A 56,692-nucleotide genomic window follows, 5' to 3' on the forward strand; every position below is an offset into this window, starting at 1 on the left:
TGCGCGCCAACGTCCCGTTGACGAAGCGCACCAGATCCTCGTTGTTCTTGTTGATCCCCACCCCGTACGGCTCCGGGCTCAGGCTGTCACCGACGATCTCGAGGTAGGGATCCTGAGCGGCGAGACCGGCGAGGATCGCGTCGTCGGTGCTGATGGCGTCGACCTGCCGTTGCTGCAGCACCACAAGGCAATCCGACCACATCGGCACCGTCACCACCGTCGCGGCGGGTTGGACGCGTTGAACGCGTCGCAGCGAGGTGGTGCCCTCCACTGCGCACACTCTCTTGCCTGCCAGATCCTCGACACCGCGGATGCCCGATCCCTGTACCACCAGAACACGGTGCTGCGCTTGGAAGTACACGGTGGAGAACTGGACATCCTTGCGGCGAGCACACGTGATGGTCATGGTCTTGACCACCATGTCCACCGAAGAATCCTGCAGAGCTTCGAGCCGCTGCGCAGAGGTGAGGATGCGAAAGTCCAATCGATTCGGATCGCCGAACAGATCTCGTGAGACTTCCCGCGCGATGTCGACATCGAACCCGACCAGCTGGCCGGTCATCGGATCACGGAAGCTGAAAAGATTGCTGCCCGTGTCCAACCCGACGACCAACCGGCCCTTGGCGCGCAATGCGTCGACGGTCGGTTGTGGTGGCGGCGGAGCATCGGTGCCTGTCTGCAGCGGGCGCAGGCTGGCAGTGGGGCGCGCGCACTCGTCGTCGGCGGGACTCTCGGTGGGGCGGGCGGCGACGGACGCGCCGTCCGGTAGCGGCGGTTCGGTGAACGTCGTCTCCGCTTGCGGCGGAGCGTTTTCCGGCGTGGCGCAGCCGACCACCAGGGAGGTGACCAGAATGCCAACGGCAAGTAGACGTTTCACAGGTACTCACGCAGCCTCGGGAAAAGGCCGATACCGAAGGCGACCGACGCGAAGACGGTGAGCACGTAGGCACCGTTCGACAGTCCGGACAGCACCCACACCGATCGGTCGATGTTAGACCGCAGTTCGCTTCGCGCGTTCTCGATTCCGTCGACCAGAACACTGTCGAGCGCGGTGAACGCGGCCGCCGAATCGGACTCGCCCGAGCCGGTGGCAATGGAGACCGCGCCGTTGAAATCGCCGACCTCGAGGGCGGAGTCGATCCTCGAGTGCGAGACCGACCACGTGTTCAGTGCATCGATCACCGTGGTGTCGCCCTGGAACATCTCGGTGAGCCGAGAGACGTTGGCGTCGAACGATTCTCCGTAATCCTGGCCGCCGCCACGACGAGCGAGGTCGAGTGTCTCGTCCGCTCTGGCCTGTTGCGCCAGAATGAAACCCGTCGTGTAGGACTTCAACGGGGACACTCCACGGTCGATCGCACGATCGGTGGCGATCGAGGAAATCAGTCCCACCACCAGCATCCAGCCGAGCAGTCCGGCGACAGCAACTGTGGCAGTGAGGAATCCGGCGTTCAACGTTCGGCGGGTGGTCCGCGACAGATACCACTGAGCCAGGCCGGTCATCAGCAACAGGAACACCAGCGAGCCGATCGCGAACAGTGGAGGACTGGTGAATCGTTCCTGATCGGCCGAGACTCGCGACGCCTGTTCGGTGTACAACTTCTCGGCCAGCGGGAGCAAACTCGACTGCATCATGGTCGACGCCTCGCCGAGATACGCCGCGCCCACCGGATTTCCGCTGCGGTTGTTGGCTCGCGCAGTCTCGACCAGACCGCTGTACACCGGCAACCCGGCGGCGATCTGGGTGAGCACCGCGCTGGTGGCCGCGTCGTTCTCGGTCACCCCGGCCGAGGCCGCGATCAGCTCGGACGACGCCTCGCCGAGCGCCTGCGAGTAGCGCTCGCGTACCTCGGGCGGTTCGAGACCACCGGCGATGAACGCGGTGGCCGCGGCCGCGTCGGCCACCGACAGAGCCCCGTACAGATTCTGCGCCGAGTTCGCGAAGGGCTCGGTGCGCACCAACAGGGTGCCGAGGGTGTCGACCCGATCGGTCACGGCCGTGGACGCAAGATTTCCGACCGTCAACGCGAGCACCACCAGCGCGATTCCCATCGCGACCAACCGCGCGGGCGTCGAGCGCATCGTGTAGCGAACCGGTGGCTTGCCTGCAGCGACACCGACGTGTGTGGCCGTTGTCGGGGGGACGGCAGCGGAGGGGGTAATACCGGCCGCGATCACGCACCCGAGCATATAAGTAGGCGGACGGTACTGCAGCCACTACAGGCAGGTGATTCACCTAGGGTGGTGAGCATGCGTGGTGACGGCGACGGCTGGGTGATCGGCGAGAACGGCACTCGGCACTGGGGAAGGCACGGTGCCGCCGGCCTGTTGCTGCGCGCACCGTCCGACGCAGGCGAGCCGATGGTGTTGCTGCAGCACCGTGCCCTGTGGAGTCACCAGGGCGGAACGTGGGCACTGCCCGGCGGAGCCCGCGATTCCCACGAGAGCACGGCGCACGCGGCGGTGCGCGAGGCCCACGAAGAAGCCGGCATCACGGCCGAACAGGTCAGTGTTCGCAGCGAGCGCGTCACCGCGAGTGTCGACAGCGGCTGGTCGTACACCACCGTCGTCGCCGACACCGATCATCCGTTGACCACCGTGCCCAACGGGGAGAGCACCGAGCTGCGCTGGGTGCCGGAGTCGGTCGTCGACGAACTCCCCTTGCACCCGGGCTTCGCGTCGAGCTGGCCGTCGCTGCGTACCGTGCCGCTGCGGGTGCTGCTCGACACCGCCAACGTGCTGGGGTCCCGGCCGAACGGATGGTGGAAGGACCGCACCGGGTCGACGAGCGCACTGCTGACCTCGCTCGCCGAGACGCTGCCTCGCACCGTCGAACTGCCCAGCGGTCAGTACGGCTGGCTCACCCGCATCGACGCCGTGCTCGAAGGCCGGGCCAGGGACGCCGTGGTGGACGACCCCCGCACCCGCACGATTCTCGCCGACGGCAGTGGCGACGACACCTTGGCCGAGCAGGCCCACATCGACGGAGACCTGACCGCGCTCGTCACCGCCGACCGCGGACTACGCGACCGGCTGCCGGAATCGGTGCAGGTCCTGACGCCGTCCGCAGTACTGGGTTGGCTCTAGGCCTGCAGTGCTCGGACCAAGTCCCGGGCTGCGGCCTGTGGATCCCGCGCCTCGGTGATCGCGCGGACCACGACGATGCGATCGGCACCGGCGGCCCGAACCTGATCGACATTGGTCGCGTCGACGCCGCCGATGGCGAACCACGGCCGTTCCGGCAGCGCGTCCGCCGTCGCCCGCAGAGTCTCGAGCCCCGCGGCCTTGCGGTTGGGCTTGGTGGGCGTCGGCCACACCGGCCCGACGGCGAAGTAGTCGACGCCGTCCTCGATCGCGGCGAGCGAGGACTGGGCCCGGTTCTGCGTCGAGCGGCCGATCACCACATCCGGCCCCAGGATCTGCCGCGCGTAGTGCACCGGCAGATCACCCTGACCGAGGTGCAGCACATCCGCGCCCGAGGCCAACGCCAGATCCGCACGGTCGTTGACCGCCAGCAGCGCACCGTGCCGCTTGGTCGCAGCGAGCAGAATCGCCAGCGCCGCGAGCTCGTCCTTGGCCTCGAGGGGCCCGAACTCGCGCTCGCCTGCGGAATTCTTGTCACGCAGCTGGATGATGTCGACGCCACCGGACAACGCGGCCTCGGCGAACTGCGCGAGGTCGCCCTTGTCGCGCCTGGCATCGGTACACAGGTACAGGCGAGCGGACGCAAGACGCTCACGGGGAGTCTGGTTGCGGGCGGTCTGAGATGGATGCACAAAGCGAACTGTATTCTCATGGAGGCCGCCACCGACGACGGAGTGGCCGAGAAATCGCGGGAGTCCCGAGGATCGTGGGGCTGAGAGTGGGTTCGCCGCCCTTACCGTCAATACCTGAACCCGATCATGCGGGCGCAGGGAGTGAGGACGTGAATCGCGTGCACATCGTCGTTATCGGCGGAGGCGTCATCGGGTTGTCGACGGCACTGCGCCTGAGCCAGGACGGTCACCGAGTGGTGGTGCACGATCCCGCGCTCGGCAAGGGCGCATCCTGGGTCGCAGGCGGCATGCTGGCACCGCTGTCCGAGGGCTGGCCCGGCGAACACGAACTGCTGCACCTGGGCGCTGCGTCGCTGGCGAGGTGGCCGGACTTCGCCCGACGCCTCCCCGGACCCTCGGTGTTCTCCGCAACCGGATCGGTGACGGTTGCCCTCGACTCGGCCGATGCCGCCGACCTACGAACCATCGCCGAATGGGTGGGCGAACAGGGACACGAACTCGAGATTCTCGGCCGCGCACAGCTGCGTGAGCTCGAACCTGCACTGGCGCAGAACATCCGACTGGGCCTGCTGGCTCCGACCGAGTTGTCGGTGGACAATCGGGCGCTGATCGCCGCGCTCGAGCAGGGGTGCCGGGACGCGGGAGTCGAGTTGGTGACCACCCCGGTGGAGACCGTGCCCGACGCCGATCAGGTGGTCCTGGCCGCCGGGGCACAGTCGGCCGCATTGTGGCCCACGCTGCCCGTCCGGCCGGTCAAAGGCGAGATCCTGCGACTGCGACGACGGCCGAGCGCCGCACCGCCGCCATCGCGCACCGTCCGTGGAACCGTGCACGGCCGCGCGATCTACCTGGTACCGCGCGGCGACGGATTGGTCGTCGGCGCAACCCAATACGAATCCGGTCAGGACACCCAGGTCACCGTCGCCGGGGTGCGAGACCTCATCGCCGACGCCGAACGACTCATGCCGAGCATCGGCGAGTACGAACTGTACGAAACCGCTGCGGGCCTGCGGCCGATGAGCCCGGACGGGTTACCGCTGATCGGCAGGCTGTCTCCCCGGTTGATCGCCGCGACCGGACACGGACGCAACGGCATCCTGCTCGCCCCCATCACCGCCGACGCCGTCGCCGCACTGGTGTCCGGCGAGACGCTACCCGAGGCGAAAGCAGCCGACCCCCAGAGATTTCCGCAGATCGAGAGGACACCATGACACAGGTCGCGATCGGTATCACCGTCAACGGTGAAGACCACCTGCTCACCGAGGACATGACCATGCGTCGGCTGCTCGAATTCCTGGGCATGCCCGAGAAGGGCATCGCCGTCGCCGTCGACGGTGCCGTGCTGCCCAAGAGCCGCTGGGACAGCACCAGCGTCGAAAAGGGTTGGACCATCGACATTCTCACGGCGGTACAGGGTGGATAGCGCACTCACCATCGCCGATCGCACTTTCGCCTCCCGGCTCATCACCGGCACCGGAGGAGCAGCGAATCTCGCGGTACTCGAGGACGCCCTCGTCGCGTCGGGAACCGAACTGACCACCGTTGCGATGCGCCGCGTCGACGCCGCCGGTGGGACGGGAGTGCTGGATCTGCTGCGCCGGTTGAACATCGCCCCGCTGCCCAACACCGCAGGCTGCCGCGGCGCGGCCGAAGCAGTGCTCACCGCGCAACTGGGCCGTGAGGCGCTCGAGACCGACTGGGTGAAACTCGAAGTGATCGCCGACGAGCGAACCCTGCTGCCCGACGCCATCGAATTGGTCACGGCCGCAGAACAACTCGTGGACGACGGCTTCCAGGTTCTCCCGTACACCACCGACGACCCGGTGCTGGCCAAGCGGCTCGAGGACATCGGCTGCGTGGCCGTCATGCCGCTCGGCTCACCCATCGGCACCGGCCTCGGCATCGCAAACCCCCACAACATCGAGATGATCGTCGACGCCGCATCGGTTCCGGTGATCCTCGACGCGGGCATCGGCACCGCCAGCGACGCCACCCTCGCGATGGAACTCGGCTGCGACGCGGTGCTGCTCGCGACCGCAGTGACCCGGGCGAAGGACCCGGCGCTGATGGCGTGGGCGATGCGGAACGCGGTGGCGGCGGGATACCAGGCCCGACATGCCGGCCGCATTCCGAAACGATTCTGGGCGCAGGCCAGCTCGCCCATGTGACCGCTGTGTCATCGGCGTAGCTCTTGTTTGTGGTCCTGCTTTTCCGGCAAACGCGCGCGCGTTTGCGGAAGGCGCGCGGAATAGTGGCGGTTAGGTGGGCGATTGCGCGCGCACGTGACGAATGCGCGCGCGTTTGCCGGCGGCGGGTGTGTGGGTCGGGCTCGCCCATGTGACCGCTGTGTCGTCGACGTAGCTCTTGTTCGTGGTGCTGCTTTTCCGGCAAACGCGCGCGCTTTTGCGGAAGGCGCGCGGAATAGTGGCGGATAGGTGGGCGATTGCGCGAGCGCCTGACGAATGCGCGCGCGTTTGCGGCTGTGGGTGTGTGGCTCGGGCTCGCCCAAGCGGCTGCTGGGTCGTCGGCGTAGCTCTTGTTTGTGGTTCTGCTTTTCCGCAAACGCGCGCGCTTTTGCGGAACGCGCGCGGAATAGTGGCGGATAGGTGGGCGATTGCGCGCGCGGCTGACGAATGCGCGCGCGTTTGCGGCTGTGGGTGTGTGACCCCCGTGACTCCGCGGCCCCTGTGACTCCGCGCCCGTGTGACCGACTGTCTCAGGGTGTGTGTCATCCGAAAGGATGATGCAATCGGCGACTGTGGGTCGATGTGCGGACGCTGTCGATGGGGGACAGTTGTACCCATGATCGAAGTGACAGGACTGACCAAGCAATACGGCGCGGTGACGGCGGTCGACAACCTCACCTTCACCATCAGACCCGGCATCGTGACCGGCTTCCTGGGCCCCAACGGCGCAGGCAAGTCGACGACCATGCGGATGATCCTCGGCCTCGACCGCCCCACCAAGGGAACGGCGACCATCGAGGGCAAGAACTACAGCCAGCTCAAGCAGCCACTGCGTACCGTCGGCGCTCTGCTCGACGCCAAGTGGGTGCACCCGAACCGTTCGGCGCGTGCACATCTCGAGTGGATGGCGGCCTCCAACGGCATCCCCAAGTCGCGTGTCGACGAGGTGCTGCGTCTGGTGGGACTGTCGGAGGTCGCGAAGAAGAATGCGGGCGGGTTCTCGCTCGGCATGTCGCAGCGGCTCGGACTCGCGGGCGCGTTGCTCGGTGACCCCAAGGTGTTGCTGTTCGACGAGCCGGTCAACGGACTCGATCCCGAGGGCATCGTCTGGATCCGAAAGTTCATGCAGCGCTTGGCAGCCGAGGGCCGCACGGTCCTGGTCTCGAGCCACCTGCTCTCGGAGATGGCGCAGACGGCCGAACATCTCATCGTCATCGGACGTGGCAAGCTGATCTCCGATTCGTCGGTGCAGGAATTCATCGACCACGCCTCCGAGGCGTCGGTGCGCGTCCGCAGCCCGCAGCTCGACGGTCTGCGCCAGGCGTTGACCACGGCCGGTCTGACCGTGCGCGAGCCGGACAGGACCGACGAACTTCAGCCCTCGCTCGTGGTGCTGAACTCGACCACCGACGCGATCGGCGACATTGCCGGCCGAGCCGGAATCACATTGCACGAGTTGGCCTCCCAGCGAGGCTCGCTCGAGGAAGCATTCATGAAACTCACCGGAGACACAGTGCAGTATCACGGCGCGGGAGCCGACACTCCCAACACTCAGCAAGCGATGGGCGGTGCACTCTGATGGGCGTCTTGGCAGCAGAGAGAATCAAGTTCACCTCGACCAAGTCGCCGTGGTGGTGCAGCGCGATCATCGTGGTGCTCGGTCTCGGGTTCGCGGCCATTCTGGGTTGGGCTGCGAAGTCGGCCCTGAGCCTCGACGCGCCCGAGGGTATTCCGCCCACGACCGCCGCCGATGTCGTCGGAGTCGGAGTCGGCACGTTCGGTGCCATGGTGCTGATGATCCTGGCCGCGTTGACCGTGACCAGCGAATACCGGTTCGGGATCATCCGCACCACGTTCCAGGCGGTGACCAACAGGGGATCGGTTCTGGGCGCGAAGGCGCTGTTGGTGGGCGTATACGGCGCTGTCCTGTCGTTCGCTCTTGCGGTGCTCGGGCTCGTCATCGCCAAGGCTCTGGCCGGTGAACAGGCGGGCGTATTGCTCGGATTCGACGTGGACGGTACGTGGCGCGTTCTGTACGGCACCGCCATTCTGGCGTTCCTGCAGGTCGTTCTCGCGATCGGCGTCGGCGCTCTCGTCCGACAGTCGGCCGGTGCGATCGCGATCCTGCTGCTGTGGCCGCTGCTGATCGAGAATCTCGTCGGCCTCATTCCGAACGTCGGGGCGAAGATCCAGCCGTTCCTACCGTTCCTCAATGCCAATCACTTCCTCGGCTCCGACGGCGGAATCGACTTCCACTGGGGCCCGATCGGCGGACTGATCTACTTCGTCGCGTTCACCGCGGTGATCTTCGGGGCAGCGGTGTTCGTCGTCAATCGTCGGGACGCCTGACGCCACTCGCCGGTAGGGTGTCCGCTATGCGGATTTCCCTACTTGCAGGTAGCGCTGTCACTGTCTTGATTCTGGCCGGTTGCTCGTCCACCTCGGACGAGGAACCGGCCAGAGTTTTCGCGACACCCGACGGGCCCGGCCTGTCTGCCGCGGTCACCGAGGAGGCCTTGGTGGGGCACCTCGAACAGTTGGAATCAATCGCCGCCGACCACGACGGAAACCGCGCCGCAGGCACCGCCGGCTACGACGCCAGTGTCGATTATGTTGTCTCGCAACTCGAATCGGCCGGGTTCGAGGTCACCACCCCGGAATTCGAGTTCGAGACCTTCGAGGCGCAGACCCAAACCCTGTCGCTCGCGGGCACCGAGATTCCGGTGTTCGCACTCAGTTACTCGCCGACCACCACCGCCGAGGGGATCACCGCGCGCGTTGTCGGCGCTCCCGCCGGTGCGGACGGCTGCGAGGCAGCCGATTACACCGGCCTCGACCTGGCCGGAGCCGTCGCGGTGGTGCCGCGCGGAGTGTGCCCGTTCGGCGTGAAGCAAACCGTCGCAGCAGAACTGGGAGCGGCCGCCGCGATCATCGTCAACAACGAACCGGGACCGCTCGATTCGGGCACGCTCGGCGACGCCGACACCGCCCGGATCCCGACCGGCGGTGTCAGCCAGGAGGACGGCGCGGCCGTTCTCGCCGCACCCGAGGTGACGCTGACGCTCGTCACCGAAACCGAAACGACCACCAGTCGCAACATCATTGCGCAGACCACCACCGGTTCGACCGAGAACGTCGTGGTCACCGGTGCCCATCTCGACAGCGTCCCTGAGGGCCCCGGCATCAACGACAACGGAACCGGAACGGCGGCAGTCCTCGAGACCGCACTGCAGATGGGCAGCGCCCCCGAGATCACCAACGCGGTGCGTTTCGCGTTCTGGGGTGCCGAGGAGAACGGACTCGTCGGTTCCACCAAGTACGTCGAGGGCCTGTCCGACGAGGACAAGCGAAACATCGCGCTGTACTTGAACTTCGACATGATCGGCTCGCACAACGCCGGATACCTCGCCTACGACGGAGACGACTCCGACCAGGTGGGTGAGCCCGCCGGACCGGCCGGATCCGACGCCATCGAGCGCACTTTCGTCGAGCGACTGGCCGAGGAGGGCGTAGCCGTCGACGGGACCGATTTCGACGGTCGCTCGGACTACGGCCCGTTCATCGAGGTCGGCATCCCCGCCGGCGGCGTGTTCAGCGGAGCGGACGAGAACAAGACCGCAGCGCAGGCCGAGAAGTGGGGCGGCACCGCGGATCAGACGTTCGACGAGAACTATCACACCGACCAGGACACCCTGGCGAACGTCGACCGCGCCGCACTGGCGAAGAACGGTGCGGCCGTGGCCTACGGCATCGGCGTCTACGCGCAGTCGGTGGAGGGCCCCAACGGGGTTCCGGTGGGTGCCGAGCGCGAGGCCGCGCGCGCCGAAGGGTGAGGGAAAGTATGTGTAACTGTGGGTTACGCTCGATGCTGTGAACGCAGTCGTCTCCTCGGTCGTGGAGTGGGTCCGCACCACCAACCGAGCGCCCGCGGTGGTCGGGGCGGTTCGGCGCGTGCGCCGCGCACTACCGGGTGACCCCACGTTCGGCGATCCCCTGTCGATCGACGGTCCGGGCCGAGCCCTGGCCGTCGCCCGCGTCGCCGACAGGTTCCTGGCTGCGAACGGACTCGACGACGAACCCGGCGCGTCCCGCGAAGTGGGTCTCGGGGCGCTGCAGCTGTGGCAGGCGATCCTCGAACGCGCAGGCCGAGGCCGCGGTGAGCACGATGTCACCATCGTCTTCACCGACCTCGTCGGGTTCTCGTCCTGGTCGCTCCGGGCCGGCGACACCGCGACCCTGACGTTGCTGCGCAAGGTCTCCAAGGCCGTCGAACCCGAGGTCGCATTCCGCGGCGGCCACGTCGTCAAGAGGCTGGGCGACGGCATCATGGCGGTGTTCGCCGACGCGGGCAAAGCAGTCGACGCGGTCTTCGCGGCCCGAGAGGCACTGAAGGGCGTCGACGTCGACGGCTACACCCCGACGATGCGCGTCGGCATCCACACCGGTAGCCCGCGTCAGGTGGGATCGGACTGGCTGGGCGTCGACGTCACCGTCGCCGCCCGGGTGATGCAGACCGGCGGCAACGGCAACGTGATGATCTCCGCGACTGCCCTCGAGGCGGTCCCGCCGGAGGTGCTCGACGCCTTGCATGTGGTCTCCAAGCCCTATCGCCGCAGCTTCTTCGCTCCGAAGATCAAGGGCGCACCCGACGACCTACGCATCCTCCGACTCGTGCAGTCGCCACAGCGGTGACACAGGTCCGTGGCCCGCGCCAAGATCGTAGGACGCGGCCAGGCAGCGGGTGACCCACTCCTTGCCGAACGCGACCGCGTCGGGCATGGAATAGCCGTGTGCCAGCGCCGACGCGATCGATGCGGCGAGGGTATCGCCGCCGCCGTGATCGTTGCCGGTGTCGATGCGCTCGCTGGTGAACTCGAGGAAGGTGTCGCCGTCGAACAGCAGGTCGGTGCTGTGCGTAGACGTCCGCAGGTGACCGCCCTTGACCAGGGCCCACTGCGCGCCCAACCCGTGCAGGGCCTCCGCGGCGCGGTGCGCGCTCGAGTCGTCGACCACGTCGATGCCGGTGATGAGCCGAACCTCGTCGAGGTTGGGGGTGACCAGCGAGGCGATGGGAAAGAGGGTGTGGCGGATGGCGTCGAGGGCTTCGGCGTGCAGCAGTGGGTCACCGTGCATCGACGCGCACACCGGATCGACGACCAGGGGAACCGGCTGATCTCGGCCGATACCCACCTCGGTGCACACGGCCGTGACAGCTTCGATGATCGCGGTGGAGGCCAGCATTCCGGTCTTCGCTGCGCCGACCCCGATGTCGGAGACGACGGAGCGAACCTGCGCAGCGACGACGTCCGGCGGAATCTCGTGGAAGCCCGTCACGCCAACGGTGTTCTGGACCGTGACCGCAGCGACGGCGACGCAGGCGTGGACACCCAGCAAGGCCATCGTTCGACTGTCCGCCTGAATTCCGGCTCCGCCGCCGGAGTCGGTTCCGGCGATGGTCAGCGCGCGGACGGGAGTCTCGCCGTTGGGCGTGAGCGGTAGGAACTTCACGAGAGAAGACAGTACCGGCGGGCGGAGAGACGGGGGGTCGCTGCCGTCGACACGGATTGCCGAGCAGATGGCGAAAATATGGGCTGGCCTTGAATGTTGTTGTATCACAACGTCGAACAGGGTCACTTATGATCCGTACCAGCATTGTTGTCGTGTTCGGCGGACGAACCTACGCATCCGAAGGTTTGTTGGTAGAAAAGGTGACAGACCCACCGTGCGCATGTTTAATAGTGGTACACGTCACATCGGTTTCACTCGTTCATCACTCCACACACAGCGAAGGAGGCGTCCCATGCTGGCAAGTTCTCCTAGCGCTGATGTCTCGATCAACAAAGACCAGAACCGGTTCGAGCTTCGACTCAACGGCGATCTCGTCGGGATCGTCGGCTTCTACGAGGTCGAGGGAAACGGCTCGCGCGCGACGCGTACTCATGTCGTGTCGTTCATGCACACGGTCGTCACCGAGGACTTCGGTCATCAAGGACTGGCCGGCATTCTGGTGCGTCGCGCGCTCGACAGTGCTCGGTCCTACGGCTGGAAGGTCAAGCCAGTCTGCACGTACGTGCAGCGCTTCGCCGCGGCCAACCCGGAGTACAACGACATGCTCGTCGCGCTCTGACGTTTCTTTCCCGAGTTGTCGACCGGTCACATTCAGGGCACGACTCGGCGACGATCGAGGCACTCGGCTCGCGCCACATGGACAACACTGGTCTCATAAGTGACATGAGTCACATACTTCCTCGACGAGTCGACGCGGTTGCCTCGGTCGATCGACCCGTCGTTCGCATCGAGGACGACGTCGATCACAACAGGTTCGATCTTTTCGTCGACGACGAACTCGTCGGCATTCTCGGATATCGCTTCGGTGAGGGCGACGACGGCGGCGTCGGCCCGGTCGTCGCACTCATGCACACCGTCGTCAAAGAGGAATACGGCGACCGCGGGTGGGCGGGAGTGCTGGTGCGAGCCTCGCTCAACACCGCTCGCGATCGACAGTGGCGCATCGTCCCGATCTGCACCTACGTCCGGCGCTATCTGGCGCAGCACGAGGAATTCCTGGATCTGATCGCCGAATAGAGAGCAGTGCTCTTGTTTTGTTGACGCATCGAGTGAATACTGCTTCCTGTGGAGAGCGCCGCTCTCGAAAGGTTGGCTTTACCGATGCGTGTAGCTCTGTATCTGTTCGTCGGAGTCATGTTCGCCGCATATCCCGCACTTCGCCCCTACTCGGACGAGGAAGGCACCGCGGGAGCCGACGCGTTCGCATCCTCGAATTGGGTGCTCGCCCACACCTTCGCCATGCTCGGCTTCGTCGCGCTCGCTCTGACCGTGCTCTACGCCGGTCGACGGTCCGATCTTGCGGTCGTGACCACCTGGATCGGCGTCGGGTTGGTGCTGCCATACTACGGCGCAGAAACCTTTGCCCTGCATGCGCTGGGTGTCGATGCCGTACAGAACGCGAACCCGGGCCTGATCGATCTCGCCGACCCGATTCGGTACTCGCTCGTGCAGTCCGTCATGTTCGGGCTCGGACTGGTGCTGATCGGCGTCGGGCTGGTGGCATTCGCTCTACGCAACCGCTATGCCGCGATGCTCGCTGCAGGTTTCGTGCTGTTTCTCCCGCAGTTCTACACCCCGCCGGCCGTGCGGATCGCGCACGGAGTGCTGATCGCCGTCGGGGCGATTGTTGCCGCCAGGGCCGTGGCGAACAGGTCGGCAGACGCTGCTCAGCCGATCTCCACGATCACCGGAGCGTGATCGCTGGCTCCCTTGCCCTTGCGCTCCTCGCGGTCGATCGACGCACCGGTCACCCGAACCGCCAGAGCCGGGGAGGTCAACGCCATATCAATGCGCAGACCCTGCTTCTTGGGGAACCGCAACTGCGTGTAGTCCCAGTACGTGTACGTCCTGGGCTCGGGGGTGAACTGCCGCGTCACCTCGGTGAAGCCGGCGTCACCGAACGCGGTGAAGGCGTCGCGCTCGGCCTGCGAGGTGTGGGTCTTGCCCTCGAACAGAGCCGGATCCCAGACGTCGTCGTCGGTGGGCGCGATGTTCCAGTCGCCCACGAGTGCGATCTGCGCCTGCGGATCCGCTGCCACCCATGCCTGCGCGTCGGCCTTCAGCGCGGCGAGCCACTCGAGCTTGTAGGTGTAGTGCGGATCGGCGAGCTCGCGGCCGTTCGGCACGTACAGGCTCCACACGCGCACCCCGTCGCACGTGGCCCCGATGGCGCGCGCCTCCTGGGCGGGGTCGATCTCGGGATCCTTGCTGAACCCGGGCTGATCCTCGAAGCCGACCTGGACATCGTCCAGGCCGACGCGGGATGCGATCGCGACGCCGTTCCACTGACTCAACCCGACGTGGGCCACCTCGTACCCGATATCGGTGAACCGCTCGTAGGGAAACTGTGCGTCCTTGCACTTGGTTTCCTGCATCGCCAGGACATCGACATCGGATCGCTGCAGCCAATCGACGATTCGATCCTGACGAGAGCGGACGGAGTTCACATTCCAAGTAGCCAAGCGCACGGAGAGGAACCCTATCGAACGGCCCCGACAGGGTTCGGACCCATCGCGCTCTCGGGCCGGGCATAGCGATAGCGATGATGGTCGGCGAAGCCGAGGTCTCGGTACAGGGCAACGGCTCGGGTGTTCTCGACCGCCACCTGCAGGTACGAGTGCGTCGCGCCGTGCTCGCGTCCCCAGCGCACCAGTTCTCCGCACATCAGGGTGCCGAGCCCGTTGCGCCGATGCTCGGGGGAGACCCAGAGCGAGGTCAGTCCCACCCAGCAGCGACCGTCCGGGGCGGTGGTCACCGCGGCACGACCGACCGCGGCTACCGACGACGAGCGCGCGCCGATCATCCCGAAACCGAGGGTTCCGCCCCGAACCGCCGAGACCACCTCCGCTGCGCCCGCGGGAGCCGCGTGGCCCTGGTAGTACAGGCGATCCAACCACTGTCGTGACGGTTCCGAGGTGACGGTGATCGCCGAGTCACCCTCGCGTAGAACGAGATCGGAGATGTCTGCCGCCATGACGGCACTTTCGTTGTACGTCGACCAACCCGCCGGAGGAGTGCCGAGGCGATCGGGAAGGGCGAGCGTCGGCGGTAATCCGCGAGCGGCGTATCGGGCTGTGATGCGCGCCAGCGTCTCTGGTGCCGTCGACGCTCCGGGCTCGAGCGGCACGGCCGAATTGGCGCGGCCGGTGAACCCGTGACCGAAACGCAGTTGCCAGCCGTCGATCCATTCCCGCTCGACGCCAGGCCAGCCGTCGGCAGCGGCGGCTTCGAGCGAGCGGATCTCCGAGGTTCGAATCGGCCTGGGCCCCAGGGGTTTCAACGCCACGACTCGGTCGGCGGCAACCTGAACCAGTGTGCCGTCCCGGCCGCGCACCGAGACCGCGCCGGCGTCACTGGACACCAGTTCACCGATCACGTCCGTCATCGGGTGGGTCTGGCCGGGTGGCAACCGATAGCGAAGCATCACCCGCGTACCCACCGGGACGGTCAGTCGTCGTCCTCGTCGTCGTGGCCGAACGGGTCGTCCACCGTGCCGGGTGTCCAGCTCAGTCCGGGCACGCCCCACCCGGCGCGCTTGATGGCCTTCTTGGCCGCCCGCGCATGCCGTCCGATGAGCACGTCGGTGTAGAGGAAACCGTCGAGATGACCCACCTCGTGCTGGAGCATCCGAGCGAAGAAGCCGCGGCCCTCGATGTCGACGGGATCACCCTTGGCGTCCGTACCGGTCACCCGAGCCCACTCGGCGCGCCCGGTGGGGTGCTGCTCGCCGGGAACGGACAGGCAGCCCTCGTCGTCGTCATCGGGATCGGGCATCGTCTCCGGAATTTCCGACGTCTCGAGCACCGGGTTGACGACCTCGCCGCGGCGGCGGAAGATCTTGCCGTCCTCGCCTTGATCGGGGCAGTCGTAGATGAACAGACGCTTGCCGACGCCCACCTGATTCGCGGCGAGACCGACGCCGTTCGCGGCGGCCAACGTCTCGTACATGTCGGCGATCAGCTCGGCCAGCTCGGCGGGTGACTCGGTGACGGGTGCGGTTGCGGTGTGCAGCACCGGATCGCCGACGATCCGGATGGGAAGAATTGCCATGGTCGACAAGGATAGTAGGTGGCGCATGTGGTCGGGTTCGCTGCCGGTGTTCGCCGAACACGCCACGCGCCGGTACCTCGCGGGAGCCGTGCTCGAGCCGTCGAACGTGGTTGAATGATCCCCGAAGTACAACCGTGTAATTCGGTCGGTGCTCCTTTGGGTGCCGGCAGTGCTGGGGGAAGCAGATTTCTCCGGGTGGGTGATCCTGCAGACCCGAGGAAGTCGAGAAGTCGAGGAGTGGGATGGACGGCGCAGCAGCGCGTGACTCGAACCAGTCTCAGCAACCGGGAAGTTCGGACGGCTCACAGGATCCGAACGAGGTCGGTGCGGACGGACTGAGTCGACGAGAGCACGACATCCTGTCCTTCGAGCGGCAGTGGTGGAAGTACGCCGGGGCGAAGGAAGAGGCCATCAAGGAACTCTTCTCCATGTCGGCAACCCGCTACTACCAGATCCTGAACGCGTTGGTCGATCGTCCCGAGGCACTTGCCGCTGATCCGATGCTGGTCAAGCGCCTGCGCCGGTTGCGTGCGAGTCGGCAGAAGGCTCGTGCGGCACGTCGACTCGGGTTCGACGTCTGAGCAGGTCCTCGAGTTCCGTGTGCTGGGTCGCCGTCGACGGTCGGCTAGGGTCGACTACGTGAGCAGCCCGAACCCGGAACAGACCGGGCCACCACTCCGTGCCCTGGCCATGGTGTTGATCTCGCTCGCGATCCTGTTCGCGGCGATCGGCGCGTTGTCGCTGACGGGTTCCGATTCCGACAACTCGGCCGCCGAGCCCGCCGCCGAGACGATGAGTGCACCGGCTGCGGTAGCACCCACCGCACAGGCTCCGGCCGCTCAGGTGCCGGCAGGTGACGCGACCACCAGCAGCGCGCCGACCACCACCACCTCGGGCACCCCCGCCGACGTCGAAGTGCGGGTTCTGAACAACTCCAACATCTCCGGTCTCGCGGCAGGCACCGCAAGTACGTTGACCGCCGAGGGATGGACCGTCGCCGAGACCGGCAACTTCAGCGAAGCCCAGTTCGCTCAGACCGCGGTGTACTACGGCACCGCGGCAGGCGAGGAACAGGCCGCGCAGACGATCGCCACGCAGCTCGGAGTCCCGGCCGAACCCAAGCCGACCTCACTCGAATCCACGGCAGGCGTCGTCGTCATCGTGACTCAGTAGTCCTGCAGCGGCCAGTTGCACAGCATCGACTTCCGTGCCCGATTCGGCTGAATCGGTCGGCACGTTATCATTTTCGAGCCCGGCGAAACTGCCTGAAAGAGGAGCGATTTCCGATGGACATGTTCAAGCGACGCACTGCTGCGACCCGATCGTTGCGTTACGTGGCCCCGGTCCTCGCGATCGCGGCGCTCGGGCTCTCCGCCTGCAGCAACGGCGAGGTTCCGTCCGATGTCCCCGGAACCGTCCCTCCGGTCTGGACCGGCGAGGCCGATCCGTCGGCAGAAGCCGTGGCGGGTGACGGCCCGGCCGAGTCGGGCTCCGGCGACACCATCGAGGGCACACTGCGCGACGCCGGCGGTGCCGAGGTGGGCACGGTCTCGTTCGCGGCCGAGGGCGACAAGCTCACCGTCACCGCCGAGGTCGAGGGCATGACCCCCGGCTTCCACGGCTTCCACGTCCATGCCGTCGCCGCCTGCGAGCCGAACTCCGTGGCACCGACCGGCGGAGATCCGGGCGCGTTCCTGTCCGCGGGTGGTCACCTGCAGGTCGACGGCCGCACGGAGCACCCGGCCAGCGGTGATCTGACGTCCATCCAGGTCGGCGAGGACGGCACCGGAATGCTCGTCACCACCACGGACGCGATCACACTCGACGATCTGCGTGCGGACGGTGCCGGAACCTCGGTGATCGTGCACGAGGGTGCCGACAACTTCGCCAACATCCCGCCGCGATACACCCTGCCCGACGGTGCCGCTGTGCCGGACATGACGACTCTGATGACCGGCGACGCCGGCTCGCGGGCGGCATGCGCGGTACTGCAGTAGTTTGAACGCTCCCCGGATCGACTTCGCGAGTTCACCGCGCCCGACGCTCGGCGTCGAGTGGGAGATCGCGCTGGTCGACAAGAACACGCGGGACCTGGTCAACTCCGCCGAGGCGGTCATGGACGGTGTCCGCGATCTCGCCGGGGACACCCCGCGGGTGACCAAGGAACTGCTGCGCAACACCGTCGAACTCGTCACCGGAGTGTGCGAGAACGTCGGGGAGGCCATGGAGGACCTCGGCGGCTCCCTGGAGTTGGTGCGGCGCGCCGCGGACCCATTGGGCATCGATCTGTTCTCGGCGGGCACTCATCCGTTCGCCGAGTGGTCCACCCAGCAGCTCACCAGTTCTCCGAGCTACGACGAGCTGATCGCTCGTACCCAGTGGTGGGGTCGGCAGATGCTGATCTGGGGTGTGCACGTGCACGTGGGTGTGTCGTCTCCCGACAAGGTCTTTCCCATTCTCAACTCGCTGCTGCTGCAGTACCCGCACCTGCTGGCGCTGTCGGCGTCCTCACCGATCTGGGCGGGCAACGACACCGGCTACGCCAGCAACAGGGCACTGATGTTCCAGCAGCTGCCGACCGCCGGTCTGCCGTTCCAGTTCGAGGACTGGTCGCAGTTCGAGGGCTTCGTCCGTGATCAGCTCAAGACCGGCGTCATCGAGCAGCTCGGCGGTATGCACTGGGACATCCGTCCTGCTCCCAAGTGGGGCACGATCGAGGTTCGGGTGTGCGACGGGGCGTCGACCAAGCGGGAGCTCGCGGCTCTCGTCGCGTTGACACACTGCCTCATCGTCCATCTCGACGAACGTCTCGAAGCGGGTGAGACCCTGCCGTCGATACCGCCGTGGCACGTCCAGGAGAACAAGTGGCGGGCCGCCCGATACGGCCTCGATGCCGAGATCATCCTCGACTCCGACAGCAACGAACGGCTGGTCACCGACGATCTGCACGATCTGCTCGAGAAGCTGACGCCGACGGCCGTCCGACTGAACTGCGTCGACGAACTGGCAGCAGTGGCCGACATTCCCCGGCGGGGGGCGTCGTACCAACGTCAGCGGGCGGTGGCCGCGCAATCGGGCGGCGACCTGCGAGCCGTCGTCGAATCGTTGGTCACCGACCTCCGATCCTGATCCGCTCGCCTACTGGTCCGATTCGTTCGGTTCCATCTCGTTGACGATCAGCAGTCCGTCGCGGCCGCGCTGTTCGCGGTAGGCGACGCGGCCGACCGTGTGTGCGATGACCGGAGCGGTGACCAGGGTGAAGATGCCCACCAGCACCAGCATCCAGATGTCGACGTTGCCGCGCAGGCTGATGATGGCCCCGATCAGAACCATGATCAGCCCGACCACCTGTGGCTTGGTGGCCGCGTGCATCCGCGAGAGGGTGTCGGGAAAGCGCACGATGCCCACCGCCGCGGTGAAGGCGAGCAGGGCTCCGAACAGGATGAAGACGGAAGAAATGACCTGGGCTACGGTGCTCATTCGTCCCTCACTGTGTTGTTCATTCGTCCCTCACCCTGAATCGTGCGATGCTGACCGACCCGACGAAGCTGACCAGTGACAGCGCGACGATGGCCGGTACGAGGGTGGTGTCGCGGCTGTATACGGCCCACACGCCGAGACCGCACATCGAGACGGCGAGGATCGTGTCCATCGCGACGAGACGGTCGAGCGTGCTCGGTCCGTCGAGCAATCGGTACGCGGTGAGAATCGCGGCACCGATCAGGAGGGCTCCGGCAATCGCCAGTACGACGGTCACGACCAGTCCCCCTTCCTCTTGTCGTCGGTCTTCTTGTCGTCCCGAGGCGCGTCCGAATCGACCGGGATCGGATCGTCGCCGAGCACTCCGTGGTACTGCTCGTACTCCTGGAAGTGCAACGGGCTCGGCTTCCAGTCGGAGTCTCGCTCGAACGCGGCGATGAAGAGCTTCTCCATGTTTCGTACGTAGGCGTAGAAACCGTCGACGGCCTTCTGGGTGCCCATGTCCAACACGTGCACGTACAGCAGGCGTCTGGTCCGGTCTATTTCGAGCACCATGGTGCCGGGCACGAGATTCATCGCGTCGACGAACAGGGTGAGCACCAGATCGGACTTGATCGCGATACGGCAGCGCAGCACCCCGGTGACCGGTGGAGCCTTGGGCCGGATGGCCAACCAGGCCACGCTGAAGCTCGATTCCATTGCGTAGTAGAGAAATACGACGGCCAGCTTGACGAGTGAGAACACGTGGATGCGGCCCTCGACGGGAACGCGAGGCAACGGCAGCAGCACCATGATGAGCAGTCCCACCGCGATGCCGCCGAGGATGTTCGCGGCAGAGACGTTGCCCCACAACAGAACCCAGATGGCGGTCAACCACGCGAGAGTCCACACGCGTAGCAGAAGGGAGCGGTTCATCTTCATCGAGTGCCTTCCTCGTCTCCGCGAGCCTGCTCGGCGGCCTGATCTCCGACGAATTCCGCTCCGCGCACCGCATCGATGTACACCGATCGATCACGAAGGTCGGCCGCGGCGCGATCACTGATGTCGATGATGGGTCCCGCGAACACCGTCATGGCCAAGCCGACGGCAACGAGCCCGATCGTCGGGATCAGCATGAAGGCCGGCATCCGGCCCACGTCCTCGCGATCGCCGAACGCGATATCGGAGGAGTCGTCGAGCAGCGCGGACGGGCTGTTGTCCGCCAGGTCGCCCTCGGGGGCGTCGGCGCGAGCACGCCAGAACGCTTTGGTCCACACACGGGCGACGACGTACAGCGTCAGCAAGCTGGTGACCGTTCCGCCCGCGACGAGCAACCAGGCCAACACGCTGCCCTGCTCGCTACCGGCCTGCAGCAGTGCGACCTTGCCGATAAAGCCCGAGAACGGCGGAATGCCACCGAGATTGAGGGCCGGCACCAGGAACACGATCGCCAGCACCGGGCTGGCCGCAGCCAGACCACCGAGGCGTCGAAGAGACGACGAGCCGGCCTGACGCTCGATGAGACCGACGACGAGGAACAGTGTCGTCTGCACCAGAATGTGGTGGGCGACGTAGTAGATCGAGCCGGACAGTCCCGATTGCGTCGACAGCGCGACGCCGAAGATCATGTAGCCGATATGACTGACGAGGGTGAACGAGAGCAGTCGTTTGATGTCGCTCTGTGCGATGGAACCGAGGATGCCGACGAGCATCGTCAGCAGGCCACAGACCATCAGTACGTTGTCGAGCGAGCCGTCGGGGAACAGCAGGGTGTGGGCGCGAATGATCGCGTACACACCGACTTTCGTCAGCAGGCCGGCGAACACGGCGGTGACCGGTGCCGGGGCGGTGGGGTAGGAGTCGGGCAGCGACGTCGAGAGTGGGAACACCGCGGCCTTGATGCCGAACGCGACCAGCAGGACTGCGAAGATCGCGGTCCTCGTTCCTGGGTTGATGTCGTCCATCCGTACCGCGATGTGGGCCAGGTTCAGCGTTCCGGTTGCGCCGTACACCAGCGCGATGCCGATCAGGAAGATCAGCGAGGACACCATCGACACCATCACGTACGACACGCCCGCGCGTACCCGGTCCGCACTCGCGCCGAGGGTCAGCAGCACGAACGACGCCGCGAGCAACACCTCGAAGCCGACGAACAGATTGAAGAGGTCCCCTGCGAGGAACGCGTTGCAGACACCTGCGGTCAACGCGAGGTAGGTCGGCAGGAAGATCGAGACGGGCTGGTTCTCGCTGCCGTCACGGATGCCCTGACCGATCGAGTAGACCATGACGGCCAGCAGGACTATCGACGAGACGACGAGCATCATCGCCGACAGGCGGTCCACCACGAGGGAGATGCCGAGCGGGGAGTCCCAGCCGCCGACCTGCAGTGCGCTGGTGCCGTCGCGATCGGCGAGGTAGAGCATCACCGACGAGATGGCGACCACAGCGGTCAGCGCGACGAGGGTGATGAAACGCTGAGCGCGGGGACGTCGACCCAGCACCAGAGTCAGCGCCGCCGCCAACATCGGAATCAGTACCGGCAGCGGAGTCAGAACGTCGATCACTCCTGGGGAGATCGTCACTGGTCGTCTCCCTTCTTCTGTGGCCTGCTGTCGTCCTTCTCGGCTGTGTCGATTCCGTCGAGCCCGCGCACCTGCGGATCGTCGTCGTCGTTGTCGAAATCACCGTCGTGCAGGTCCTCGTAGCATTCGAGGTCCTCGCGATTGACGAGTTGTTCGATCGGAATCGGGTTGCCCTTCGAGTCGAACGCGTCGCCCCCGAAGCTCGGCTCGCCCGTCACCGGGTCGTCCGAGCGGTCGCGGTCGGGGGCCTCGGCCATCGAGCGACGCCGGGAGACCTTGGTGTCCTCGGGGTCGTTCTCCACGTCGTCCTTGGTGTTGAGAGTGAACGACCGGTACGCCAGCGCCAGGACGAACGCGGCGATACCCATCGTGATGACGATCGCCGTCAGGATCACCGCCTGGGCCAGGGGATCGGCCATCTCCTGATTGACGGCGTTGTCGCGACCCACGATGGGTGGTGCCCCCGCAGGCCCGCCGACGGTCAGCAACAGCAGATTGACGCCGTTGCCGAACAACAGCAGCCCGAGCAGCATCTTGGTGATGCTCCGTTCGAGCAGTAGATACACACCCGATGCGACGAGAACACCGGTGATGATCAGCATTCCGAGATCTGCGGTCATGGGGCGCTCACTCGGCCTTGGCTCTGCATTTCCACCTGTGCGTCGAGACGGGCACCGAGACTACGGAGCACGTCGAGTACCAACCCGACCACGATGAGATACACACCGAGGTCGAAGAACAATGCGGTGACCAACTTGATGTCGCCGAGAATCGGCAACGTCACCTCCAACGTCGCCGAGGACAACGCAGGCGCTCCGAGGAACATCGACGCCACCGCGGTACCGGCCGCGAAGATCAACCCGAGACCGAGGATCTTGCCGGCGTCGATCGGCACTGCCTCGCCGAGCTCGTAGCGCCCACCCGCCAGGTACCGCAGCACCAGCGCGAGTCCGGCGGTGAGGCCACCGGCGAAACCGCCGCCGGGGGCGTTGTGGCCGGAGAAGAAGAAGTAGATCGAGAGCACCATGATCGTCGGGAAGATCAATCGCGTCGTGACCTCGAGAATCAACGAGCGATGTCGCGGATCGATCAGATCGCCGCCGAGCAACCACGTCGTCTCCGCGGCGAAATTCGCATCCGAGGACGATGCGGGGGCGTCGGACACCCGCGGAGCGCTGCCGAACCGGCGGTTGCGGAAGACCAGGCTGGCCACGCCCGTCGCCGCGACGAGCAGAACGCAGATCTCGCCGAGGGTGTCCCAGGCGCGGATGTCCACGAGGATGACGTTGATGACGTTCTTGCCGTCGCCCAGGTCGTAGGCGGCGTCCGGCAGGAGCAGCGACACCGGGGCGGTGTTTCGGGCGTTCATCGCGAATGCGCCCAGCACACTGACGGTCGCTCCGACGGCGACGGCCAGCACGGCGCGGGGGCCGCGCGAACCGGCCGAGCCCCGATCGTCGACCTCGGCCGGCAGCTTGCGCAGCACCAACACGAACACGACGAGGGTGAGAGTCTCGACGAGGAACTGGGTCAGCGCCAGATCCGGTGCGCCGTGAATGGCGAAGATGACGCCGCAGCCGTAGCCGGTCAGACCGACGAGGATGACGCTGGCCAGGCGGTTGCGCATCACCGTGGCCCCGAGGCCACCGGCGATCATGATCACGCCGATGACCAGCTGCAACGGGGTGTTCCACAGGGTGTAGTCCAGGCCGGAGTCCTGGCCGACGAGCAACACGATCATCGGCAGCAGCACCAGAGTCAGCAGGATCGTGCCCTGGGTGAGGGGGAGCGAACCGCGCTGGGTGGTGCCGGTCAGGCGGATGGACAGGGCATCCATGTACTTGAGCACGTTGTCGTAGATGCGGTCTGCATTGCCGAGCGGGGGATGCTCGAACTTGAGCCGGTTGACGACCCGGTGGGCGATGAACAGCCCGACACCGCCGGTGACGACGACGACCGTCAGCGCGAGCGGAAGGTTGAATCCGTGCCAGAGGGCCAGGTGGTAGGGCTCCTGGCCGTACGACGGGAGGGTGCGGGCGTAGGGACTGACGATGCGGTCGACGATCGAGGATCCGAATCCGGCGATCACGCCGAGAACCGCCAGGAAAGCAGGTGCAGCCAGGAACAGTGCGGACGGTGCATGCATCGCCCTGACCGACGGACTCGGACGCTTGAGCTGCTTGCGTGCGAACGCGCCCCAGACGAATCGGATGCTGTAGGTGACCGTGAGAATCGAGCCGATCACCAGGCCCGCGACGACGACGGCCGCGACGACGGGATCGAGCGTCGGCGTGCTGATCACGGCCGACAACGCAGTCTCCTTGCCGACGAACCCGAGCATCGGCGGGAGTCCGGCCATGCTGGCCGCGGCCAGCGCCGCTATCGCGGCGAGCCAGGGAGCCTTCTTGCCCAGGTGGGCGAGCTTGCGGATGTCGCGGGTGCCGGTGGTGTGATCGACGATGCCCACGACCATGAACAGCGCCGCTTTGAACATCGCGTGCGCGATCACCATCGTCAGGCCGGCGAGCATCGCCTTCTCCGAACCGATGCCGACCAACACCATGAGAAAGCCGAGCTGACTGACGGTTCCGAACGCGAGGATCAGCTTGAGGTCGAATGCCCGCAGTGCTCGCCAACCGGCCAGGATCATCGACAGCAGTCCGAGGCTGATCACGGTGGCGCGCCACGGGCCGGAATCGGCGAACCCGGGGGCCAGGCGCGCCACCAGGTAGATGCCTGCTTTGACCATCGCGGCAGCATGGAGGTAGCCGCTCACCGGCGTCGGTGCGGCCATGGCTCCTGGCAACCAGAAGTGCAGTGGCACGATGGCCGACTTGCTCAGTGCACCGATCAGGACCAGCACGATCGCGACACCGGGCAACCATCCGCCCGGCGCGTTCGCGACCAGCTCGGAGAGGTTGTAGGTACCGGAGACCTGGCCGAGGATGATGATGCCCACCAGCATCGCCAGGCCACCCGCGGTGGTGACGAGCAGCGCCTGAGTGGCTGCGCGTCTGCTCGAGGCACGCTCGGCGTAGTGACCGACGAGCAGGAACGACAGGACCGTCGTGATTTCCCAGAAGATGTAGAGCACCAGCATGTTGTCGCTGGTGATGAGGCCGAACATCGCACCGGAGAACGCGACCATCTCGGCGGCGAACAGCCCGAGCCGAGGTTCGTCGTCCTCGAAGTAGCGCGCACAGTACAGCAGAATCAGGGCACCGATTCCGAGGACCAGCAGCGACATGATGGCGGCGAGGGAATCGAATCGCATGTCGATGTTCATCGACAACCCGGGGACCCACTCGATGCTCAACTTCTGATCGGTGTTCCAGTTGCCCGATACCCAGATCAGGCTCAGCGCAGGAACGAGAGCGAGGGGGAAGAACGCATTGCGACCCCACCACCGGACGAGAAGCGGCGCGAGCAGCGCGGCGGCGGCGTGCGCAAGAAGAATGGCGAGCAAAAGTCACTCCGTCGTCTCGGTCGCATCGGCGGTCAAACCGAGCGGTGGTCGTAGGGCGGCGATGAGTAGGGTGTGCGAAGTCCGTGTGAAATTCGATGTGAGGCTTTGAGAAGTACGAACCGGTTGCCGAACGGCAGCCGTGAGTTGTCGATGTCCACTTTACTTTGCGTGGTCGGACGCGTGCCAAGCGGTACATAACGGTCGCGGTGACTCCGGTCGAGGGGAGCGCGTTGTCGTGAGCGGATCGAGGATCATTCGGACCGCCGGGCTGGCGTACGTCCGGAATCGCCGAATGATCCAAACGCGATCGGCCGGCAAATCCGCGTTCTACATGGCGGGCGGAAAGATCGACCCCGGCGAGACACCCGAGCAAGCCCTCCATCGGGAGATCAGAGAAGAGCTCGACGCGTCGGTCAAGGGTGCCCGGCTGCTCGGGGTGTTCGAGTGTCAGGCATGGGGGCACCCGGCGGGCACCCCACTCGAGCTCACGTGTTTCCTCGCCGATCTGGCCGACGAGCCGACGCCGACCAGCGAGATCGCAGAGATCAGATACTTCACCCGTGACGAGTACGCAGCGATGCCGGACGTCGCTCCGGGATCACTGATGGTGTTCGACCGGATGAGAGCGCTCGATTTGATCGACTGAAGCGGGTACGTTGGGAACCGAGAGAACGAACGTTCTCCACCGGCCACCGTTGAGGAGTCCCGATGACGAACCTGTCCCAGAAAGCCACCACCCTGCTCGAGCTGCACAAGCCCGGAAACCCGGTCGTACTGCCGACCGTGTGGGACGCCTGGTCCGCCAATCTGGCCGTGTCCGCAGGCTTCACCGCGCTGACCGTCGGAAGCCACCCCGTCGCCGACTCCATCGGCAAGCCCGACAACGAAGGCATGACCTTCGACGAACTGCTCGCCCGCATCTCGCAGATCTCCGCCGCCGTCGACGTGCCGCTGTCGGTCGACATCGAAGCCGGCTACGGCGAGGACCCCAAGCGACTGATCGACGGCCTCATCTCCGTCGGAGCCGTCGGCCTCAATATCGAGGACACCGTGCACAGCGAAGGCGGACGCCTGCGCGAAGCGCAGGAACACGCCGACTTCGTCGGAGCACTGCGCGCGGCGTCCGACGCCACCGACGTGCACGTGGTCATCAACGCCCGCACCGACCTGTTCGTCAAGGCGATCGGCGACGAGAGCGACCGCGTCGACCGCGCCATCGCGCGTCTGAAGCTGGCTGCCGCGGCCGGAGCCGATTCGCTCTACCCCGTCGGATTCCACAACGACGCCGACTACAAGCGTCTCGCCGAGGAACTTCCGCTGCCCATCAACGCCATCGCCAACCCGGCCGAAGGCGATCTGTCGCACTTCGCATCCCTCGGTGTCGGTCGCATCAGCTTCGGACCGATCTTTCAGATGGAGTTGGCCAAGCGGGCAGAGGAGATCCTCGGCCGCTGGAAGTGAGAGCGGCTTCGCCGCGGGTGAGCAGAACTTCGTAGCCTGCTACGAGTTTCCGTTCACGACCCGTAGGCCCGCAGATGCGCCACCTGCTCGGGATCGAGTGACGGCTTCACCGTCGCCCGAGCGGCGGCGACATCGGCGGCGGTGACGTCGGCCGCATCCATCGACCGACGCATCGCCGTCAACGCGGCCTCACGCAGCAAGGCTGCGCAGTCGGCCGCGGAGTAGCCGTCGAGATCGCGCGCCAGCGACTCCAGATCCACGTCCTCGGCGAGCGGGATGGATTTGCCCGATGCCTTCAGGATGTCAACGCGGGCATCGGAATCCGGCGGCGGCACGAACACCAGGCGCTCGAGGCGGCCGGGGCGCAACAGGGCGGGATCGATCAGGTCGGGTCGGTTGGTCGCCCCGAGCACGACGACGTCGCGCAACGGTTCGACGCCGTCGAGCTCGGTCAGCAGCGCCGCGACCACTCGGTCGCCGACGCCGGAATCCGAGCTCTGGCCGCGTCGGGGTACGAGCGCGTCCACCTCGTCCAGGAAGATCAGCGAGGGAGCGGAATCGCGTGCACGCTGAAACAGTTCTCGCACAGCCTTTTCCGAGGATCCCACCCACTTGTCCATCAGTTCCGCGCCCTTGACCGAGTGCACGCTGAGCTGCCCGGAACTGGCCAGCGCCCGCACGAGGAACGTCTTGCCGCAGCCGGGCGGGCCATACAGCAGAACTCCGCGCGGCGGCTCGATTCCCAAGCGCGCGAACGAATCCGGGTGACGCAGCGGCCACAGCACCGCCTCGGTGAGTGCCTGCTTGGTCTCCACCATGTCGCCGACGTCGTCGAGCGTGAGACTGCCGATGGCCAGTTCTTCGCTACCCGATCGCGAGAGTGGACGGATCACCTGAAGAGCGCCCACCAGATCGTCCTGCGTCAACGAGGCCGCGGCCGAATCGTTCGATGCGCGAGCCGCCGCCCGCAGTGCCGCCTCCCGCGTCAGTGCGGCCAGATCGGCGACCACGAAACCCGGTGTCCGTGAAGCTATCTCGGTCAGATCGACGTCGCCCTGCGGAACCTTGCGCAGCAGATGCTCCAACAATCCCTTGCGGCCCGACGCGTCGGGCAGGGTGATGGTGAGCTCCCGATCGCACAGGTCCTGACCGCGCAGCCGGGGATCTGTTGCCTCCGGATGAGCCGTCGTCGCGATCAGGGCAAGACCGGGAGTGTCGACGGCCCGGCGCAGTACGTCCAGGACGAACGTGGACGCCGGCTCGGGAACGGAGGGCAGCAAAGCGTCGACGTCGGTGATCAGCAGAACCCCGGAGCCGGCGAGTTCGTCGACCGCCGCGGTGACCCAATCCACCCGAGCCGAGGCCTCGAGCGCGCCGATCGACGGTCCGTCCAGCACGACGCATGCGCGTTCTCCGATGACCGCGCGCGCCAACGTCGCCTTACCGACCCCGCCCGGTCCGGTGATCAACACTCCCAGATGCGGCGATGCGCCCAAAGTCGCCAACAACTCCGACTCGTCCAACGCCAGCCGTAGCCACTCGGTGAGTTTCGACTGTTGGACGCTCACTCCCACCAGATCCGCCGCGCTCACCGGCGGTGCTGCGGACTTCGGCGCGGGACGCGACGCGGCCTGCGGCTGTGCAGCGGTGACGGTGCCCGAGCCCCACCCGACCGCCGAATTGGGCTGCACACTCACCGGCCCACCCGACGGGTCGACGGCCGAGACCGTCAACAGCTCGGTCGTCCACGCAACCCCGAACGTTCTCGACAGCGCCTGCGTCGCCGATGTGGTCGAGGTGCCGGGTCCGAGATCGCGGGGGAGGAGCGAGACCGTGTCGCCCACCGTCAGCACCTTGCCCAGCAAAGCCTGGCGCAGGGTGGCGTCGGAGATGGAACCGGTGGCGAGCGCGGAGCCTGTCACCGCGACGGTCCTGGCTCCGTAGACGGTGACGGGTCCGACTGCGACAGAAGCATTTTCGCGAAGGCCGGTGTTGGAGAGCGTGACGTCGTCCAGTAGTGCGGTGCCCTGGGGCGATCCGTCGGGTGCCGCCGCGACGACGGCAGCCGTGCGACGAGAACCGATGAGCGACACGGCATCCCACTCTCGCAGGCCCAGCGCCGCGAGAACTTCCGGATGCAGGCGGACGACGCCGCGTCGGGCATCGGCGGCCGAGGTGTTGAGGCGGGCGGTGAGAACGAGCTCAGGCGTCGTCGAGCGAGATTCGGTCACACACCCAATCTACTGGGGTCATTCCGCAGGCTCCACTCCCTGCAGTAGCGGCGAGACACTAGCTGCGAGGTCGACGCAGTCCCAGACGAGCCTGCGACCGGCGATTGTTGCCCGGTGCGCGTCGGATGGCCCGACGCTCTGCGCGGCGCTCGGCAGGCTTGGCGTCCCAGGTGTACGGGCGCGCGGCAGTCCAGCGTTGCGAGCGCACCGCGAACGGGATGTGCACCAGGTAGGCCAGCACCAAGCCCATCAGCAGGATCAGCGGGAAGGTGATGAGCGCGGCGGCGAGCAGCGCGACGAGCACCAGCAGGATCGCGGCGAGCCGCGGCGGCACCGAGACCGTCTTGAGCGCCAACGTGGGGATGCGGCTGACGATCAGACCGGCGGTGAGGATCGACCACCCGGCGACCACGTAGAACGAGGCCCACCAACCGTCGCCGAATTGCTCGAAGCCCGCGATCGGTGCCATGGCGATGAGCGCTCCGGCGGGAGCAGGAACTCCGGTGAAGTACTCGCGCGCGTAGGCAGGCGTGTCGTCCTCGTCGAGCAGAGTGTTGAAGCGCGCGAGACGGAGCACGATGCTCACGGCGTAGACCAGTGCGACGATCCAGCCGCCGCTGCTGCCCTCGAGCAGTGTCACGTACAGCACCAGAGCCGGGGCCACACCGAACGAGATGGCGTCGGACAGCGAGTCCAGTTCGGCACCGATCTTGCTGGTGGCGTCGAGCAGTCGAGCGATGCGGCCGTCCAACGCGTCGAGTATCGCAGCGGCACCGATCATGGCCAGCGCAGTGCCGAGCTGCCCGTCGAGGGCGAACTTGACCGCGGACAGGCCCGAGCACAGCGCGAGAATCGTGACGACGGATGGGAGCAGACGGATGGCAGCAGGCGGCTTGGCGCGTCTGGTGATCATGTCGGTTTCTACTGTGGAAGCTCGGCGAGGACCGTCTCGGCGCCGACGGCGCGTTGACCGCGTTCGACCAGCAGTGTGGTGCCCGCGGGGAAGTAGGTGTCGACGCGGGAACCGAATCGGATCAGGCCGTACGTGTCGCCGATCGACAGGGCGTCGCCCACCTTGGCGTTGTTGATGATGCGTCGAGCAATGAGACCGGCGATCTGCACGACGGCGACGTCCTGACCGGAGTCGGTCCTGACGTGCATGCTGTTGCGCTCGTTGACCTCGCTGGCCTCGGCAAGGTCTGCGGACTTGAACTGGCCTCGGCGATGCACGACCTCCACCACTCGACCGGCGACGGGAACGCGCTGGACGTGCACGTCGAGGACCGAGAGGAAGATGCTCACGCGAGGAACCGGCTGCGAGCCCAGATCGAGCTCGGCGGGCGGGACGGCGGTATCGACGAGGGTGACCAGGCCGTCGGCGGGAGCGACGACGACGCCGGGGCGGTTCGGTGGCACCCGCGACGGGTGGCGGAAGAAGGTGGCGCAGGCTCCGGCGGCGACGAGGCCGGCGTTGCGAACCCACTTGGATCGGCGGCCGAGAACGGCGACGGCGAGCGGACCACCGACGAACGGCAGGCCTGCGGGGTGGAGCGGTGGAACCGTTTCACGGACCAGGTCGACGATGTGAGCCGCTCCAGTGCGGGGCGGTTGACCAATCGGGGCGGGACGGCGTGCCACGGTCTCCTCTAACTTTTCGTCGGACAGGTGTCGGCAGGTCGTGATGCCGGAAGCAATCGAGGCGTGAAAGCACGACTGCCGAGGCCCTCACAGCGTACGTGAGGTGCCCCGGCAGTCGGGAGCTGCGAGTCGATCAGACGCGGCTGCGACCTGTCACGAGCTTGACCAGGAACAGCAGGATGACTGCGCCGAGGATGCAGGTGATGAAGCTGAAGATCAGTCCGCCACCTTCGACGTCGACGCCGAAGACCTTCAGCAGGTATCCACCGATGAGGCCACCGATGACGCCGACGACGATGTTCAGGATGATGCCCATCTGAGCATCCGTCTTCATGATCTTGCTGCCGATCCACCCTGCGAGTCCGCCGATGATGATCCAGCCGATGAATCCGAGACCCAACATGTGTTGCCCCCACTTTCCGTTCGTGTCGTTTGCTTGTCGAAACGTCGGATGCCCGAGGGAAACAAACCTGAAACCTTCCTGAGAAGAATTATTTTCTTCCCAGCTTCTCGCTCTCGACCTTGATGCGGCGCAGGGTGCTGTTCATACCCTCGACCAGTTCGACGTCGAACTCGTCGATGCCGCCGAGGACACGCTTGACCAGCAACGACGACACCGCCGACGTGCCGCTGGGTGCCTCCCGCTTCTCGACCACGGTCGTTCCGGTCGCGGTCGGTGTGAGGGTGTAGGACCAGATCGTCTTGTTCTCGACGACGCGGAACGCGAGTTCACGGTTGGGCTCGAAGGTGACGACCTTGGAGGTCGTGGGCCAGACGAGCATCCCCTTGCGATTGACGTTGAGCGTCTTGGTGCCCTTGCCGACCGGTCCGCCGAAGACCTTCATCTTCTTGCACTGCGGGCTCCACTCACCCATGCGCTGCAGGTCCGAGACGATGGACCATACGGTCTCGGGGCTCGCGGCGATGTCGATCGTGGCTTCGAGAGTCTTGCTCAACGTGGGCCTCCTGGTAGTGAGTAGATGCAACTGAATGTCACACTCAATCGTGCGCATCCTATGTGTCAACGGACACAATCGACCACGGAGGTGAGCAGAAATTCGTAGCCCACTACGAAGTACCGCTCACCTGGGGTCGTTCCGCAGGCTCTACTCCCGCTCACCTGGGGTCGTTCCGCAGGCTCCACTCCCGCTCACATGCGAGCGAAGCGAGCCAGTACGAAGGCATAGAGCCCGTAGAGCGCGATGCCCACTCCGGCGAGGATCAGCAGAACCTGACCGTAGGGCTGTGAGCCGAGGGTCTTGAGGGCACCGTCGATGCCGGTGGCCTTCGACGGATCGGACTGCATAACGGCCACCACGACGAGAAGTCCGGCACCCATGAGGGCAGTGCCCTTCGCGGCGTATCCGGCGATGCCGAGTTTGACGACGGCCCCGCTCCGGTGGCCTTCGAGATCGTCGAGGAAGTTCCTCGAAACGCCCTTGTAGACGTGGTATCCGCCGACGCCGATGACGACCAGCGCGACAGCAATGAGCACGAGTTTGCCGCCGCCGGATTCCATCAATCGGGCGGACCAGCCGGCGTTCTGCTGCCCGCTCGACTTGCCCGAGCCGGTAGCGAAGCCGTAGGTCGAGAAAGCGAACGCGATGTAGACGACGGCCAGCGCGGCAGCCTTGAGACGGTCCATCGCACTGCCTGCGTCGGCGTCGGACTTCTTGCCGACGATCGCTTCGACGATGCGCCACAGCGCCAACGCCACGAATGCGACCACCGCCACCCAGAGCGCAATCCTCCCGCCGGGCTTGTCGGCCAATTCGGCGAGTGCACCGGACTGGTCTGCATTGCCTGCCTGGCCGAATGCCAACCGAACCGCGATGTATCCGATCAGAATGTGCAGCACTCCGCTGACGAAGTGACCGGCTCGCGCCGCTTTCTCGAATGCTCCGTTGTTCTGTACGGAACTGGCCACATTTCCCGACGTGTTCACTAGCGTTCCCCGATCAGTAGATTTGGGCTCTTGTTTACCCCGACCGAGGACCAAGGAAACTGTCTCGAGCTGCGAAACGCCGCACGAGATCCCACCGAGGCGTTAACACCGGGCGGACACTGATCGATGTAGCAAGCGGAGTGTCGGGACCAACGAAGAAATTGTTCGGAGTGATCCACCGTGAAATTACAGTCGATAATGCGTCGTACCAGCAGAGATCTCCCGCTGTTGAAGACCGCCAGGATGAGCGGCAGCCCACGCACCTGGCCCGCCGAGAAGCTCGAACGACTCCTCACCCCGCAGGAGCTCGATCTGATCAGGCGCGGCCGAATCTGACCCCACTGATTCCAGGACTGCTTGCCTCCCATTCGGGGCGACGCGGTGGCATGCTCATGTCGTTGGTGAGCACCAGTTCTGGAGGGTCATGAAACCGGTCATTCTCAGCGTCGACGACGATCCAGGAGTTTCACGTTCGGTCGCCCGCGACCTGCGCCGCCGATACGGCGAGCAGTACCGCATCGTGCGTGCGGAGTCCGGTTCCGGGGCGCTCGACGCGCTGAAGGAACTCGCGCTGCGCGGCACCCCGGTCGCCATACTGTTGGCCGACTATCGGATGCCGCAGATGAGCGGCATGGAATTTCTCGAGCAGGCCATGGACATCTTCCCGACGGCCAGGCGCATCCTTCTGACCGCGTACGCGGACACCGACGCCGCGATCGACGCGATCAACGTCATCGACCTCGACTACTACCTGCTCAAGCCGTGGGATCCCCCGAGGAGAAGCTCTATCCCGTGCTCGACGCCCAACTCGAGGCCTGGTGTGCCTACGACCATCGGGCCGTCGAGGACACCAAGATCATCGGCCACCGTTGGTCTGCGCGCTCGTCGGAGATCCGCGAGTTCCTCGCTCGCAATCAGCTGCCGTATCGCTGGTACATGTCCGACGAGTCCGAGGGTGCCCGGCTGCTGGCGGCCGCAGGCGTGGACGACAGCCGGTTGCCGGTGGTCATCACCACCGAGGGCGATGCGCTGATCGAACCGTCCGATGCCGAACTCGGCAATCGGCTCGGCTTGACGGTGTCGCCGTCCGAGGAGTTCTACGACCTGGTCGTCATCGGCGGCGGACCGGCGGGACTGGGAGCTGCGCTCTACGGTGCGTCGGAGGGTCTGCGGACGACCCTGATCGAGCGGACCGCAACCGGCGGCCAGGCCGGTCAGAGTTCGCGCATCGAGAACTACCTGGGCTTTCCCGACGGGGTGTCGGGTGCACAGCTGGCCGAGCGGGCACGGCGGCAGGCGCTCAAGTTCGGTGCCGAGGTGGTCACCACCCAGGACGTCGTCGGCCTGGAGACCAACGGTGCCGCGCGCACCGTACGGTTCGCCGACGGCCGCAGCATCAGTGCACAGACGATCATCCTGTCCACCGGTGTCGCCTATCGCAGGCTGGACGCACCGGGAATCGACGACTTCACCGGACGCGGCGTGTTCTACGGATCGGCGATGACCGAGGCGGCGCGCTGCGCCGAGCAGGACGTCTACATCGTCGGCGGCGCGAACTCGGCCGGTCAGGCGGCGGTGTATCTCTCGCGCGGGGCCAAGTCGGTGACCATTCTGATCAGAGCGTCTTCCCTCGAAGCGTCGATGTCGTACTACCTCATCAAACAGATCGAAGAGAACCCGAAGATCAGCGTTCGGCCGTGCACCGAGGTCGCGGGCGTGTCGGGCGACGGTCACCTCGAGTCGATCACGCTGCGGAACCGGGCAACCGACGAGACGACGACCGTCGACGCGCAGTATCTGTTCCTGTTCATCGGGGCGGCGCCGCGCACCGAGTGGCTCGACGGGGTACTCGTGCGGGACGACCATGGATTCGTGGTCACCGGGCCGGATCTCGTCACCGACGGACGTGGACCTGCCGGGTGGACGCCGACTCGCCTGCCGCATCACCTCGAGACGAGTGTGCCCGGCGTCTTCGCGGCCGGTGACGTTCGATCCGACTCGGCCAAACGCGTCGCGTCGGCAGTGGGAGAGGGAGCAATGGCCGTGATGTTGGTGCACAGATATCTGGCGAACCCGTGAGCGCGCAGGAGCGGAGCCCGCGGAGTGACCAGAGTGGGCTCGCGTGTGATCCGGAGGAGTTGCGGACGCTGTTCCTGTTCGAGCATCTCTCCGACTCGCAGCTGGCGGAGCTGTGTCGGGACGGACGCATCGAAACGATCGAACCCGGGCCGGTGTACGCGGAGGGCGATCCGGCGACGTGTTTCTACGTGTTGATGGACGGTGCCGTCGTGCTCTCCAAGCTCTCGGGCGGGGAGGATCTGGTGGTCAACCGGACCTCCCAGCGGGGGGTGTACGCGGGTGCCTGGCAGGCGTACCTGGGTGATCGGGTGCCGCAGACGTACCAGGGTTCGATGCGGGTGACCGAGCGCTCCCGGTTCTTCGTGCTCGACGCCGAGTGCTTCGCGTCCATCGTGCGGGAATGGTTCCCGATGGCGCTGCACCTGCTCGAGGGTCTGTTCTTCGGCAATCAGAACACCAAGCAGATAGTGGAACAACGAGAACGCCTGTTGGCGTTGGGTTCTCTGTCTGCCGGGTTGACGCACGAGCTGAACAATCCGGCAGCTGCTGCGGTGCGGGCTACGTCGGCGTTGCGGAATCGGGTGGCGCACATGCGGCAGAAGTTGGCGATGATCGCCGGCGGCACTCTCGATCGCGGCAGCATGGCGCATCTGGTCGGACTGCAGAACGAGGCCGTGGAGTTGGTGGCCAAGGCTCCGAAGCTGACCGCGATGGAGGCGTCGGACCGCGAGGACGAACTCGGAGAATGGTTCGAGGACAAGGGTATCGGGGACGGTTGGGATCTGGCTCCGACGTTCGTCTCGGCCGGTCTGGATGTGCCGTGGCTCGACAAGGTTGCTGCGACGGTGGACGATCCGACGATGCTGGAGGGTGCGATCGGGTGGCTCAACTACACCGTCGAAACCGAGCTGTTGATGAACGAGATCGCGGATTCGACCACGCGCATCTCCACGCTCGTCGGTGCAGCGAAACAGTATTCGCAGATGGACCGCGCGCCGTACCAGACCGTCGACGTGCGGGAATTGCTCGACAGCACTTTGATCATGTTGGGCCGCAAGATCGGTGACGAGATTCGGGTGGTGAAGGACTACGACCCCGCGGTTCCGCCCATCCCGGTCTACGCAGCCGAACTCAACCAGGTGTGGACGAACCTGATCGACAATGCCGTGCAGGCGATGGCAGGCGCGGGAGTGGAGCCTGCAGGAACGACCCCGAAAGAGAAGGGGGTGTTGACGGTGCGGACATCGTTGGACGAGGATCAGGTTCAGATCGAGATCTGTGATACCGGACCCGGTGTGCCGCAGGAGATTCGGTCGCGGATCTTCGAGCCGTTCTTCACCACCAAACCGGTCGGCGAAGGTACGGGTCTCGGTCTGGACATCTCGTGGCGGATCGTGGTGAAGAAGCACCAGGGTGATCTGCGAGTGGTGTCCGAACCGGGCGACACACGGTTCATCGTTCGGCTGCCCGTCGACCCGGCCACAGAGGAGGCAACATGACCATCGAAGGCATCGACCCGAAGGTCCCACCGTCGGGCCCGGGCTGTGTGGAGTGCACGCAAACGCAAGGGTGGTGGGTGCATCTGCGTCGGTGCGCGCAGTGCGGCCATATCGGGTGTTGCGACTCCTCACCGTCGCAGCACGCCAGTAAGCATGCGGAGTCCACCCGGCACCAGTTCGTGCGCAGTTACGAGCCCGGCGAGGACTGGTTCTACAACTATGCCGACGAGCAGATGTACGACGGCCCCGAACTGGCTCCGCCGCAACATCATCCGCTCGATCAGACGGTGCCCGGGCCGCGTGAGCGGGTGCCGTCGAACTGGCAGGCCCTGATCAATTGAACGAGAACCTGACTCGACCCACCGATGTACCGGCCGAGGATTTTCTGGCCGCTGTCGAACATCCGGTTCGCCGCGCGGACGGTCTCGCCCTGGCCGAGATGATGGGTCGGGTGACCGGGCAGCCGGCGGTGATGTGGGGGCCGACGATGGTGGGTTTCGGTGCCTACCATTACACGACGGGCAGTGGCCGTCGGGGCGAGAGTCTCGTCGTGGGGTTCTCCCCACGTAAGGCGAATCTGTCGGTGTACGGCGCGACGTACGCCCCGGAATCGGATTCACTGCTCGAACGCCTGGGCAAGCACAAGCGAGGCGCAGGTTGCCTGTACGTGAACAAGCTCGCCGATGTGGACATAGCGATTCTCGAGCAACTGGTGGCTCACAACTACGCGTACATCCTGGGTAGACCTTGATCGCAGAGGACCTCCTGTTGCTGTTGCTCGACGACGACTCGGGCAAGCCGCTGGCCGACAGCACGAAGTTACCGCGGGTGCTGGCCGGTGCCCTGGTGGTCGAGCTCGCGATGGGTGGGTCGTTGCGCATCACCGGCCCCGGCGAGCAGACGAAGAAAGATCACGTGGTCGTCGCAGGAGCGCCCCCCGCCGACGTCCTGCTGCGTCGAGTGTTCGATCTCGTGGCATCGGCGTCGCGGCCGATGAAGCCGCAGAAGGTGATCGAGAAGTCGCAGAAGAATCTGTCGAAGGAGTTGATCGCTCGGTTGGTGGCCCAGGGTTTCGTCGCCGAGAACAAGGCCAAGGTGTTGGGGCTGTTCCCGACCACTACGTGGCCTGCTCGTGACACCTCGCACGAGAAGGTGTTGCGAGATTCCCTACGCGGCGCGCTCGTCGACGGGACTACGCCGTCGCCCCACACGGCTGCGCTGATCTCGTTGATCTCGGCGGTGGACCTGACGCACAAGGTGATAGTGGATGCGGACAAGAAGCTGCTGAAACAGAGGGCGAAGCAGGTCGCCGAGGGGGAATGGGCAGGCGCGGCTGTGCGCAAGGCCGTCTCGGATGTGAACGCTGCGGTGATGGCCGCGGTGATGGTGCCCGTCATCGTGTCGACCACGAGCAGCTGAAAGTCAGGGTATGAGCAGAAGCATTGCAATTGTCTTGTTCGACGATGTCGAGGTACTCGATGCGTGCGGGCCGTTCGAGGTGTTCTCGGTGGCGAATCGAGTGGCCGACCGTGCCGGGAGTGCACGACCTTTCGAGGTGAGTCTCGTGGGGATCGATGACAGGCCGGTCGTCGCCAGGGGTGGAATGAGGATCGGGGTGGACACCACGATCGACGATCCGAGGGCATACGACGTCGTCGTGATTCCCGGCGGTGTCATCGATGCCGTCGAGAAGAACGCCCGAGTGCTGGAGTGGTTGCAGCGCACTCGGCCCGGTGCGGAGTTGGTCGCGTCGGTGTGCACCGGTGCGTTCGTGCTCGCCGCAGCGGGTTTGCTCGACACACGCCCGGTCACCACGCACTGGGAGGATCTGGAGCAACTGTCCGCTCGATGGCCTGCGCTCGTCGTCCACGAGGCCGTTCGATACATCGACCACGGCGATCTGGCGACCTCGGCGGGTATCAGCGCCGGTCTGGATCTGGCGTTGCACCTGGTCGCGCGGTGGGCGGGAGCGGATCATGCTCTCGCCACCGCGAGCCAGATGGATTACGACTGGTCAGGCGCTGAGCACCCGTAGCACCAGCGCGACGATCGCGAACACGGCCAGTCCGGCGGCGGGTGCGAATTCCTTGTCCTTGGCGCGAAGGTGGGCGGCAACGGCTCCGACGAAGTAGAGGATGACGCCGACCGCGGCTGCGACGCCGATGGGCCAGACGGCCAATCCGACCAGCAGGCCGACGGCTCCGAGGATTTCGACGTAGGCGAGCCAGGGGATCTTGTCGGCGGGGACGCCGACCTGTTCGAGCATGGGGATGACGGAGGGATTCTTCGTCAGTTTCCCGATGGCGGAGAACGTGAGCGCGACGGCGAGCAGAACCGAGACGACGACGGTTGCGATGAACATGAGCCCTTCTTTCATATCCGAGGTCACTAGTAATTCAGAAGCAGCAAGGCGGACTGTAGCACCTCGGTAAGGTGGACGTATGGTCACCAGCGAGCAGCCTCACGACCCTCGTGCCTGCGACGGGGCGCTGACCAAAGCCTTCGGCTTCCTCGGCAAGAGATGGAACGGAATTCTTCTCGCGACGCTGATGAACGGGCCGATGGGGTTCTCGGACCTTCGCCGCGCGGTCGGTGGCATCAGTGACTCGGTGTTGTCGGAGCGACTGGGCGAACTCGGCAAGGCAGGCCTGGTGGCGCGCACCGTCGACGACGGGCCACCCATCTCCGTCGGCTACAGCCTGACGACGTCCGGAGAGGCGCTGCTGCCGTCGTTGGAGGCTCTGACCGACTGGGCTTCGAAAAACCTCTGACCCCCGCGACGGCGTCGCGAGGGCCAGAGGTGGATCGATCGGTCAGTCGGTGTGGTTGCTGTCCTTCTGGCCCTCGGCCGAGTCGGCGAACTCCTGCGTGTCGAAGACTTCGCCGCCGAGTGGGTCGACAGGAGCATTGTCTCCGGAGTACTCGACCGCCCCGGTTTCGGGATGAACCTCGAGCTGTTCGTTGGGCACCTCGTGCACTGCCAGTACGACGCTTCCGTCGGCGCGAGAGGATGTCAGCCCCTCTCGCGACGGCGACAGTCCGGAGAACGTCGTGGAGATCCCGGCCGTCGTACGCTTTCGAGGTGCGGCAGGTGCGGACACCGTCGGCTCCTCGTCTGCGACGTCGGAGGTTGTGGTCACGCGCACGTACCGCGGTGTGGTGGCGACGTCGTAGCGGAACGCCTTGAGCATCGACACACAGGCCAGTGCCAGCACTATCGAGAACGGCACGGCCGTGGCTATCGACATCGTCTGCAGCGCCGTCAGTGAACTCGAACCACCGACGAGCAGCAGCACGGCCGCGGCCACGCCCTGCAGCACGGCCCAGTAGACCCGGGTGATCTTCGGGGTTTCCAGTTCCCCACCGGTCGAGAGAATGTCGATGACCAACGATCCCGAGTCCGAGGACGTGACGAAGAAGAACACGATGACCGCGATGGCGATGACGCTGGTGATCGCGGCGATCGGGAGGCCGTCGAGCACCTGGAACAGGCTGGTGTCGGTGTTCACCGCGCCCTCGGCGTCGAGCAGATCTCCCTCGTTGCGCTGCCGAAGGATCCCGGTGTCGCCGAAGATGGTGAACCACAGCGAGCCGACGATGGTCGGAGCGAGCAGCACACCGAACACGAATTCACGGATGGTGCGGCCGCGGGAGATACGCGCGATGAACATGCCGACGAACGGTGCCCAGCTCATCCACCAGCCCCAGTAGAAGATGGTCCAGCCGCCGGCCCAGCCGTCGTCGGAGAACGGCGAGGTGCGCAGGGCCAGCTCGGGCAGAGCCTGAACGTAGCCGCCGAGGTTCTGTACCCAGGACTGCATCAGGAACAGTGTCGGGCCGAGGAGCAGCACGAACAGGGCCAGTGCAGCTGCCAGTCCCATGTTGATGTTCGAGAGCCACTTGAGACCCTTGGACACACCGCTGACCACCGAGAAGGTGGCGATACCGGTGATGGCGGCGATGAGCACGATCACGAACCAATTGGTGGTCTCGACCCAGCCGAGGTACTCGAGGCCCGCGGAGATCTGCTGGACACCGAACCCGAGTGAGGTCGCGACGCCGAACAGGGTGCCGACGATGGCGACGGTGTCGATGGCGTGGCCGATCGGACCCTCGATGCGCTTGCGGCCGAGCAGCGGCTCCAGCAGCCAGCGGACGGTCAGCGGGCGACCCTTGCGGTACGTCATGTACGCCATGCCGAGTCCGACGACGACGTAGATGGCCCAGGCGTGCAGGCCCCAGTGGAAGAGGGTGAGCTCCATGGCCTGACGTGCAGCGGGGTCGGTGCTACCGGGAACGCCGCCCGCCTCGGGTGGCGTCACGTAGTGCGAGAGCGGCTCGGCGACGCCGTAGAACACCAGGCCGATGCCCATGCCTGCGCTGAACAGCATGGCGAACCACGAGAGGACGCCGAACTCGGGCTTCTCGTCGTCGCGACCGAGCCGGATGTTGCCGACTTTGCTCAGGCCGCAGTACAGGGAGAACAGCACGAAGCCGGTCGCGGCCAGGATGTACCACCAGCCGACGCCCGCGGTGATGGCCTCGTTGAGCTTTTCGAACGAGTCCGCCGCCGTGCTCGCGTAGATCACGGAGAAGGCGATCATGACGAAGATGATGACCGAGGCGGGGACGAAGACCGGCTTGAGCAGGCCTCCCCAGGCTTCTTTTATTGCTTTCACTTACTTGACTTCCTTACAACTCGAGTCACCGTAATCGGCTGACCGTTATCGGTTTGCCGTTCTTTTTCTCTTGTTTCGGTCAAGTACCGGTAATCACCATAAACGACATCGGCGCTGGTGGCGAAACTGCCGAGTCGCCTCGAGCCCTGGAACGGACTACAGTTCTGTCGATGCTGCGGACGTGTCCGATCGTGTCACCCGTCGGTTACGGCGGCGCGAGTAGGCCTGTGCGGCAGGCGATTCCATGACGATGCGATTGCAGCCGGGTTCGGAGTTCGCGGGATTTCGGGTGCAGCGCCGCCTCGGTGTCGGGGGCATGAGCGAGGTGTATCTGGTTCTCGGACGCGGCCACGATCGGCTCGAAGCCCTCAAGATCCTGGACCGGGACGCGTCTCGATCGCCGAGGTTGCGCAACAAGTTTCGGATGGAAGCGGCCGTCGCCGCGCAACTGGTGCACCCGAACATCGTGTCGGTGCACGAGCACGGTGAGTTCGAGCACCAATTGTGGATGTCGATGCACTACGTGGACGGCTACAGCGCCGCGCGGCTGGTCGCCCGCGGACAGATCGCTCTCGACGTGTCCCGGGCGGCGCGCATCGTCGCCGAGGTGGCCAAGGGACTCGACTACGCCCACTCGCAGGGCGTCGTGCATCGGGACGTCAAGCCGGCCAACATTCTCGTCTCCACCGAGCGAATCGACGGCTACGAGCAGGTGATGTTGTCCGACTGGGGAATTGCACGCCTACTGGGGGACGCGACTCCGCTCGCTGCGGGTGGGACGGTGATGGCATCCATCCCGTACGCGGCACCGGAACTGCTGCGCGGGGGAGTGCTCAGTGCGCAGACCGACGTCTACGGTCTGGGGGCCACGCTCGTCGAACTGACAACTGGCCGGACGCCGTATCCGCTGGCCACGCCGTTGGCCATCACCGCTGCACACCTCACGGCCGAGCCGCCGTCGGTGACACGGCGTCGACGCTCGTTGCCCCGAGGCCTCGACGCCGTGGTCGCACGCGCGCTGGCGAAGGACCCGGCGGATCGCTTCCGAACCTGCGCCGAGCTCAGCGATGCGGTGGCGGCAGCAGTGAAAGCGGGAGTTCCCGAACCGCCGCCGCGCCGATCGCCGTTCAGCCGATCGCGCTGGCTCAAGTTTTCCTGACCGCGACACGACGAAGGCCCCACACCGAGTCGGTGTGGGGCCTTCGCTCACGGGTTCACTCCTCCGGGTCGACCGGACGGTTCGCCACCACCGGGTACTGACCGGTGTAGCCGAGGCGTTCCTCGGCGACGGCGAGCACCTTGGTGCGCACCAGGAACCAGCCGCCGATCAATGCGGGAATGATGACCACCAGGGTGGCGATGGTCCAGCTGCCGATCGGGGCGTCGAACGCCATCAGCACCAGCACGCCGAACAGGAACACCAGGGTTGCGTAGCTGGTGTACGGCGCACCGAACAACCGGAACTTGGGCCGTTCGAGGATGCCCTTCTTGGACCAGCGGAACAGCTGTATCTGGCACAGCACGATGGTCGCCCAGCTGGCGATGATGCCGAGCGCGGACATGTTCAGCACGATCTCGAAGGCCTCGCCCGGGGCGATCGCGTTGAGGGCGACGCCGAACAGCGTGATGAAGCAGGTGAGCAGGATGCCGCCGAACGGTACGCCGCCCTTGGTCATCTTCTTGGTGAACTCCGGCGCGCTGCCGTTCATCGCCATCGAGCGCAGAATGCGGCCCGTCGAGTACAGCCCGGCGTTCAGGCTCGACAACGCGGCGGTGAGCACCACGATGTTCATGATGGTGCCCGCGCCGCCCAGGCCGATGCTCGAGAAGAACGTCACGAACGGCGACGTCCCGGCCTGGTACGCGGTGTACGGCATCAGCACGGCCAGCAACACCAGCGAGCCGACGTAGAACAGTGCGATACGAGCGATGACCGAGTTGATCGCCCGCGGCATGATCTTCTCCGGGTTCTCGGTCTCACCCGCAGCCGTCCCCACCAATTCCACTGCGGCATAGGCGAACACGACACCCGAGATCACGATCACCAGCGGCCATGCTCCGGACGGGAACAAGCCGCCGTTGTCGGTGATGAGGTTGATACCCGGCACCTCGGTGCCCACCGGAATGCGTCCGGCGAGGAACACGATGCCCACGATGAGGAAGGTCACCAGCGCGACGACCTTGATCATCGCCGCCCAGAATTCCATCTCACCGAACCAGCGGACCGAGACGAGATTGATGGACATGACGATGACGAGGGCGATCAGTGCGATGACCCACTGCGGGATCACCTCGAAGCTGCCCCAGTAGTGCATGTACGTCGCGATGGCCGTGACGTCGACGATGGCCGTCATCGCCCAGTTGAGGAAGTACATCCAGCCCGCGACGAACGCAGCCTTCTCGCCGAAGAACTCGCGCGCGTAGGACACGAAGCTGCCCGACGACGGGCGATGCAGGACCAGCTCGCCGAGTGCACGCAGGATGAAGAAGACGAAGATGCCGCACAGGGCGTAGGCGAGAAACAGGCCGGGGCCGGCACTGGCGAGGCGTCCGCCCGCGCCGAGGAACAGGCCGGTGCCGATTGCGCCGCCGATCGCGATCATCTGCAACTGACGAGGTTTGAGGCCCTTGTGGTAGCCCTCCTCCTCGTGATCCATCGCCGAATTGTCGTACGAGGTGTCGACCGTATCGGACATGTTTCGATCCTTACTGTCGCTTTTGTGGGGGTATGTCCGAATTGAAATGACGTGAAAACTACTGTCCCAGAACGATATTAGCGTTCGGCGTTCGTGCGGAAGATGCCGAATGTTAACAATGGCCACGGATGTGAACAGTGTGTGAAGGGCCCGTGCAATGGTGAGCATCTGCTCGCGGCAGCCGCCGCGCGGTGGCGTCGGGCACGGGGGTGGCGGTGGTTCGCTCCCGGCGGACGACCTTGCACTCGCCATGGTCGAGTGCTAGAAATGCAGTTGGCACTCTCGACACGTGAGTGCCAGGTCGGGACACGGTGAGGCCGGGGAATCAACGACACCCCTGGTCGTCCGTCGCGGGCACCGAGCTCGGCCAGCAATGTGTCACCCCCAATCCGGAGGATCACTTCGCAATGGCCAAGATCATCGCGTTCGACGAAGAGGCACGCCGTGGCCTCGAGCGAGGCCTCAATGCCCTCGCCGACGCAGTAAAGGTGACGTTGGGCCCCAAGGGTCGCAACGTCGTACTCGAGAAGAAGTGGGGAGCTCCCACGATCACCAACGATGGTGTTTCCATCGCCAAGGAGATCGAGCTCGAAGATCCCTACGAGAAGATCGGTGCCGAGCTCGTCAAGGAGGTCGCCAAGAAGACCGACGACGTCGCAGGCGACGGCACCACCACCGCTACCGTTCTCGCTCAGGCACTCGTCCGTGAAGGCCTGCGCAACGTCGCAGCCGGCGCGAACCCGCTCGGCCTCAAGCGCGGCATCGAGAAGGCTGTTGCAGCCGTCACCGAGTCGCTGCTCGCGTCCGCGAAGGAGATCGACACCAAGGAGCAGATCGCTGCTACCGCTGGCATCTCCGCAGGCGACCCGTCCATCGGCGAGCTCATCGCCGAGGCCATGGACAAGGTCGGCAAGGAAGGCGTCATCACGGTCGAGGAGTCCAACACCTTCGGCCTGCAGCTCGAGCTCACCGAGGGCATGCGCTTCGACAAGGGCTACATCTCGGCGTACTTCGCCACCGATGCAGAGCGTCAGGAAGCCGTCCTCGAAGACGCGTACATCCTGCTCGTCAGCTCCAAGATCAGCACCGTCAAGGACCTGCTGCCCCTGCTGGAGAAGGTCATCCAGTCCGGCAAGCCGCTCGTCATCATCGCCGAGGACGTCGAGGGCGAAGCTCTCTCCACCCTCGTGGTGAACAAGATCCGTGGCACCTTCAAGTCCGTGGCCGTCAAGGCTCCCGGATTCGGTGACCGCCGCAAGGCTCAGCTCGCCGACATCGCCATCCTCACGGGCGGCGAGGTCATCAGCGAAGAGGTCGGCCTCTCCCTGGAGACCGCCGGACTCGAGCTGCTCGGTCAGGCACGCAAGGTCGTCATCACCAAGGACGAGACCACCATCGTCGAGGGCTCGGGAGATTCCGACGCCATCGCCGGTCGCGTCAACCAGATCCGCGCCGAGATCGAGAACTCCGATTCCGACTACGACCGCGAGAAGCTGCAGGAGCGCCTGGCCAAGCTGGCCGGTGGCGTTGCAGTCATCAAGGCCGGAGCGGCAACCGAGGTCGAGCTCAAGGAGCGCAAGCACCGCATCGAAGATGCCGTGCGCAACGCCAAGGCAGCCGTCGAAGAAGGCATCGTCGCCGGTGGCGGCGTGGCACTGCTCCAGGCAGCGCCCGCACTCGACAACCTCAAGCTCGACGGTGACGAGGCAACCGGCGTGAACATCGTTCGCGTCGCGCTGTCCGCTCCGCTCAAGCAGATCGCATTCAACGCAGGCCTCGAGCCCGGCGTCGTTGCGGACAAGGTCTCCAACCTGCCCGCCGGTCACGGCCTCAACGCCGCGACCAACGAGTACGAGGACCTGCTCGCCGCAGGCATCAACGACCCGGTCAAGGTCACCCGCTCGGCACTGCAGAACGCAGCGTCCATCGCGGCTCTGTTCCTCACCACCGAGGCCGTCGTCGCCGACAAGCCCGAGAAGGCCGGAGCGCCCGCAGGCGATCCGACCGGTGGCATGGGCGGCATGGACTTCTGAGTCCAGCCCCTCGCTGAAAAAGCCCGACTCCGCTCTGCGGGGTCGGGCTTTTTCGCGTTCGAATCGGGTGCACTGGGCCGCGCCTGGCGCGGTCTGCTGCACCCGATTCTCGGTGCCAGCCGTCGAGTTTGTGGTTAGGGTCGGTCATGACTCGCATTCGCTCGATGGCTGCCGCCCTTGCCCTGACAGCGGCCCTCGCGGGTTGTTCCACTTCGGGAACCGCCACGCCCGCGTCCGCGCCGACGACCTCCGACACACCGGCCACGACCGAGCGCGCCGAGCCGACGAGTACAACTCCGCCCACCACGTCGAATGCCGCCGAGTCGTACGTCGTCGGCAGCACTCGGGTCACCGGATCCACGGAACATGCAACCTACGATGCCGCCATTCCGCAGCTCAGTGGTGGGGATCCCGCTGTGACGGCGGAGTTCAACGAGTCGATGCGGGCGGCCTTTCAGGACTTGATCGACGGCCACGACGGACAGGATTTCGCCCTCGGCGACGGCTACACGCCGAGCTCTACCTACGTCGGTAGGCGCGTGATCAGTTCCGAACAGATCACCGACTGGATCGCCGTGCCTGCCGGTGCCCATGGTGATTCGCTGATCTCGACCGTGACGATCGACGTCGACACCGCACAGCCGATCACCCTCGGTGACGCGTTCACCGATCTCGATGCCGGTCTGTCGAGGTTGTCCGAGCAAGCGGCGAAGATTCTTCCGACCACCCGGGCAGGCGAGAACTTCGAGCGCTCGGGCATCGAGCCGACGGTGGCCGACTTCGGCAACTGGACCGCATCACCGGAGGGGATGAACATTTACTTCGGTGATTACCAGGTGGGGGCCTATGGCATCGGCCTCATCACGATCACCGTCCCATGGACCGACCTGTCCGACGTTCTCGCGCCCGGCATGCAGGACGTGCTGAGCAGTTGACCCTCGGCGCATACCGCCACCGCAATGCGAGCATGGACCCATGATGATTCGCGCAGGAGTGTTGGATGTGGAGTTCGACCGCGTCGGCGATCCGTCCGGTCCCTCGGTGGTGCTGCTACACGGGTTTCCGTACGACCCACGCGGTTACGACGACGTCGCCAGGCTGCTCGCCGAATCCGGATACGACGTGGTGGTGCCGTATCTGCGGGGCTTCGGACCGACCCGGTTCGTCGACGCCGACACGATGCGATCCGGTGAGCAGGCCGCGATCGGCCACGACCTGCTTGAGTTGATTCTCGCGCTGGAACTGAACGAGCCCATCGTCGCCGGCTACGACTGGGGTGGGCGAGCGGCGTGCGTCGTCGCCGCGATGTGGCCGGAGTTGGTGTCGGGCCTGGTGAGCGTGTCCGGATACCTGGTCCAGGACATCGAAGCGGCAGTGTCGACGCCGGTGTTGCCGCACCTCGAGAAGCGGTACTGGTATCAGTACTACCTGCACTCCGAGCGGGGCCGCGCCGGGCTCGCGGCCCACCGCGCAGAGATCGCACAGACACTGTGGACGGATTGGTCGCCGACCTGGCGGTTCGGCGACTCCGAGTTCGCGGCCACCGCACCCTCGTTCGACAACCCCGACTTCGTGGACGTGTCCGTGCATTCCTACCGCCACCGCTACGGCATCGAGGCCGGGGACCCGGCCTATGCAGCAACGCAGGAATCGCTGACCGAGCAACCGAGGATCACGGTGCCCACGATCGTGATCGATCCGACCGAGGACACCGTTGCCTCGCTCTACGGCAGCCCGGACCACGCGGCGCACTTCACCGATCTGATCGACGTTCGGCAGATCGACTGCGGCCACAACCCGCCGCAGGAACTGCCGGGACAGTTCGCCGACGCGGTCGTGACGCTGGGCCAGGTGGTCCGGGATCGAGAACGAAGCTAGAACGATCTAGTCGACGGCGAGTTCGCCCAGTTCGTTCCAGTCGGTGCCGTCGACCTCTTGGCTGATGATCTTCGGCGTCTCCTGCAGGTACGGCGGGAGATCCTTCTGCGCCTGCTTGAAGTGATCCGAGTTCACGTGTGTCGCACCGGCATCGGGGTCCTTGAAGGCCTCCACCAGGACGTACTCGGTCGGGTCGTCGAGGGTGCGTGACCAGAAGTACCAGAGGCACCCCTCCTCGGCCTGGCAGGCTTCGGTGAAGTCGCGCGAAATCTCGGGCCAGTTGTCGGCGTGCTCGGGCTTGACCTTGAACTTGGCGGTGATGAAGATCAACGTTGCTCCTCGTTGTTGGGGTTGTGGCGGTGGTTACTACCCGATTTCAGGGTACGAGAATCGCGCGGCCGCGAACCCGTCCGTTGTCGAGGTCGTCGATGGCACTCTGAAAGTCGTCCAGTGCGTAGGTCTGCGTATGCAGGTTCACGGCACCGCGCGCGGCGAGAGACATCAGATCGCACAGGTCGTTGTAGGACCCGACGAGGTTGCCGACGATGTTCTTCTCCGCCGACACCAGGTCGATGGTCGGCACGTCGACGTTCTCGCCGTAGCCGATCACGTGGTAGTCACCGGCCCGTCTGGTCATCGCCAAACCCTCTGCGGTGGAGCCATTTTCGCCGACGAAGTCGAGAACGACCTCGGCGCCGAATCCGCCCGTGAGCTCCATGACCTGGTCGATCTGGCTGCCGTCGGCGACCACCGCGTGATCGGCACCGAGAGTCAGGGCGAGCTTGACGGCATCGGCGTTGCGGTCGATGACGATGAGCTCCGCGGGCGACAGCGCCTCCAGCACCTGGATACCGATGTGGCCGAGGCCGCCTGCACCGATGACGACGCATTTATCGCGTGGAGTCAGCCGCCGGGCCGCTTTGGCGGCGGCGTGGTACGCCGTCAGGCCTGCATCGGCCAGCGCTGCCACCGCGGACGGTTCGAGCGAATCGTCGATCTTCACCACTGTCCTGGCGTTGGTCCGCAGATAGTCCGCGTACCCGCCGTTGGTGTCGATCCCGGGGAAATCACTGCTCTCGCAATGCACGTCGTCTCCGGACCGGCATGCCCGGCACAGTCCGCACGTGACCAACGGGTGCAGGATCACCTTGTCGCCCTCGCGGACGTTGGTGACGGCCGAACCGACCGCGTGCACCCATCCGGCGTTCTCGTGTCCGATCGTGTACGGCAGTGTGACACCGGACTTCTCGGCCCACTGGCCTTCGAGGATGTGCAGATCGGTGCGGCACACGCCTGCCCCGCCGATCTTCACGATCACGTCGAGAGGGCCTCGAACCACGGGGATCGGTACCTCGGTCATCTCCAGATTCTTGTGATACCCGACCACCTGGACGGCGCGCATCGTGCTCATCGTGACTGCTCCTGTGTTGTGGTGTGCTGGACGGTGAGGGAGGTGAGGGGGATGAACGCGCCCTCCTCGCGAGGGACTTGCTGTTCTTCCGCGCCGGGGTAGCGAGTCTGCAGCAACCCACGACAGAAGTGCGCGTTGCCGTCGATCGAGACGCGGGTGGCGCGGGCGCGCCGCATCACCATCGTGAGATCACCGGTGTGTGGGCGACCGGTGTGGTCGACCAGAGCCGGAGCGGCCGGGTCGATTCTCAGCCCGAGTGCCTCGCGGCGGCGAAGCAGAGCGGTCGACGTGCGATCGTCCGCAAGATCCCCGAGAACCACTGCGGCCAAGTCGTTCTCGGTCGCACCGGGATTCGCTCGCAGCCACCCCTGGAGAGAACGTTCCATCGCCGCCACATACGCCTTGCGGCGGAACGTCGCGCGCAACTCCTCGAGGTCCTCCTCGGCTTCGTGGCCGAAGGTGCCTCGATATCCTGCGTCGGCGGCGAGGCCGGCGTTGATCTTGTCCGAGTCGTGGTGATCGTCCAGTTCGACGAGAACATGCTCGGTCCACGGCAGTGCCGTCAGCACGTCCTTCGCATCCCCCGACATGAGGTACGCGAAGTTCGGCGAGCAGAACGACGTGGGCAACCGCAGATGAACGTGGACGGTGCTCTCGTCGACCTCGAGGGATCGGACGAAGCCGAGATCGGTGATGGGCTCGTCCAATTCGGGATCCAGGACGACACCGAGGGCGGCGTAGGCCTCGTCCTTCCTGGTGGTCGTGGCAGTCGTCATCTCAGACCGCCGCGAGGTCGGCGCGCTCGGGCTGACGCGGTCCGGTCTCGGTCTCGTCGGCGTCGGGCAGCTGCAGCTCTGCAGGGACCTCGATGTCGTAGAGCTTGGCGGCGTTGAGTCCGAGCACCTTCTTCTTCTGCTCGAGCGTGATGGGAGCGTATTCGTCGAGGGACTCGTGGATCTGGAAGTCGACGAATCCTTCGACCAGCCACTTGGGCGTCCACAGTGCGTAGTCGGAGGAGAAGAAGATGCGGTCCTCGCCCAGCCAGTACAGCAGCTCACCCATGATCTGGCCGAAGTACTTTGGACGTGTGTGCATGAACGGAATGGCCACCGCGAGACCGGCGTACACGTTGGGTTCCTGGGTCGCGATCCAGCAGAAGTCCTCGAGCCGGGGCAGTCCGCAGTGCTCGACGACGAAGTTCAGATCGGTGAAGTCGGTGGCCACGTGGTCGACGTCCGCTACGTCGAACGCATCTCGATCGAGCGGACGGATGGTCGGTCCCTTGTGCACGTGGATGTTCTTGATGCCGACTTCGCGGCAGACCTCGAGGTAGCGCCGCGTCCAGTCGTCGTCGAGCTTGTAGCCGCGGGAATCGCCGTGCCACTCGGCGGTGTAGAGCTTGACGCCCTTGAGTCCGAAGCGCTCGGCGTCGGCTCGCAGCTGGTCGAGGCCACGTTCGCCGTTGCGCGGATCGAAGTGGTGGTTGTAGGTCAGCTTGTCCGGGTGCGCGGCGGCCAACGCCGACGCCTCCTCGGTCTGTCCGAACCCGTTGTTGTAGAACTCGCCGAGGTGGGCGGGCTGGAAGATGGCGTGATCGACGTAGCCGACCTCGAACAGGTCGTGCATCAGGCGCTCGCCACCCTGGTAGAGGTACTCGTCGTACGTCCACAGTTCGCTCTCGGGGGACAGGTTGCGGTGGTAGTCGTAGAAGCAGTCGATGAACTGCTTGCCGTGGATGTTGCGCTGGTTCTGCTCCCGCGCGTCCCACAGAGCGATGTGAGCGTCGACGATGAAGAACTTCTCGCCATTCTTGGTGTACATGCGGTGTGCCTCCCGGATGGTGCGATACGTGACGTGCGTCACGTCGTTATGGGAACGACGGTAGGTCCGAATCGAGCCGGCGTCGCGGCCTCGGCGTCTCAATTCGAGACGCTGCCCCGGCACAGATGGCGACATGCGAATGTAACCTGGATCACATGGCAGATTCCGGGGGTCTCTCGCGAGCCCGACTCCACTCGGAGCCGCTCGCTGCCGTCTCGCATCGGCTCCTCGCGTCCTGGCACCGAAGCCAGCGGTACGGGGTGTCGCTCGACGAGGTTGCTCCGGTCTTCTCGGGAACCTACGACGACGAGTCCCTGTTCTACCGATGCGGCCGCGAGGTGCTCAACGGGTTGCGCGACACGTTGGCGAACGAACCGGTGTCGATGATGCTCACCGACGCCGACGGTCTCGTGTTGGACCGAGTCAGCGCCGATCGCGATCTGCTGGCCGCGCTCGACCGTGTGCATCTGGCGCCCGGCTTCTCGTATGCGGAGGACCAGGCCGGTACCAACGGCCTGGCGCTGGCGCTGGCGGATCAGGTGCCCGCAGTGGTGAGGGCGGACGAACACTACTCGCTCTCGCTCGCCGGCTACACGTGCGCGGCTGCGCCGGTCCTCGATCCCCTCACCGGCAGGGTGGAGGGCTGCGTCAATCTGACCACCTGGTCGGAGTCGTCGTCGGATCTGCTTCTGGCCCTTGCGCAGTCGGCGGCAGGCAACACCTCGGCGATGATGCTCGCGCGGGCACAGGGTCAGCATCCACGGCCTGCTCCGCGCGGTGAGGTGTTCCGGGTCGAGACCGCTCACAGCGGGCCGGGATCGGGCATACTCGACGACCTTTCCCCTGGCTGGCGTAGTGCACTGGGGTCTGCGGAAGCTGCTCTGGCCGAACATGGTTCGATTCTCATGGTCGGTGAGCCGGGGTCGGGCCGGGCCACCGTGCTCGCTCGCGCACTGCGCGCGGCACGCCCGCGCGGCCGCATCCTCAGCGCCGGAGCACCGGCAGCCCGCGACGTCGACGCCTGGCTCGACCTCTGGACGCCCGAGCTGCCGAAACCCGATACGGCAGTGATCATCCGCGATGTCGACAGGCTTCCCGCGCGTGCAGCCGACGCCCTCGCCGAACTGATCCGCCGCGCCGGCCACGGCGTACCCGTCACCGTCACGGCGTCGAACTACGACGACGTGCCCCCGGCACTCGCGGGACTGCTGCGCACCGTGGTCGAGGTACCGCCGCTGCGAAACAGGCCCGACGACATCGCCCCGCTCGCCCTCCATCTGGCCGGTCGAGTACGCGGCCGCCAGGTCACGCTCACCCCGGCTGCCGAGCGAGCGCTGCGCGAACATCCGTGGCCGGGCAACGTCGGTGAGCTGGCCACGGTGATGCACAAGGCAGCCGTCCGCGCCGACGTCATCGGAGTCCACCATCTACCGCCGGAGGTGCTCTCGCGCACCACCCATCGGCTCACGCGCATCGAGACGTTCGAGCGCGACGAGATGATCCGCGTGCTCTCTCGCCCCGGCATCACCATGAACGACGCGGTCGAGGAACTCGGGATGAGTCGAGCGACCATCTATCGCAAACGCGACCGATACGGCATCACGCTTCGTTCCTGATCGCTTACCCTCGACCTCATGGCCAGTAGCTCTCCGTCGATCGAGTTACCGGTCGGTGACCGCATCGTCCGCATCTCCAACCCCGAGCGTGTGTACTTCCCCGAAAGCGGAGCCACCAAGCTGGATTTGGTGAACTACTACCTGAGCGTGGGCGACGGCATCGTGCGGGCGCTTCGGGAGCGCCCGTGCATGATGCATCGCTTTCCCAAGGGACTGGCCGGTGACAAGGTGCACCAGAAGCGGGTGCCGAACGGCGCGCCGCCGTGGCTCGAGACCGTGCAGGTGACGTTTCCCCGCTACAACCGCACCGCGGACGAGCTGTGCGTGACCGAACTGGCGCACGTGGCCTGGGCGGTGCAGATGTCGACCGTGGAGTTCCATCCGTGGAACAGCCGCCGCGCCGACGTCGAGATGCCCGACGAGTGGCGCATCGACCTCGATCCGATGCCCGACTGTTCCTTCGACCGGGTCCGACGTGTCGCCGGGGTCGTTCAGGAGGTGCTGGGAGATCTGGGGGCCGTCGGCTGGCCCAAGACCTCCGGTGGGCACGGTCTGCACATCTACGTGCGCATCGACCCGGCTTACGGGTTCAAGGACTTGCGGAGGGCTGCACTGGCTTTCGCGCGTGAGGTCGAGCGCCGCGCACCCGAGGACGTGACGACGACGTGGTGGCGCAAGGACCGCGACCCGTCGAAACTGTTCGTCGACTACAACCAGAACGCCCGCGATCACACCATCGCCAGCGCGTATTCGGTGCGCGGGAATCAGCAGGCGACGGTGTCGACGCCGATTTCGTGGGACGAGGTTGCCGACGTCGATCCGCGCGAGTTCACGATGTTCACGGTGCCGGCCAGATTCGCCGAGTTGGGGGACCTGCACGCGGGCATCGACGATGCGGTGTTCGCGATCGACGAGCTACTCGAATGGGCGGAGCGCGACGAGCACGAGGGTTTGACGGAGCCCGAGGAGTAGCCGAACTCGAAGTTGTGGACGGAAATCGGCGGAAATCCGTCCATAACTTCGAGTTCGGCGGCAAAAATCAGTCGGTGCCGGACTCGATGGCGGCGTGGTCGAGTGCCGAGGAGTCCACGGAACCGTCGGGGCCGCTGGCGGCGATGGCGTCGGCACCGCCTGCGGGCAGTTCGCCGATCAGTTCGCCCCAGGCCGTGAGTTGGTTCTGCGCGGCGTATTGCTCGAGCTTGCTGCGTGAATCGGCGATGTCGAGGTTGCGCATCGTGAGTTGACCGATGCGGTCGCCGGGGAAGAACGCCTGGCCCTGGCTGCGTTCCATGGACAGCTTCTCGGGGTGGTAGCTGAAGTTGCTGCCCTGGGTATCGACGATCGTGAAGTCCTGGCCGCGGCGCAGTCGCAGTGTCACGCTGCCGCTGACGACGTTGCCGACCCACCGCTGCAGGCCCTCGCGCAGCATCAGTGCCTGCGGATCGAACCAGCGTCCCTCGTACAGCAGACGGCCGAGTCGACGGCCTTCGTTGTGGTACGAGGCGACGGTGTCCTCGTTGTGGATGGCGTTGACGAGGCGCTCGTAGGTGATGTGCAGCAGTGCCATTCCTGGAGCCTCGTAGATGCCGCGGCTCTTGGCTTCGATGATGCGGTTCTCGATCTGATCGCTCATGCCGAGGCCGTGGCGCCCACCGATTGCGTTGGCTTCCATGACCAGGTCGACGGGGCTGTCGAAGCTCTTGCCGTTGATCCGGACCGGTCGACCCCGCTCGAACTCGACGGTGACCTCCTCGGGCGCGATGTCCACCTCGGGGTCCCAGAACCGAACACCCATGATGGGGCTGACGATCTCGAGTGACGTGTCGAGGTATTCGAGCTTCTTCGCCTCGTGGGTGGCGCCCCAGATGTTGGCGTCGGTGGAGTAGGCCTTCTCTGCCGAGTCACGGTAGGGGAGCGTGCGCTGGGTGAGCCACTGCGACATCTCGTGCCGACCGCCGAGCTCGGCGACGAACGCCTCGTCGAGCCAGGGCTTGTAGATCCGCAGCTGCGGGTTGGCGAGCAGGCCGTAACGGTAGAACCGCTCGATGTCGTTGCCCTTGTACGTCGATCCGTCGCCCCAGATCGAGACGCCGTCCTCGGCCATCGCGCGCACCAGCATGGTGCCGGTGACTGCGCGGCCGAGCGGGGTGGTGTTGAAGTACGTCTGCAGTGACGAGCGAATGTGGAACGCGCCGCAGGTCAGTGCCGCCAAACCCTCCTCGACGAGCGGCTCACGGCAGTCGATGAGCCGTGCCTGCTCGGCCCCGTAGGCCAGGCCGCGCTCGGGCACATCGGACAGGTCAGGCTCGTCATACTGGCCGATGTCGGCTGTGTACGCGTAGGGGATCGCCCCGTGCTCGCGCATCCACGCGACAGCCACCGAGGTGTCGAGACCGCCGGAGAATGCAATGCCGATTCGTTCGCCGACCGGGAGAGAGTTCAATACCTTCGTCACGGCAAGCAGCCTAGTAGTACTACCGATCGGCCCGATCGGCGAGCGACTCCACGGCACCCCGGACGGCATCGAGATGCGCGGTCATGGCGCGGGCTGCGGCGTCGTACTCGCCCGATCGGATGCCGTCGACGATGGCGTCGTGTTCGACGTTGGACTGCTGCTGCCGATGTGCGACGAGGTTGAGGGTCTCCGATTGCCGCGTCAGGGCATCCCGGATGTCGACGATGATCGCCTCGAACACGCGATTCTTGCTCGCCCGCGCGATCGCGGTGTGGAACTGCGCGTCCAACAGAACCCAGGCCTCGTGGTCGTCCTCCGAACGCATCTCGTCCGCCAGGCCGGCGAGCACCGCCAACTCTTCGTCGGTGCGTCGCTCCGCGGCCCAGCCGGCGGCGGGAATCTCCACGTGAGGGCGGGCCTCCATGAGTTCGCGGGCCGCGTAGTTGCCGATGTCGAGGTCGTTGCCGACGCGGTCGCGAATCACGAACGTGCCGAGACCGGTCTTGGTCTCGGTGAGGCCGAGGGCATGGCAGGAGCGCAGTGCCTCGCGGATGACGGAGCGGCTGACGCTGTGCCGAGCGGCAAGGGCCGCCTCGGACGGCAACTTCTGGCCGACGGGGAGCTCGCCCGACGCGATGGCCGCGCGCAGGTCTGCGAACACCGCCTCGGCCGCGCTCATCCGGGCATTCGTGGGCGCACTGACTGCCCAGCTGTCCGACAGGTTCATGACGTGATCCTAGCGTGGGGTTGACCGATGAGGTGTTCTGCGCCACACTCTACCTGTCAGACAGCCGGACAGCTGGACACCCTCACCTAGGAGCGCACCGTGGCCGATACCCGCATCGAGAAGGATCTTCTCGGGGAACGCGAAATCCCGAACAGCGTGTATTGGGGAATCCACACCCTGCGCGCCCTCGAGAACTTCCCCATCACCGGGCGTCCGATCTCCACCAATGCGCACCTCGTTCGCGGACTCGCCGCAGTGAAGTGGGCCGCCGCGTCGGCCAATCAGGATCTCGGAATTCTCGACGCCACCCGCGGGGAAGCGATCCGTACGGCGTGTCAGGAAATTCTCGACGGTCAGTGGCACGAGGAGTTCGTCGTCGACGTCATCCAGGGTGGCGCGGGCACCTCGACCAACATGAACGCCAACGAGGTCATCGCCAACCGCGCCCTGGAAATTCTCGGGCACCCGCACGGCGACTACAGCATGCTGCACCCCAACGAGCACGTGAACGCGTCGCAGTCCACCAACGACGTGTACCCGACGTCGGTCAACATCGCGACCGTCTTCGCCGTGCACGAGCTGATCGCCTCGATGAAGGTGTTGCGAGACTCGTTCGGCCGCAAGGCAACCGAGTTCGCCACCGTCGTCAAGATGGGCCGCACGCAGCTGCAGGATGCAGTGCCGATGACCCTCGGCCAGGAGTTCGGTACCTACGCGGTCATGATCGACGAGGACTGCTCGCGACTCGAGGAAGCGGCACTGCTGGTGCACGAGATCAACCTCGGAGCCACCGCCATCGGCACCGGACTGAACGCTCCCGCCGGCTACACCGAATCGGCCGTCGCACATCTGCGGACCATCACCGGTCTGCCTCTGGTGACCGCGACGGATCTGATCGAGGCAACGCAGGACGTCGGTCAGTTCGTGCACCTGTCCGGCGTTCTCAAGCGCGTCGCGGTGAAGCTGTCGAAGATCTGCAACGACCTCCGGCTGTTGTCCTCCGGGCCACGCGCGGGCTTCAACGAGATCAATCTGCCTCCGATGCAGGCGGGTTCGTCGATCATGCCCGGCAAGGTCAACCCCGTCATTCCCGAGGTTCTCAATCAGGTCGCCTACGAGGTGATCGGTCACGACGTCACCATCACCATGGCGGCAGAGGCGGGACAGTTGCAGCTCAACGCATTCGAGCCGATCATCGTCAAGTCCCTGTCCGACGGCATGGCGCACCTGAGCGCCGCATGCCGAACCGTCGCGCATCGGTGTGTCGACGGCATCACCGCCAACGTCGACCTGCTGCGTGAGCGCGTGGAGAACTCCATCGGCCTGATCACCGCGCTGAGCCCGTATCTCGGATACGTGGAATCGACTGCTATTGCCCAGGAGGCGTTGGTCAGTGGTCGAAACGTGGTCGACCTCGTTCTCGAGAAGGGTCTGTT

58 protein-coding genes and 1 pseudogene (2 of these 59 running past the window's edge) are annotated in these 56,692 nt (G+C 65.7%); 31 read left to right on the plus strand and 28 right to left on the minus strand.

The window, feature by feature from the left end:
• Nucleotides 1–877 carry the 5' portion of a glutamate ABC transporter substrate-binding protein gene (locus NY08_RS21695; protein ID WP_032393756.1) on the minus strand. The gene continues 95 nt to the left of window position 1, outside the view, so 877 of the gene's 972 nt are visible here — the first part of the coding sequence; it begins with the start codon at nt 875–877; its stop codon lies beyond the left edge, outside the window.
• Nucleotides 874–2,178, minus strand: a complete 1,305-nt coding sequence (locus NY08_RS21700) for a hypothetical protein (protein WP_032394126.1) — start codon at nt 2,176–2,178, stop codon at nt 874–876. Before NY08_RS21700 ends, NY08_RS21695 begins: the two co-directional genes overlap by 4 nt.
• Nucleotides 2,179–2,250: 72 nt before the next feature.
• Here NY08_RS21700 and NY08_RS21705 point away from each other — a divergent pair, with 72 nt between their 5' ends.
• Nucleotides 2,251–3,087: an NUDIX hydrolase gene (locus NY08_RS21705; RefSeq protein WP_045200938.1), complete on the plus strand. Its 837-nt coding sequence runs from the start codon at nt 2,251–2,253 to the stop codon at nt 3,085–3,087.
• On the opposite strand, the gene thiE is transcribed toward NY08_RS21705, so the two are convergent.
• Entirely contained in the window at nt 3,084–3,776 is a 693-nt protein-coding gene (thiE, locus tag NY08_RS21710) for a thiamine phosphate synthase (RefSeq protein ID WP_032393757.1), read from the minus strand. The genes NY08_RS21705 and thiE overlap by 4 nt on opposite strands.
• Nucleotides 3,777–3,934: 158 nt before the next feature.
• Here thiE and thiO point away from each other — a divergent pair, with 158 nt between their 5' ends.
• From thiO to NY08_RS21745, 7 genes are all read left to right on the plus strand, one after another.
• Complete coding sequence (gene thiO, locus NY08_RS21715) at nt 3,935–4,987, plus strand: glycine oxidase ThiO (RefSeq protein WP_082074071.1); 1,053 nt, start codon at nt 3,935–3,937, stop codon at nt 4,985–4,987.
• Nucleotides 4,984–5,199: a sulfur carrier protein ThiS gene (gene thiS, locus NY08_RS21720; RefSeq protein WP_032393759.1), complete on the plus strand. Its 216-nt coding sequence runs from the start codon at nt 4,984–4,986 to the stop codon at nt 5,197–5,199. Before thiO ends, thiS begins: the two co-directional genes overlap by 4 nt.
• Nucleotides 5,192–5,944: a thiazole synthase gene (locus tag NY08_RS21725; RefSeq protein WP_045198731.1), complete on the plus strand. Its 753-nt coding sequence runs from the start codon at nt 5,192–5,194 to the stop codon at nt 5,942–5,944. The genes thiS and NY08_RS21725 overlap by 8 nt, the downstream gene beginning before the upstream one ends.
• Before the next feature lie 634 nt (nt 5,945–6,578).
• Entirely contained in the window at nt 6,579–7,541 is a 963-nt protein-coding gene (locus NY08_RS21730; RefSeq protein ID WP_032393761.1) for an ABC transporter ATP-binding protein, read from the plus strand.
• Nucleotides 7,541–8,311, plus strand: coding sequence for an ABC transporter permease (locus NY08_RS21735; protein WP_045198732.1), 771 nt, complete (start codon nt 7,541–7,543; stop codon nt 8,309–8,311). The genes NY08_RS21730 and NY08_RS21735 overlap by 1 nt, the downstream gene beginning before the upstream one ends.
• Before the next feature lie 26 nt (nt 8,312–8,337).
• Nucleotides 8,338–9,795: a M28 family peptidase gene (locus NY08_RS21740; protein WP_045198733.1), complete on the plus strand. Its 1,458-nt coding sequence runs from the start codon at nt 8,338–8,340 to the stop codon at nt 9,793–9,795.
• A gap of 37 nt (nt 9,796–9,832) precedes the next feature.
• Complete coding sequence (locus NY08_RS21745; protein WP_045198734.1) at nt 9,833–10,654, plus strand: adenylate/guanylate cyclase domain-containing protein; 822 nt, start codon at nt 9,833–9,835, stop codon at nt 10,652–10,654.
• On the opposite strand, the gene thiD is transcribed toward NY08_RS21745, so the two are convergent.
• Complete coding sequence (gene thiD / locus NY08_RS21750) at nt 10,616–11,470, minus strand: bifunctional hydroxymethylpyrimidine kinase/phosphomethylpyrimidine kinase (RefSeq protein WP_032393765.1); 855 nt, start codon at nt 11,468–11,470, stop codon at nt 10,616–10,618. The genes NY08_RS21745 and thiD overlap by 39 nt on opposite strands.
• A 292-nt stretch (nt 11,471–11,762) precedes the next feature.
• On the opposite strand from thiD, the gene NY08_RS21755 reads away from it, so the two are divergent.
• The 3 genes from NY08_RS21755 (at nt 11,763) to NY08_RS21765 (ending at nt 13,228) form a co-directional block, all read left to right on the plus strand.
• A complete protein-coding gene (locus NY08_RS21755) occupies nt 11,763–12,089 on the plus strand; it encodes a GNAT family N-acetyltransferase (protein WP_032393766.1) in 327 nt (108 codons plus the stop codon).
• Nucleotides 12,090–12,193: 104 nt separating this feature from the next.
• Nucleotides 12,194–12,547, plus strand: a complete 354-nt coding sequence (locus NY08_RS21760) for a GNAT family N-acetyltransferase (protein WP_045200939.1) — start codon at nt 12,194–12,196, stop codon at nt 12,545–12,547.
• A gap of 84 nt (nt 12,548–12,631) precedes the next feature.
• A complete protein-coding gene (locus NY08_RS21765) occupies nt 12,632–13,228 on the plus strand; it encodes a hypothetical protein (RefSeq protein ID WP_045198736.1) in 597 nt (198 codons plus the stop codon).
• Here NY08_RS21765 and NY08_RS21770 read toward each other — a convergent pair.
• The 3 genes from NY08_RS21770 to NY08_RS21780 are packed head-to-tail and all read right to left on the minus strand — an operon-like array spanning nt 13,198 to nt 15,580.
• Nucleotides 13,198–13,998, minus strand: coding sequence for an exodeoxyribonuclease III (locus tag NY08_RS21770; protein WP_045198738.1), 801 nt, complete (start codon nt 13,996–13,998; stop codon nt 13,198–13,200). The two genes, NY08_RS21765 and NY08_RS21770, sit on opposite strands and share 31 nt — an antisense overlap.
• A gap of 11 nt (nt 13,999–14,009) precedes the next feature.
• Nucleotides 14,010–14,981: an N-acetylglutamate synthase, CG3035 family gene (locus NY08_RS21775; protein WP_442970850.1), complete on the minus strand. Its 972-nt coding sequence runs from the start codon at nt 14,979–14,981 to the stop codon at nt 14,010–14,012.
• Nucleotides 14,978–15,580 carry a peptide deformylase gene (locus tag NY08_RS21780; protein WP_032393768.1) on the minus strand — a complete coding sequence of 201 codons (603 nt, stop codon included), beginning with the start codon at nt 15,578–15,580 and terminating at the stop codon, nt 14,978–14,980. The genes NY08_RS21775 and NY08_RS21780 overlap by 4 nt, the downstream gene beginning before the upstream one ends.
• Nucleotides 15,581–15,822: 242 nt before the next feature.
• On the opposite strand from NY08_RS21780, the gene NY08_RS21785 reads away from it, so the two are divergent.
• The 4 genes from NY08_RS21785 to NY08_RS21800 all read left to right on the plus strand — a co-directional run bounded on the left by NY08_RS21785 (nt 15,823) and on the right by NY08_RS21800 (nt 18,709).
• Complete coding sequence (locus tag NY08_RS21785; RefSeq protein WP_032393769.1) at nt 15,823–16,161, plus strand: DUF3263 domain-containing protein; 339 nt, start codon at nt 15,823–15,825, stop codon at nt 16,159–16,161.
• 58 nt (nt 16,162–16,219) lie between these two features.
• Nucleotides 16,220–16,753 (plus strand): LytR C-terminal domain-containing protein, encoded by a 534-nt coding sequence (locus NY08_RS21790; protein WP_235386993.1) that lies wholly within the window; start codon nt 16,220–16,222, stop codon nt 16,751–16,753.
• A gap of 113 nt (nt 16,754–16,866) precedes the next feature.
• Nucleotides 16,867–17,577: a superoxide dismutase[Cu-Zn] gene (gene sodC / locus NY08_RS21795; protein ID WP_045198742.1), complete on the plus strand. Its 711-nt coding sequence runs from the start codon at nt 16,867–16,869 to the stop codon at nt 17,575–17,577.
• Between the two features lies 1 nt (nt 17,578).
• Nucleotides 17,579–18,709 (plus strand): glutamate--cysteine ligase, encoded by a 1,131-nt coding sequence (locus tag NY08_RS21800; protein WP_230596607.1) that lies wholly within the window; start codon nt 17,579–17,581, stop codon nt 18,707–18,709.
• A 9-nt stretch (nt 18,710–18,718) separates the two neighbouring features.
• On the opposite strand, the gene mnhG is transcribed toward NY08_RS21800, so the two are convergent.
• From mnhG to NY08_RS21830, 6 genes are read right to left on the minus strand one after another with little or no spacing between them, the layout of a single operon-like run.
• The gene (gene mnhG, locus NY08_RS21805) at nt 18,719–19,060 is read right to left on the minus strand and encodes a monovalent cation/H(+) antiporter subunit G (protein WP_032393771.1); all 342 of its coding nucleotides are present in this window, start codon (nt 19,058–19,060) and stop codon (nt 18,719–18,721) included.
• Between the two features lie 19 nt (nt 19,061–19,079).
• Complete coding sequence (locus tag NY08_RS21810; RefSeq protein WP_032393772.1) at nt 19,080–19,337, minus strand: monovalent cation/H+ antiporter complex subunit F; 258 nt, start codon at nt 19,335–19,337, stop codon at nt 19,080–19,082.
• On the minus strand, nt 19,334–19,975 hold the full coding sequence (locus NY08_RS21815; RefSeq protein ID WP_306436883.1) for a Na+/H+ antiporter subunit E: 642 nt from the start codon (nt 19,973–19,975) through the stop codon (nt 19,334–19,336). Before NY08_RS21815 ends, NY08_RS21810 begins: the two co-directional genes overlap by 4 nt.
• A 2-nt stretch (nt 19,976–19,977) precedes the next feature.
• Nucleotides 19,978–21,621: a Na+/H+ antiporter subunit D gene (locus NY08_RS21820; RefSeq protein ID WP_045198744.1), complete on the minus strand. Its 1,644-nt coding sequence runs from the start codon at nt 21,619–21,621 to the stop codon at nt 19,978–19,980.
• Nucleotides 21,618–22,241: a Na(+)/H(+) antiporter subunit C gene (locus NY08_RS21825; protein WP_032393775.1), complete on the minus strand. Its 624-nt coding sequence runs from the start codon at nt 22,239–22,241 to the stop codon at nt 21,618–21,620. Before NY08_RS21825 ends, NY08_RS21820 begins: the two co-directional genes overlap by 4 nt.
• Nucleotides 22,238–25,087 carry a Na+/H+ antiporter subunit A gene (locus tag NY08_RS21830; RefSeq protein WP_045198746.1) on the minus strand — a complete coding sequence of 950 codons (2,850 nt, stop codon included), beginning with the start codon at nt 25,085–25,087 and terminating at the stop codon, nt 22,238–22,240. Before NY08_RS21830 ends, NY08_RS21825 begins: the two co-directional genes overlap by 4 nt.
• A 250-nt stretch (nt 25,088–25,337) precedes the next feature.
• Here NY08_RS21830 and NY08_RS21835 point away from each other — a divergent pair, with 250 nt between their 5' ends.
• Both NY08_RS21835 and NY08_RS21840 read left to right on the plus strand, forming a co-directional pair.
• Nucleotides 25,338–25,733: an NUDIX hydrolase gene (locus NY08_RS21835; RefSeq protein ID WP_442970851.1), complete on the plus strand. Its 396-nt coding sequence runs from the start codon at nt 25,338–25,340 to the stop codon at nt 25,731–25,733.
• A 62-nt stretch (nt 25,734–25,795) separates the two neighbouring features.
• Nucleotides 25,796–26,548, plus strand: coding sequence for an isocitrate lyase/PEP mutase family protein (locus NY08_RS21840; RefSeq protein WP_045198748.1), 753 nt, complete (start codon nt 25,796–25,798; stop codon nt 26,546–26,548).
• 53 nt (nt 26,549–26,601) lie between these two features.
• Here NY08_RS21840 and NY08_RS21845 read toward each other — a convergent pair whose 3' ends face one another.
• The 6 genes from NY08_RS21845 to NY08_RS21870 form a co-directional block, all read right to left on the minus strand.
• Nucleotides 26,602–28,779, minus strand: coding sequence for an AAA family ATPase (locus NY08_RS21845; RefSeq protein ID WP_045198751.1), 2,178 nt, complete (start codon nt 28,777–28,779; stop codon nt 26,602–26,604).
• Between the two features lie 58 nt (nt 28,780–28,837).
• Complete coding sequence (locus NY08_RS21850; RefSeq protein WP_032394133.1) at nt 28,838–29,692, minus strand: CDP-alcohol phosphatidyltransferase family protein; 855 nt, start codon at nt 29,690–29,692, stop codon at nt 28,838–28,840.
• Between the two features lie 8 nt (nt 29,693–29,700).
• A complete protein-coding gene (locus NY08_RS21855) occupies nt 29,701–30,417 on the minus strand; it encodes a phosphatidylserine decarboxylase (protein ID WP_045198753.1) in 717 nt (238 codons plus the stop codon).
• 133 nt (nt 30,418–30,550) lie between these two features.
• On the minus strand, nt 30,551–30,820 hold the full coding sequence (locus NY08_RS21860; RefSeq protein WP_045198755.1) for a GlsB/YeaQ/YmgE family stress response membrane protein: 270 nt from the start codon (nt 30,818–30,820) through the stop codon (nt 30,551–30,553).
• 88 nt (nt 30,821–30,908) lie between these two features.
• A complete protein-coding gene (locus NY08_RS21865; protein WP_045200944.1) occupies nt 30,909–31,373 on the minus strand; it encodes an SRPBCC family protein in 465 nt (154 codons plus the stop codon).
• 194 nt (nt 31,374–31,567) lie between these two features.
• A complete protein-coding gene (locus NY08_RS21870) occupies nt 31,568–32,344 on the minus strand; it encodes a DUF1206 domain-containing protein (protein ID WP_144407482.1) in 777 nt (258 codons plus the stop codon).
• Nucleotides 32,345–32,786: 442 nt separating this feature from the next.
• Here NY08_RS21870 and NY08_RS21875 point away from each other — a divergent pair.
• From NY08_RS21875 to NY08_RS21900, 6 genes and pseudogenes are all read left to right on the plus strand, one after another.
• Nucleotides 32,787–34,441, plus strand: a pseudogene (locus NY08_RS21875) (FAD-dependent oxidoreductase).
• Nucleotides 34,438–35,940, plus strand: a complete 1,503-nt coding sequence (locus tag NY08_RS21880) for an ATP-binding protein (RefSeq protein WP_045198759.1) — start codon at nt 34,438–34,440, stop codon at nt 35,938–35,940. Before NY08_RS21875 ends, NY08_RS21880 begins: the two are co-directional and overlap by 4 nt.
• Nucleotides 35,937–36,281: a UBP-type zinc finger domain-containing protein gene (locus NY08_RS21885; RefSeq protein WP_045198761.1), complete on the plus strand. Its 345-nt coding sequence runs from the start codon at nt 35,937–35,939 to the stop codon at nt 36,279–36,281. Before NY08_RS21880 ends, NY08_RS21885 begins: the two co-directional genes overlap by 4 nt.
• On the plus strand, nt 36,278–36,691 hold the full coding sequence (locus NY08_RS21890) for a DUF1801 domain-containing protein (protein WP_045198763.1): 414 nt from the start codon (nt 36,278–36,280) through the stop codon (nt 36,689–36,691). The genes NY08_RS21885 and NY08_RS21890 overlap by 4 nt, the downstream gene beginning before the upstream one ends.
• On the plus strand, nt 36,688–37,359 hold the full coding sequence (locus tag NY08_RS21895; RefSeq protein ID WP_045198765.1) for a GOLPH3/VPS74 family protein: 672 nt from the start codon (nt 36,688–36,690) through the stop codon (nt 37,357–37,359). The genes NY08_RS21890 and NY08_RS21895 overlap by 4 nt, the downstream gene beginning before the upstream one ends.
• Before the next feature lie 10 nt (nt 37,360–37,369).
• Nucleotides 37,370–37,975 carry a DJ-1/PfpI family protein gene (locus NY08_RS21900; protein WP_045198767.1) on the plus strand — a complete coding sequence of 202 codons (606 nt, stop codon included), beginning with the start codon at nt 37,370–37,372 and terminating at the stop codon, nt 37,973–37,975.
• Here NY08_RS21900 and NY08_RS21905 read toward each other — a convergent pair.
• A complete protein-coding gene (locus NY08_RS21905) occupies nt 37,955–38,302 on the minus strand; it encodes a DoxX family protein (RefSeq protein WP_045198769.1) in 348 nt (115 codons plus the stop codon). The genes NY08_RS21900 and NY08_RS21905 overlap by 21 nt on opposite strands.
• A 79-nt stretch (nt 38,303–38,381) precedes the next feature.
• Between NY08_RS21905 and NY08_RS21910 the strand changes: the two genes are divergently transcribed.
• Entirely contained in the window at nt 38,382–38,711 is a 330-nt protein-coding gene (locus tag NY08_RS21910) for a winged helix-turn-helix transcriptional regulator (RefSeq protein ID WP_045198771.1), read from the plus strand.
• A gap of 42 nt (nt 38,712–38,753) precedes the next feature.
• Here NY08_RS21910 and NY08_RS21915 read toward each other — a convergent pair whose 3' ends face one another.
• A complete protein-coding gene (locus tag NY08_RS21915) occupies nt 38,754–40,619 on the minus strand; it encodes a BCCT family transporter (protein ID WP_200893144.1) in 1,866 nt (621 codons plus the stop codon).
• A gap of 244 nt (nt 40,620–40,863) precedes the next feature.
• On the opposite strand from NY08_RS21915, the gene NY08_RS21920 reads away from it, so the two are divergent.
• On the plus strand, nt 40,864–41,778 hold the full coding sequence (locus NY08_RS21920; RefSeq protein WP_045198773.1) for a serine/threonine-protein kinase: 915 nt from the start codon (nt 40,864–40,866) through the stop codon (nt 41,776–41,778).
• A 55-nt stretch (nt 41,779–41,833) separates the two neighbouring features.
• On the opposite strand, the gene NY08_RS21925 is transcribed toward NY08_RS21920, so the two are convergent.
• Nucleotides 41,834–43,315, minus strand: coding sequence for an amino acid permease (locus tag NY08_RS21925; protein ID WP_032393792.1), 1,482 nt, complete (start codon nt 43,313–43,315; stop codon nt 41,834–41,836).
• Nucleotides 43,316–43,722: 407 nt separating this feature from the next.
• Between NY08_RS21925 and groL the strand changes: the two genes are divergently transcribed.
• From groL to NY08_RS21940, 3 genes are all read left to right on the plus strand, one after another.
• Nucleotides 43,723–45,348: a chaperonin GroEL gene (gene groL / locus NY08_RS21930; protein ID WP_008713461.1), complete on the plus strand. Its 1,626-nt coding sequence runs from the start codon at nt 43,723–43,725 to the stop codon at nt 45,346–45,348.
• 146 nt (nt 45,349–45,494) lie between these two features.
• Nucleotides 45,495–46,283, plus strand: coding sequence for an RsiV family protein (locus NY08_RS21935; RefSeq protein WP_045198781.1), 789 nt, complete (start codon nt 45,495–45,497; stop codon nt 46,281–46,283).
• A 40-nt stretch (nt 46,284–46,323) separates the two neighbouring features.
• The gene (locus tag NY08_RS21940) at nt 46,324–47,226 is read left to right on the plus strand and encodes an alpha/beta fold hydrolase (protein WP_045198783.1); all 903 of its coding nucleotides are present in this window, start codon (nt 46,324–46,326) and stop codon (nt 47,224–47,226) included.
• Nucleotides 47,227–47,232: 6 nt separating this feature from the next.
• Here NY08_RS21940 and NY08_RS21945 read toward each other — a convergent pair whose 3' ends face one another.
• The 4 genes from NY08_RS21945 to NY08_RS21960 are packed head-to-tail and all read right to left on the minus strand — an operon-like array spanning nt 47,233 to nt 50,458.
• Complete coding sequence (locus NY08_RS21945; protein ID WP_027498443.1) at nt 47,233–47,556, minus strand: putative quinol monooxygenase; 324 nt, start codon at nt 47,554–47,556, stop codon at nt 47,233–47,235.
• A gap of 46 nt (nt 47,557–47,602) precedes the next feature.
• On the minus strand, nt 47,603–48,628 hold the full coding sequence (locus NY08_RS21950) for an NAD(P)-dependent alcohol dehydrogenase (RefSeq protein WP_045200948.1): 1,026 nt from the start codon (nt 48,626–48,628) through the stop codon (nt 47,603–47,605).
• Nucleotides 48,629–48,633: 5 nt separating this feature from the next.
• Nucleotides 48,634–49,413, minus strand: coding sequence for an iron-sulfur cluster assembly protein (locus NY08_RS21955; protein ID WP_045198786.1), 780 nt, complete (start codon nt 49,411–49,413; stop codon nt 48,634–48,636).
• 1 nt (nt 49,414) lies between these two features.
• Nucleotides 49,415–50,458 carry an amidohydrolase family protein gene (locus NY08_RS21960; RefSeq protein WP_032394136.1) on the minus strand — a complete coding sequence of 348 codons (1,044 nt, stop codon included), beginning with the start codon at nt 50,456–50,458 and terminating at the stop codon, nt 49,415–49,417.
• 155 nt (nt 50,459–50,613) lie between these two features.
• On the opposite strand from NY08_RS21960, the gene NY08_RS21965 reads away from it, so the two are divergent.
• Together NY08_RS21965 and ligD are read left to right on the plus strand one after the other, a co-directional pair.
• Nucleotides 50,614–52,074, plus strand: a complete 1,461-nt coding sequence (locus NY08_RS21965) for a GAF domain-containing protein (protein WP_045200950.1) — start codon at nt 50,614–50,616, stop codon at nt 52,072–52,074.
• An 18-nt stretch (nt 52,075–52,092) separates the two neighbouring features.
• On the plus strand, nt 52,093–53,046 hold the full coding sequence (ligD, locus tag NY08_RS21970; RefSeq protein WP_045198788.1) for a non-homologous end-joining DNA ligase: 954 nt from the start codon (nt 52,093–52,095) through the stop codon (nt 53,044–53,046).
• A 67-nt stretch (nt 53,047–53,113) separates the two neighbouring features.
• Here ligD and argG read toward each other — a convergent pair whose 3' ends face one another.
• Nucleotides 53,114–54,529 (minus strand): argininosuccinate synthase, encoded by a 1,416-nt coding sequence (gene argG / locus NY08_RS21975; protein WP_045198790.1) that lies wholly within the window; start codon nt 54,527–54,529, stop codon nt 53,114–53,116.
• Between the two features lie 19 nt (nt 54,530–54,548).
• Nucleotides 54,549–55,256 (minus strand): FadR/GntR family transcriptional regulator, encoded by a 708-nt coding sequence (locus NY08_RS21980; protein WP_045198792.1) that lies wholly within the window; start codon nt 55,254–55,256, stop codon nt 54,549–54,551.
• 99 nt (nt 55,257–55,355) lie between these two features.
• On the opposite strand from NY08_RS21980, the gene aspA reads away from it, so the two are divergent.
• A protein-coding gene (gene aspA, locus NY08_RS21985) for an aspartate ammonia-lyase (RefSeq protein WP_032393800.1) crosses the window boundary here: on the plus strand, nt 55,356–56,692 show its 5' portion. 103 nt of this gene lie beyond the right edge of the window; only the first 1,337 of its 1,440 coding nucleotides appear in the window; its start codon is at nt 55,356–55,358; the stop codon falls past the right edge of the window.

Origin of the sequence: Rhodococcus sp. B7740, assembly GCF_000954115.1 — a bacterium.
In the GTDB taxonomy this organism is placed as follows: Bacteria; Actinomycetota; Actinomycetes; order Mycobacteriales; family Mycobacteriaceae; genus Rhodococcoides.

What these genes read in the sequence shown, in the direction of transcription:
- NY08_RS21935 (WP_045198781.1), top strand. Translation starts at nt 45,495, where the DNA reads ATGACTCGCATTCGCTCGATGGCTGCCGCCCTTGCCCTGACAGCGGCC.
- NY08_RS21905 (WP_045198769.1), bottom strand. Translation starts at nt 38,302, where the DNA reads ATGTTCATCGCAACCGTCGTCGTCTCGGTTCTGCTCGCCGTCGCGCTC.
- NY08_RS21965 (WP_045200950.1), top strand. Translation starts at nt 50,614, where the DNA reads ATGGCAGATTCCGGGGGTCTCTCGCGAGCCCGACTCCACTCGGAGCCG.
- NY08_RS21730 (WP_032393761.1), top strand. Translation starts at nt 6,579, where the DNA reads ATGATCGAAGTGACAGGACTGACCAAGCAATACGGCGCGGTGACGGCG.
- NY08_RS21850 (WP_032394133.1), bottom strand. Translation starts at nt 29,692, where the DNA reads ATGATCACCAGACGCGCCAAGCCGCCTGCTGCCATCCGTCTGCTCCCA.
- sodC (WP_045198742.1), top strand. Translation starts at nt 16,867, where the DNA reads ATGGACATGTTCAAGCGACGCACTGCTGCGACCCGATCGTTGCGTTAC.
- NY08_RS21925 (WP_032393792.1), bottom strand. Translation starts at nt 43,315, where the DNA reads ATGTCCGATACGGTCGACACCTCGTACGACAATTCGGCGATGGATCAC.
- groL (WP_008713461.1), top strand. Translation starts at nt 43,723, where the DNA reads ATGGCCAAGATCATCGCGTTCGACGAAGAGGCACGCCGTGGCCTCGAG.
- NY08_RS21780 (WP_032393768.1), bottom strand. Translation starts at nt 15,580, where the DNA reads ATGGCAATTCTTCCCATCCGGATCGTCGGCGATCCGGTGCTGCACACC.
- NY08_RS21765 (WP_045198736.1), top strand. Translation starts at nt 12,632, where the DNA reads ATGCGTGTAGCTCTGTATCTGTTCGTCGGAGTCATGTTCGCCGCATAT.
- NY08_RS21900 (WP_045198767.1), top strand. Translation starts at nt 37,370, where the DNA reads ATGAGCAGAAGCATTGCAATTGTCTTGTTCGACGATGTCGAGGTACTC.
- NY08_RS21980 (WP_045198792.1), bottom strand. Translation starts at nt 55,256, where the DNA reads ATGAACCTGTCGGACAGCTGGGCAGTCAGTGCGCCCACGAATGCCCGG.
- NY08_RS21955 (WP_045198786.1), bottom strand. Translation starts at nt 49,413, where the DNA reads ATGACGACTGCCACGACCACCAGGAAGGACGAGGCCTACGCCGCCCTC.
- NY08_RS21920 (WP_045198773.1), top strand. Translation starts at nt 40,864, where the DNA reads ATGACGATGCGATTGCAGCCGGGTTCGGAGTTCGCGGGATTTCGGGTG.
- mnhG (WP_032393771.1), bottom strand. Translation starts at nt 19,060, where the DNA reads ATGAGCACCGTAGCCCAGGTCATTTCTTCCGTCTTCATCCTGTTCGGA.
- NY08_RS21950 (WP_045200948.1), bottom strand. Translation starts at nt 48,628, where the DNA reads ATGCGCGCCGTCCAGGTGGTCGGGTATCACAAGAATCTGGAGATGACC.
- NY08_RS21760 (WP_045200939.1), top strand. Translation starts at nt 12,194, where the DNA reads ATGAGTCACATACTTCCTCGACGAGTCGACGCGGTTGCCTCGGTCGAT.
- NY08_RS21755 (WP_032393766.1), top strand. Translation starts at nt 11,763, where the DNA reads ATGCTGGCAAGTTCTCCTAGCGCTGATGTCTCGATCAACAAAGACCAG.
- NY08_RS21840 (WP_045198748.1), top strand. Translation starts at nt 25,796, where the DNA reads ATGACGAACCTGTCCCAGAAAGCCACCACCCTGCTCGAGCTGCACAAG.
- NY08_RS21860 (WP_045198755.1), bottom strand. Translation starts at nt 30,820, where the DNA reads ATGTTGGGTCTCGGATTCATCGGCTGGATCATCATCGGCGGACTCGCA.
- ligD (WP_045198788.1), top strand. Translation starts at nt 52,093, where the DNA reads ATGGCCAGTAGCTCTCCGTCGATCGAGTTACCGGTCGGTGACCGCATC.
- NY08_RS21705 (WP_045200938.1), top strand. Translation starts at nt 2,251, where the DNA reads ATGCGTGGTGACGGCGACGGCTGGGTGATCGGCGAGAACGGCACTCGG.
- NY08_RS21740 (WP_045198733.1), top strand. Translation starts at nt 8,338, where the DNA reads ATGCGGATTTCCCTACTTGCAGGTAGCGCTGTCACTGTCTTGATTCTG.
- NY08_RS21815 (WP_306436883.1), bottom strand. Translation starts at nt 19,975, where the DNA reads ATGAACCGCTCCCTTCTGCTACGCGTGTGGACTCTCGCGTGGTTGACC.
- thiS (WP_032393759.1), top strand. Translation starts at nt 4,984, where the DNA reads ATGACACAGGTCGCGATCGGTATCACCGTCAACGGTGAAGACCACCTG.
- NY08_RS21960 (WP_032394136.1), bottom strand. Translation starts at nt 50,458, where the DNA reads ATGTACACCAAGAATGGCGAGAAGTTCTTCATCGTCGACGCTCACATC.
- NY08_RS21735 (WP_045198732.1), top strand. Translation starts at nt 7,541, where the DNA reads ATGGGCGTCTTGGCAGCAGAGAGAATCAAGTTCACCTCGACCAAGTCG.
- NY08_RS21940 (WP_045198783.1), top strand. Translation starts at nt 46,324, where the DNA reads ATGATGATTCGCGCAGGAGTGTTGGATGTGGAGTTCGACCGCGTCGGC.
- NY08_RS21825 (WP_032393775.1), bottom strand. Translation starts at nt 22,241, where the DNA reads ATGACCGCAGATCTCGGAATGCTGATCATCACCGGTGTTCTCGTCGCA.
- NY08_RS21785 (WP_032393769.1), top strand. Translation starts at nt 15,823, where the DNA reads ATGGACGGCGCAGCAGCGCGTGACTCGAACCAGTCTCAGCAACCGGGA.
- NY08_RS21885 (WP_045198761.1), top strand. Translation starts at nt 35,937, where the DNA reads ATGACCATCGAAGGCATCGACCCGAAGGTCCCACCGTCGGGCCCGGGC.
- NY08_RS21910 (WP_045198771.1), top strand. Translation starts at nt 38,382, where the DNA reads ATGGTCACCAGCGAGCAGCCTCACGACCCTCGTGCCTGCGACGGGGCG.